32 protein-coding genes (1 of these 32 only partly in view) are annotated in these 56,720 nt (G+C 43.9%); 14 read left to right on the plus strand and 18 right to left on the minus strand.

Going from position 1 to position 56,720, the window contains the following annotated elements; genetic code table 11:
• From IH597_15920 to IH597_15950, 7 genes are all read right to left on the minus strand, one after another.
• A protein-coding gene (locus IH597_15920) for a hypothetical protein (protein MBE0663945.1) crosses the window boundary here: on the minus strand, window positions 1-5,955 show its 5' portion. It extends 8,118 nt beyond the left edge of the window; the window shows 5,955 of its 14,073 coding nt (coding positions 1-5,955); the start codon lies at window positions 5,953-5,955; its stop codon lies beyond the left edge, outside the window.
• A 2-nt stretch (window positions 5,956-5,957) separates the two neighbouring features.
• The gene (locus IH597_15925) at window positions 5,958-6,395 is read right to left on the minus strand and encodes a hypothetical protein (GenBank protein MBE0663946.1); all 438 of its coding nucleotides are present in this window, start codon (window positions 6,393-6,395) and stop codon (window positions 5,958-5,960) included.
• Window positions 6,396-6,459: 64 nt separating this feature from the next.
• Entirely contained in the window at window positions 6,460-13,059 is a 6,600-nt protein-coding gene (locus tag IH597_15930; GenBank protein MBE0663947.1) for a right-handed parallel beta-helix repeat-containing protein, read from the minus strand.
• A gap of 529 nt (window positions 13,060-13,588) precedes the next feature.
• Entirely contained in the window at window positions 13,589-15,454 is a 1,866-nt protein-coding gene (locus IH597_15935; protein MBE0663948.1) for a tetratricopeptide repeat protein, read from the minus strand.
• A 182-nt stretch (window positions 15,455-15,636) separates the two neighbouring features.
• Entirely contained in the window at window positions 15,637-16,707 is a 1,071-nt protein-coding gene (locus IH597_15940; GenBank protein ID MBE0663949.1) for an alanine racemase, read from the minus strand.
• 2 nt (window positions 16,708-16,709) lie between these two features.
• Complete coding sequence (locus IH597_15945) at window positions 16,710-17,153, minus strand: GNAT family N-acetyltransferase (protein MBE0663950.1); 444 nt, start codon at window positions 17,151-17,153, stop codon at window positions 16,710-16,712.
• Window positions 17,154-17,300: 147 nt separating this feature from the next.
• Window positions 17,301-18,545, minus strand: a complete 1,245-nt coding sequence (locus IH597_15950; GenBank protein ID MBE0663951.1) for an ABC transporter permease — start codon at window positions 18,543-18,545, stop codon at window positions 17,301-17,303.
• A 130-nt stretch (window positions 18,546-18,675) separates the two neighbouring features.
• On the opposite strand from IH597_15950, the gene IH597_15955 reads away from it, so the two are divergent.
• Window positions 18,676-19,875 carry a DUF1343 domain-containing protein gene (locus IH597_15955; GenBank protein MBE0663952.1) on the plus strand — a complete coding sequence of 400 codons (1,200 nt, stop codon included), beginning with the start codon at window positions 18,676-18,678 and terminating at the stop codon, window positions 19,873-19,875.
• Window positions 19,876-19,966: 91 nt separating this feature from the next.
• On the opposite strand, the gene IH597_15960 is transcribed toward IH597_15955, so the two are convergent.
• Together IH597_15960 and IH597_15965 are read right to left on the minus strand one after the other, a co-directional pair.
• Window positions 19,967-22,444, minus strand: a complete 2,478-nt coding sequence (locus IH597_15960; GenBank protein MBE0663953.1) for a TonB-dependent receptor — start codon at window positions 22,442-22,444, stop codon at window positions 19,967-19,969.
• 118 nt (window positions 22,445-22,562) lie between these two features.
• Window positions 22,563-23,759 (minus strand): pyridoxal phosphate-dependent aminotransferase, encoded by a 1,197-nt coding sequence (locus IH597_15965; GenBank protein ID MBE0663954.1) that lies wholly within the window; start codon window positions 23,757-23,759, stop codon window positions 22,563-22,565.
• A gap of 492 nt (window positions 23,760-24,251) precedes the next feature.
• Between IH597_15965 and gldA the strand changes: the two genes are divergently transcribed.
• Window positions 24,252-25,163 (plus strand): gliding motility-associated ABC transporter ATP-binding subunit GldA, encoded by a 912-nt coding sequence (gene gldA / locus IH597_15970; protein MBE0663955.1) that lies wholly within the window; start codon window positions 24,252-24,254, stop codon window positions 25,161-25,163.
• A 361-nt stretch (window positions 25,164-25,524) separates the two neighbouring features.
• The gene (locus tag IH597_15975) at window positions 25,525-26,838 is read left to right on the plus strand and encodes a methionine adenosyltransferase (GenBank protein ID MBE0663956.1); all 1,314 of its coding nucleotides are present in this window, start codon (window positions 25,525-25,527) and stop codon (window positions 26,836-26,838) included.
• Between the two features lie 179 nt (window positions 26,839-27,017).
• Here the strand turns inward: IH597_15975 and rocD are convergent, their stop codons facing one another.
• From rocD to IH597_16000, 5 genes are all read right to left on the minus strand, one after another.
• On the minus strand, window positions 27,018-28,241 hold the full coding sequence (gene rocD, locus IH597_15980) for an ornithine--oxo-acid transaminase (GenBank protein ID MBE0663957.1): 1,224 nt from the start codon (window positions 28,239-28,241) through the stop codon (window positions 27,018-27,020).
• 694 nt (window positions 28,242-28,935) lie between these two features.
• On the minus strand, window positions 28,936-29,340 hold the full coding sequence (locus IH597_15985; protein ID MBE0663958.1) for a cytochrome c maturation protein CcmE: 405 nt from the start codon (window positions 29,338-29,340) through the stop codon (window positions 28,936-28,938).
• Complete coding sequence (locus IH597_15990) at window positions 29,337-29,513, minus strand: hypothetical protein (protein MBE0663959.1); 177 nt, start codon at window positions 29,511-29,513, stop codon at window positions 29,337-29,339. Before IH597_15990 ends, IH597_15985 begins: the two co-directional genes overlap by 4 nt.
• A complete protein-coding gene (gene ccsA / locus IH597_15995; protein MBE0663960.1) occupies window positions 29,510-30,319 on the minus strand; it encodes a cytochrome c biogenesis protein CcsA in 810 nt (269 codons plus the stop codon). The genes IH597_15990 and ccsA overlap by 4 nt, the downstream gene beginning before the upstream one ends.
• Window positions 30,201-30,860 carry a heme exporter protein CcmB gene (locus IH597_16000; GenBank protein MBE0663961.1) on the minus strand — a complete coding sequence of 220 codons (660 nt, stop codon included), beginning with the start codon at window positions 30,858-30,860 and terminating at the stop codon, window positions 30,201-30,203. The genes ccsA and IH597_16000 overlap by 119 nt, the downstream gene beginning before the upstream one ends.
• Window positions 30,861-31,067: 207 nt before the next feature.
• Here IH597_16000 and IH597_16005 point away from each other — a divergent pair, with 207 nt between their 5' ends.
• The 9 genes from IH597_16005 (at window position 31,068) to IH597_16045 (ending at window position 44,361) form a co-directional block, all read left to right on the plus strand.
• The gene (locus IH597_16005) at window positions 31,068-33,008 is read left to right on the plus strand and encodes a T9SS type A sorting domain-containing protein (protein ID MBE0663962.1); all 1,941 of its coding nucleotides are present in this window, start codon (window positions 31,068-31,070) and stop codon (window positions 33,006-33,008) included.
• 36 nt (window positions 33,009-33,044) lie between these two features.
• Window positions 33,045-33,167: a T9SS type A sorting domain-containing protein gene (locus IH597_16010; protein ID MBE0663963.1), complete on the plus strand. Its 123-nt coding sequence runs from the start codon at window positions 33,045-33,047 to the stop codon at window positions 33,165-33,167.
• 259 nt (window positions 33,168-33,426) lie between these two features.
• Window positions 33,427-35,376 (plus strand): T9SS type A sorting domain-containing protein, encoded by a 1,950-nt coding sequence (locus IH597_16015; GenBank protein ID MBE0663964.1) that lies wholly within the window; start codon window positions 33,427-33,429, stop codon window positions 35,374-35,376.
• 263 nt (window positions 35,377-35,639) lie between these two features.
• The gene (locus IH597_16020; GenBank protein ID MBE0663965.1) at window positions 35,640-37,406 is read left to right on the plus strand and encodes a T9SS type A sorting domain-containing protein; all 1,767 of its coding nucleotides are present in this window, start codon (window positions 35,640-35,642) and stop codon (window positions 37,404-37,406) included.
• 218 nt (window positions 37,407-37,624) lie between these two features.
• The gene (locus IH597_16025; GenBank protein ID MBE0663966.1) at window positions 37,625-38,620 is read left to right on the plus strand and encodes a hypothetical protein; all 996 of its coding nucleotides are present in this window, start codon (window positions 37,625-37,627) and stop codon (window positions 38,618-38,620) included.
• An 8-nt stretch (window positions 38,621-38,628) separates the two neighbouring features.
• On the plus strand, window positions 38,629-39,420 hold the full coding sequence (locus IH597_16030; protein MBE0663967.1) for a T9SS type A sorting domain-containing protein: 792 nt from the start codon (window positions 38,629-38,631) through the stop codon (window positions 39,418-39,420).
• 691 nt (window positions 39,421-40,111) lie between these two features.
• Window positions 40,112-43,753, plus strand: coding sequence for a S8 family serine peptidase (locus tag IH597_16035; protein ID MBE0663968.1), 3,642 nt, complete (start codon window positions 40,112-40,114; stop codon window positions 43,751-43,753).
• A 246-nt stretch (window positions 43,754-43,999) separates the two neighbouring features.
• A complete protein-coding gene (locus tag IH597_16040; GenBank protein ID MBE0663969.1) occupies window positions 44,000-44,188 on the plus strand; it encodes a type II toxin-antitoxin system HicB family antitoxin in 189 nt (62 codons plus the stop codon).
• Window positions 44,185-44,361: a type II toxin-antitoxin system HicA family toxin gene (locus IH597_16045; GenBank protein MBE0663970.1), complete on the plus strand. Its 177-nt coding sequence runs from the start codon at window positions 44,185-44,187 to the stop codon at window positions 44,359-44,361. Before IH597_16040 ends, IH597_16045 begins: the two co-directional genes overlap by 4 nt.
• Before the next feature lie 45 nt (window positions 44,362-44,406).
• On the opposite strand, the gene IH597_16050 is transcribed toward IH597_16045, so the two are convergent.
• From IH597_16050 to IH597_16065, 4 genes are all read right to left on the minus strand, one after another.
• Window positions 44,407-48,093 carry a molybdopterin-dependent oxidoreductase gene (locus IH597_16050; GenBank protein MBE0663971.1) on the minus strand — a complete coding sequence of 1,229 codons (3,687 nt, stop codon included), beginning with the start codon at window positions 48,091-48,093 and terminating at the stop codon, window positions 44,407-44,409.
• A 283-nt stretch (window positions 48,094-48,376) separates the two neighbouring features.
• Entirely contained in the window at window positions 48,377-50,155 is a 1,779-nt protein-coding gene (locus IH597_16055) for an NADH-quinone oxidoreductase subunit NuoF (protein MBE0663972.1), read from the minus strand.
• 299 nt (window positions 50,156-50,454) lie between these two features.
• Window positions 50,455-50,973: an NADH-quinone oxidoreductase subunit NuoE gene (gene nuoE, locus IH597_16060; GenBank protein ID MBE0663973.1), complete on the minus strand. Its 519-nt coding sequence runs from the start codon at window positions 50,971-50,973 to the stop codon at window positions 50,455-50,457.
• Window positions 50,974-51,090: 117 nt separating this feature from the next.
• Window positions 51,091-54,000 (minus strand): pyruvate, phosphate dikinase, encoded by a 2,910-nt coding sequence (locus IH597_16065; protein ID MBE0663974.1) that lies wholly within the window; start codon window positions 53,998-54,000, stop codon window positions 51,091-51,093.
• Window positions 54,001-55,124: 1,124 nt separating this feature from the next.
• Between IH597_16065 and gdhA the strand changes: the two genes are divergently transcribed.
• Together gdhA and IH597_16075 are read left to right on the plus strand one after the other, a co-directional pair.
• Complete coding sequence (gene gdhA, locus IH597_16070) at window positions 55,125-56,480, plus strand: NADP-specific glutamate dehydrogenase (protein ID MBE0663975.1); 1,356 nt, start codon at window positions 55,125-55,127, stop codon at window positions 56,478-56,480.
• Window positions 56,374-56,720 (plus strand): DUF1015 family protein (locus tag IH597_16075; protein ID MBE0663976.1); only part of this gene is annotated, 347 nt, incomplete at its 3' end. The genes gdhA and IH597_16075, both read left to right, overlap by 107 nt.

The following is a 56,720-nucleotide window of genomic DNA, read 5'->3' on the forward strand; positions in this document are numbered from 1 at the left end:
GCTGCCAGTAATCGTTGCAAGGCCGGTACCCTGGTCATTGCCCGAAAGCGTTGCAGTATAGATACCGTTGTCAATATAGTTTACCGGGGTAAGAATGCCTAAATCAGTGAATAAGGACACTTCAGCCCGGTCATTCACGATCAGGTTGCCCAGCCAGTCTTTCAACTGAACGCTTATCAAACTGCTTTGGTCAATGGTCATTTCAACCGGATTTGCGGTAATGGTAGTCGTTAATCCGGAAGGCAGGCCTTCTGTGATCTCAACAGTTGTATTATCAGCGAAGTTTCCTGAAACTGTTTCAGCAGTACCTGTACCTTCAAAGGAAGCGGTAATTAATGATAATCCTGTTCCATTTAGTCCACGAGTATCACCCGTGAGTGAAGCAGCGTAAGTTCCATCATTGTTATCAGTTACACTTGAAAGCAAACCGATGGTTGATTCCATCGTAACAACTCCGCGGCTCGAAGAGAGCAGGTTGCCCCACTGGTCTTTCAGTTGCAAAGTGATGTTGCTGGATTCATCGGTTGTCATGGTGAGGGGGAAAGCCGAAATTGAAGACTGTGCCAGTGAGGGCAAGCCTTCGGTAATCTGAACCGTAGCAAAATCAACAATATCAAGTACTAGTCCTGAACCGTCAATCTGAATGGTTCCTTCAATGGTTGCTGTACCGGTTCCACTGCTGTTAGCTGTCAGTATTGCTGCATATTGCCCGGCTGAGGTATAATCTGTATCTCCGATGACTCCGAGATCAGTCGAGAGCACAACTGGTCCACGATTGTTCAATATGAGATTTCCAAACTGGTCGCGCAACTGAACCGTGATCGTGCTGCTATCATCGGTTGTCATGCTGATTGGATCAGCGGCAATATCAATTGTTGCAATTGCAGGCAGGCCTTCGATAATTTCAACCTGCGTAGAATTCACAAAATTACCTACAACGCCTGGCGCTGTTACATCACCAACGAATGATGCAGTGATGATGGAAGATCCAGTTCCGTTTACTCCCCTGGTGTCGCCGGTTAAGGTAGCAGAATAAGTTCCATTTCCGTTATCTGTGACACTTGAGAGCAAACCTATCGTTGACTCCATGCTGACAACGCCGCGGCTTGTTGTAAGGCTGTTGCCCCACTGGTCTTTCAGTTGCAGTGTGATGGTGCTTGAACCATCTGTAGTCATTTCGTTAGGATTGGAAACGATTGTTGACTGCGCCAGGTTGGGTAATCCTTCGGTTATCTCAACTTCAGCAGTATCGTCAATTTCCTGCGGTTCGCCAATATTATCAATAACAATTGTACCGCTGATGGTTGCTATCCCTGTTCCTGAAACATTTCCTGTAAGGGTAGCTGAATATGTTCCGTTAAGATGATCGGTAACTATGCTGATTGCACCAAGACTTGTTGTCAGCGCAACCGTTCCACGACTGTTTACAATCGGGTTACCAAGATGGTCTTTTAAGGTAACTGTAATTATACTTGAACCATCTGTTGTCATTGTCAATGGATCAGCTTCAATCTGAATCGTTGCAACATCAGGCAAGCCTTCAGTAATGGTTACTGTGGCCGTGGAAAGCTGTGAAGGCGAACCACCGTCATTGAAAAATCCATTAACTCCGGAAGCTGAACCACTGCCTGCAAATGAGCCGGTGATATATGCTATACCCACGCCATTCAAAGGCCTTACATCACCACTTAGGATCGCAATATATCTACCGTCATCATCGTATGAAGTAGCAGATAGTTCACCAAGCACATTGGAAAGCAAAGTAGCCTCGCCCCTGTTATTCTGAACCAGGTTGCCCAGATGATCCTTTAGTTGCAAAGTGATCAGAGATGTTTCATCAGTGGAAATAGATGTTGGATCGGCAGAAATTGTGCTTGTTACCAGATTCGGCAAACCTTCGGTGATGCTCACAATTTCATTATCAACAATGCTTCCATCGGTTAGCAGTGGATCGGTAAAATCAATAACGCCGGTAATGGTTGCATTGCCTACGCCATGGTTTACAGCGTCATAGCTTGCATAAAGGCTGGCAATATAAATACCTGAACCTGTATAAAAAGCTTCGATGGAAACAGGTCCATTGTTAATTCCAAACCCTCCAAGTGTAGTATTGAGTGATACTTCTCCATCATTGGTGGTTCTGTTATTGTCAAATTCATCTTTTAACTGAACAGTTAAAACCACATTCTCATCTGTTGTCATTTCGGGGCTGGCAGCAGTAATGAGCGTATTGGCAAGAGAAGGAGGAGCCGGATCAACCATCACATCGCGGGTTTGGTTGAGCGTTACAGTATTTACAACTGCCGAAAATACATTCAGCCCGGTTTCCGTAACCCTTACATTGGTCACGTAGCTGCCGTTTCCTGTATTAATCAGCGCTGAAGATGGGATTGGAATCCATGTATTTCCAGAACCGGCCCTGTGTTCATCATCACCTTGTAAAAGGATCTGAACATCCTGGCAGGTACAGAGGAAGTTTCCAAAAGCATCGCGTGGGATAATGGTCACCTGCACATAATCGCCTGCAATAACAGGGGATGTATAACTGATAGTGAGTTCACTCAGGGATGCGTTTACCGGTCCCGGGCCAATCACTATATCCTTCAGCTCTCCGCTCTTGAATGCCTGTAAGGCATCTGCGGCACGCAGCCAGTATGATCCAATCTGGTTTACCGTTATGGCATCATTAAAAGTGCGAACACCCTGATATCCGGCGAAAGAAGGCGTACCACCCGGAAACTGTACCAAAACATCGTTGGATGATTTGAATCGGATATTGCCGGCATAATCTCTGGCAATGTTGAAATACACATCGCGGGCTGTAACCTTCACACTGAAAGGAATACCGGCTTGCTTTCTCACTCCACCGATATTGTGACTTTCCACCGGAACAGGCTCTACAAGGAAATTGTTGAGCGGTGCATTGTAAACGATAATGGGTGCTGTAGTTCCAGGGCTGGAAGTTGGGCCATCTGTAATTGTAATAGTGGGTGTTTCCTGAGCATTATAAAATATAAATCCACCAACCACGGCAATACCCGCGGTAAAACCTTGCGGACCATTGGCAGGCATCACCCTGGGATTGCCCCGTGGCGATGAAGATGCAGTAGTGGTCCAAAGCACGTCATTTTGCCCATCGTAATTGGTTTTGACATTGCCGAATTCATCGTATACGGTGGCAGTTACTGAGAACTCAGTGCCAGCTATTACTGAACCATTGGCTGCGAGTGTGAAATAATTGATTGGTGCAGGCGTAACCTCAATATCGCCTTGCTGCCCTTCTTTTGAACCATCATTTACCTTCACATAAAATGCACCTGTTTCTTTAAGGTTAACTCCATTGATAAAGGTTTTAACACCTAAATCGGCAGTTAAGAATGTATAGCCATCTGGTAAAGTAGTAGGCTGAGCTGGGTTGTTGCTTACGTTATTGGTGCTAAACTCTATGGTTCCAGTATAATCGTATTTCAGGTTATCGAATTCATCATACGCAGTAACCGTAGGTGATGTCGTAACCCCAGCCATATGCGGGCTTACTATTCCGGCAACAGTGAAATATTCAAGCGCGCCTGGAATTATATTAAAAGCCTCCGAAACCGGTTGAGTAATTATCGGACTACCTGCACTGGCAATCAGCGTATATCCATTGCCGGTTTTATTGATCCATAAATCTGTAAAGGTGGCTACACCATTCACGGCATTCAAGGTAAGCGTGCCATTCAGAACTCCGGCCTCACCAATAGATGGATTGGTTTGAATAGCCAACGTTACAGCTGCACTTGAATTTGTCATGGTATTGCCATAAGTATCAGTAATGCGAACCGAAACCGGAATATTCTGTCCGGCAGCTGTGTTCACTGGTGAAGTGAGGAAAACCAGCCTGTTGGGCGCAAAGTTGGCTGTAACAGTAGTACTGCTTGTTACATTCAAATCGGTACGAGGATTATTGGTGCTTCCATCGCTCCAATTAATGAAGTTATATTCAGTGTCAGGAACTGCGGTGACTGCTGTGCCATTGCCACCATTTGCAATCGTTTGCGGTGTTGTACCGCTGATACTTCCGTCGGGTCCGGCAAGGTAAGTCAACACAGAATGGGTTCGGAAAGAAGATGATGTTAAGTAAGACGAATTTCCACAAAGGTTATTGGCATAAACCCTAAGGTAGTATGTGATGCTTTGGCTGAGTCCTGTGGCCACTGCAGAAGTGGTTGTGGTTGAACCCTGTGCAATTCCGTTGCCATAAGCAACTGACGAACTGGTTCCTACAACCCAATAATAGGTAATTGTTCCCGAACCGGTTGATCCGCCAAATGATAAGTTTGCTGCTGTGGTGCCTGTTGGCGTTCCTGAAGCCGAAGTGGGTGTTGAAGCCGGTTGGTTTACAGTTACTGTTGCAGACGCACAACCTGCACTAAACCCGGAAGCATTGTAATTTCTTGCGTAGTAGGTTGTAGTAGTGGTAGGATATACCGGAAAAGGATTACCTGTGCCAATGAATGTTGTACCACAACCACCCGTATACCAATACACAGTTCCCTGTGCATTGCTTACTGAAAGTTGGGTCGCACTGCCACTGCAAGTGGTCGAAGGGTTAGCGCTGGCACTTGAAGGGTTAGCGGGCTGAGTAATAAATGATAATTGTGAACCATATCCTGTACCTGCTGAGTTGGTTGCATAGGCCCTCACATAATAGGTGGTATTGGAAGCTAATCCTGTAAGTGAGCTCGAATACGAACCGGTTCCAATACCATTGCTGGTAATACCGGTATAGCTTGATATCGTTGGTGAACCGCTAGTATTCCACACGACTCCTCGATTGTTTACAGTAGCGCCTCCTGTAGCGGTTACATTGCCACCAGATGAGGCAGCATTGGTGGTAACAGTGCTCACCGTTGTAGTTGATACAGAGGGGACAGATATGTTTGACGTACTGAATGATACTAGAGGCCCGTAGCCTGTTCCAATTGAATTGATTGCGTAAGCACGAACATAATATAGGGTTCCGGGATTTAATCCGCTCATGGATGCTGTGAACGAGCCGGTCCCAGCCCCGCTGATTACCTTGGAATGAATGGTTATTGGTGGGTTGGTGGTGCTGTAAACAATTCCCCTTTCGATAACTGTTGAACCACCATCACTACTCACATTACCGCCTGAGTTTCCACTACTGCCGGTGATGCTTGTAACAGAATATGTTTGATTTACCGTAGGCGCAGCCTGAACAACCCCACCAGTAACGTCCCAACGCCAAACACCTGTTTGACTAATGTTTGAATTATACTGGTTCTGGTTAAAGTTGCTCTGGCCTGAGTAGGGAAGCAAGGCATAGGTTATCTGATTACCTGCCGACCACCCTGCAGTAGGCCATGCGGAGTTATTTCCTGATTTCCACCATCCAATATTATTATACCGAATTTCAATCTGGAAGTCCAGATTCGTAGATGAATAGCTTCCAGGTTTTCTCAAAACAACCTGAAACGTCACGCCATTTGTTCCAACCCCGCCTCCAACACTACTGTTGTACGGATAAACTGTATGCCAGGTTGCCACTACAAAATTGCTACCTGTGTTCTGATCAAAATATACGTTTCCACCTTTTCGTGGATCAAGATCATCATACTGTGCTGCAATGATAGGCCCACTTGTATAGGCCTGGATACCTAGTGGGCTGTATCCGCTATTGCCGTGTCCAAAGGTAATATACCCATTTGAGCCCACATAAACAGACGTATATGTATTTGCACCAAATCTCACTCCATAAGGAAAAACAGAGGTAATACTCACGCTTTGATTACAGTCGTCGCACCCTGATAAAGTGGTCAGATTGTTGCTGTATGACAATAGGGATGCCTGGCCGAAAAGTTGGCTGCCAGATATAAGCAACGCGACCACCATCAGGAATTGACCTAACAAGCGGGTCAATCCATTTTTTTTGTTGTGTAAGTTATTTTTCATGGTTACCTCCAATTTGCTTTGGTTTCGGAAACTGACCAGCTCGAAGCATTCTTTGCCAGGCTGAGCTTAATCTCATAAGCCTGGTATCCATTGCCCTGGTTTTTATTAAAGATCATAATCACATCAGCATTGCTGCCGCTTATTTCAAGTTTCTCGAACATGATGAATGCTTCAACATTCTTATTAAACATGTCGTCTTTTTCAAGAAAAATTATTCGTTGGCCAAACTTGGATACGGGTATATCAGTCGGAAAACTAACAGCATGTTGCATGATGTAAACAGCATTGGGATGGCCCTGGCTGTCGGTTGGGAACTGCTGCTGTATAGCAGGGGTGTCAAGACACTGTTTCAAAATTGCTGCCTGTTCGCTCAAGGCTTGTCCAAAAGCAAGAACAGCAGAAATCAACAGCATGGCAAGGATGAAGAATTTTCTTTTCATGGTTTGATATATTTTGTTGTTATTATTCATGATACTGTGTTTTAATATCTCGTATTTCAATTACTTATTCGACCCCCGTGCAGGAATATGTATCCACACCTGACCATGGGTAGGTATCTCCTGCACCAGGGATCAGGTAATTCACAAACTGCACTTTTGTAGATACAATGAGTAGTATCTCGTTGTAGTTGGCGGTTCCCCACCAGTTACAACTTGCGTCAATATTTGCAGAAGTCGTGCTTGTAATGCCGTGATTGGCATTACTGGTAATGCTATTGCCATTGATTGAAATTCCAGGATCAGTACCCGTGTTTTCATCATTTTTCAGAACCCGGATACCAGCTGAGCTATTGCCTGCCGCACCATTGCCAGAGATCAGGTTGTTTTCGATGCTAATACCGCTTGCACTAGCATTTGCCCTCGGACGTATAAGGATACCACCGCCATCATTTGCACCGGCATTCTGGCCGTTGTTTGTGATCGTGGAGTTTTGTACGATGATATTAGAGAATGTTCCTTCACGCCAGGTAAAATATATACCCGAGCCTGGAGCACCGGAAACATTTCCGTTGCCATTAACCGTAATACCATTCAGGTTAACATTCTTTCCTTTGTTGAACATTAAACCAAAATACATATTGCCAGAGAAAGAAGTTCCGGTAATGCTTACATTGTTTAGATCATCGCTGTTGTCATAATTATCGAGGGTAGCTGCAGTAGAGAATCCGAACAGGTTGCCGTCCATTTCACCATTGGTAATCGTAAGTCCGTCAACTTTGGCTTCAGCATCAATCTGTAAGCCGTTGCCGTTGATGTTCAACACAGTGTTAGTCAATGTAAGATTTGTTATATCCGAACCTGCACTCACATGTACACCATACAGATGCTGGTTGGATATTACGTTAACAAGTGCAATCCCAGATAATATTCCATTGATATGAATACCACGGCTGGGCGGCGAACTGCCTCCAGGGCCAACAATGGCTATGTCTTTAATGGCAACATTACTGGCTGTGATGCTCAAAATATTCGTGGAAAGTGCATTGCTGCTTTGTATCAAGGTGTTGACAGCGCCATAGCCTGAAATGGTAACACCCTTCGTCACATTTATAAGTTCATCATAATTTCCTGAAGCTACTGAAATGTAATGTCCGTTCACTGTGGTTTCGGCATCAATTGCCGACTGTATGGTCATATGTGTAGCTATAATTTCAGTATTTGGTTCTGAAGGATCATGATTGTAAACTATAACTGGCCCCATCACCCCAAGAGTACCATTGATTAAGTTTATATCATAGTTGTCAGTAGTATTAGTATTACCAGCATCCTTAATCACTATATCAAATATTTCTACGAGGTAGAACCCAGCGAGTGCATCTGCTTCTGCTCCTGCACTCGAAAGTGTTAGAGTCATGGTATGACTGCCAGCTAGAGATGTGCCATTTGTCAGAGTATATTCATTGTTTTCAAATGTATATATATTACCATAGGACTTGCTGACATTGTTGGCTGTGATCTCAAGCGGACGGGATGTTACCTCAAGATTTCCATTAACATAGGTAATATTATATTTGGCTGTGACATTATTGCTTGAGCCGTCAAGAATTACTGCGGCGCTCGGAATATTGTCGCTCGTACCTACGGCGGCCTGAGAACCAGTCAAGGTAACTGCTTGCAGGGTATGCCCAACAAGTAGTGCACCGGCTGTAACCGAGTAACCGGCATTTGTCAACGGTATACCGTCATAGACCTTACTATCACTACCTGCGGTGATGGTAAGCGGCGCAATACCTGTGCATGAATATTTATCCTCTTCTGACCACAGGTGTGTTTCACCTCCTGCATCCGGAATCAGGTAATTCACAAACTCTACATTGACTGATACTTTTGGCAGGATTTCGCTAAAGTTTATTGTTCCCCACCAGTTGCAACTGGCGATGAGTGGTGCTTCTATAATATCAAGGTTGTTTACACCATATGGCTCAATACCATCACTTTGCCAGGTTGAAACATTATTATTGTAAATTGCATTATTTACAACAGTGCCTGTATTGGAACTGGCCATTACTACACCCTGTGCGTTGTCAAATATTGCGTTTTCATTAACATTGATACCGGTAGATGTTCCATAAGCATTGATACCTGCAACGTTGTTATAAATCTTATTGTTTTCTACAGTCCAATCCTTTGTGCTACTGAGGCGCATGCCTGAGGTAAGTGCAATGCTTTGGAATCTTCCTACGCCTGGTAAATGGCCATATATTTCATTGTTAATAACAGAAACATTCTCCTCATTGCCATTGGCTGATATGCCTCTGAACAAGTCCTTGCCAGGCAAACCAATATTGTCAGTAGTCCCTCCATTATTATAAATAGAATTGCCTTCAATGATGGTGTTTATATTGAATGGCCCGGGTCTGGGATCAGCGCCAAGATTATAGATTTCTGAATAATTCAGTTCTATACCCATCAACTCATTGTTGTAAATTTCATTGTTTTTGATGGTTAGGTTACTTGTAGCCAGTAAAGGAGAACCGGATGAAACCTTATTTGCCAATGTCATTGCCGGTTGTGAATACACTGATATTCCTTTGCCTGACCAAATGTTTATAACATCCTGTGTATTGGCAAAAATCTCATTTCCTTCAATTGTTATGTTCTGAGAATGGAATATAAAGATCCCATAACTGTTATTGGTAATCCGGTTGTTTTTAATGATGACATCCTGAACGCCGAAGCCCCACCAGGAACTGAAAGTAAAATCAGTTGCTCCTGCTGGTTTTACTCCTAATATGTATTTATCGCCACCAACCATGATGCCTCCATTGGTTTTTCCATCAGCAGTACCTGACTGATCTTTAGCTCCCTGGATTGTAAATCCCTGAATAGTTACTCCACTGGAGATTATTTGGAAAACATCACGATCAACACCACCATCGGTTGGGGCATTCACGATTACATCCTCTGGAGTGTTCACATTTCCTGTTAGGATGATGGATTTATCAATTTTGATTGGAGCCAATAGATTGTATGATCCGTTAGCCACCTGAATTGCATCTGCTGCATTGGCTTCATCAATTGCAGCCTGTATAGTACTGTAGTATTTATTTTGTGTGGTGTTATGTACAGGCCAGATGCGAAGTGCACCATTTTCGAATGTAATATTGTAGTTTTCACTGCTTAGGCCCTGAGGGCTGATCACGTAATCTCCAACTTCAGTGGCACTGATTGCTGTGCCAACAAAGGAAAGCACACCGCTAAGATCGTCCTGATCTTCTCCCGTAACAATACCATCATAGGTGACCGTGTAGCTGGTATAGGGGAATACAAGTCCATCATAAACCTTGTCTTTGTCAGCGGCTGTTACAATCAAAGTTGCTTTGGTTATTTCCAACTCACCATCAATAAAGGCAATATCGTAGTTGCCGCTTGTCAGACCTGCTGGGGCGATTGTATAGTTGCCAAAATCAGTTGCATTGATTGCTGACCCAGCAAAAGTCAGTGTGCCGCCAAGTACACCTTCGTCTTCGTTCGAAACAAAACCATCGTAAGTGACAGTATAACTTGCATAAGGGAATACCAACCCATCATAAGCCTTGTCCTTGTCTACGGCGATTACCATCAACTCTGCTCGATTAACAATCACTACAAGATCGCAACTACTTGTACATCCATTTCCGTTTATAATTGTCAATGATAGCGTATAGCTTCCTGCGGCATCAGCATTCACATCAACAGTTTGCCCATTGTTTGCACCTATGATGGTTCCATCACCAGAAATATTCCACACATAAGAGGTCATACCTAACGGTGCTGCGAACTCTGTCACATCAGCGTAGGTAACTGCATCAGGTCCTGTGACTTCGCAAACGGGAAGTGCATAAACTGTAACAACATATTCTACTTCAACACCATAGCAATTGCCAAGGGTAGGAGCAATTACGTAAGTTACTGTCCCGTCAGTTGTCAGTGAATTGGTAAGTGTTTGAACAGGTATCGTTCCTGTTCCAGTTGCAACAGAGCCTGTGATTCCGGCTGAAGGATAGGCTATCCAACTCAGAGTAGCTCCAACAATGTCAGATGTAAGTTCCACAGCCGTGGTAGAACCTCCTGAGCAAATCGCCTGTGCCAGTTCAATATTTGTAACTGATGGTGTAGGATTAACTCCTATTGTTACATTTTGTTTATTGCTGCAACCATCAGCGGTGATAGTAAATTCATAAACCACATCAATAGAAGCATTGGTGGTGTTTGTTAAGACTTCGTTAATAAAAGCGGTTCCACCCGTTGTAGGACCTTGCTGGATTCCTGCAACTGCTGCTCTGCTCCAACTGAAAGTTGCTCCAGTTGCACTGCTGGTTGCCTCATATTCGAATGCTAGTTCACTACAGATAGCTGTTGGTGCAAGCGATGAAGAAAGGACAGGCAATGGTTTCACAGTAACTGTAATGGTGAATGCATCGCCAACACAACCTGCTGCGGTTGATGTTGGAACAACGAGATATTCTGCAGTTCCGGCCTCAGTATTGCTTGGGTTTATGAGAACCTGCTCAATAACAGCACCACTACCAGCTTCTGCTCCAGTTATGTCTCCTGTGATATTTCCGATTGTCCATGTAAACGAACTTGCCAGGCTCGCAGTTAAAGCAATATCAGGACTGGTATTGCTGCAAATAAAGAATTCATCATCATTTGTAACCAAAGGTAATGGTTCAATAGTAACTTCATCCGTTGCTGTAACGACTCCACAGCCATCGGCTGCTGCAACTGTATTGGTAATAATGTATGTTCCGGGTAAACTTGAAGCCAGATTAATTTCTCCAGTCGTAGGGCTAACAAAAACAAGTCCCGGCTGGTCAAAGCTGAAAATTCCAATTTGTGCACCTTCATCTAAAATCGGAGTAGGATTCGATCCATTATTACAATATGCAGGTTCATAACTGAATCCGGCTAGAGGTAATGCGGTTATAGTCACATCAACGATTGTAACTGATTCCGGACAGCCACCTAATGCAGCAATGGTGTTAGATACTGCATAGGTTCCCGGAATACTTAAGGAAATATTAATCTCACCGGTTGTTTCATCAACAAATACAAGTCCGGCTGTAGATGTAAATGTTCCTTTCACACCACCATCAAGCATGGTTGGCACTGGGTTACTGCCATCGCTGCAATAAGGTGAATCAGCGTATTCAAATAATCCATGGCTTTGAGCATTTACATTGATAGTAGCAAATGGTTCGTTTCCTGGGTCATAAACTCGTATGCTTCCATTGTCGTCTGTAACGCTGTGTATTTTGTAAATGTATGAACCTGTTACCAGTGTGGGGTGTGTGATAATGACCGCATTACCTGCAGTAATGATATCCTGGGTAAGCCCGTCGTTTATACTATATAATAATGTATACGGTGGTAATCCGGCTGCACCTGTAAAAGTTACTTCCGGCTCATCAGCTGAATATTGACATACCTCTGTGGGTACTGCACTTATTTGCGCTACAGGCAGTGAAAGGATTTCAATACTTATAGTTGCCACTAAACCGTCAACACATGGGCTAACTGCTGCAAGCGTATATGTAATGAGGTATGAGCCCTGAACACTATTAGCTGGAATTATTTCACCTGTTGTGGCATCCAGATCAAGATCACCTGAGTTTCCGTCATGTGTGAATGTTCCACCCAGGTAATCACCGCTACCAGTGATCGAGACCGGTTGCGGTCCCATGTTTAAAGTAAAAGGGCTGTTGTAGTTGATGGAAGCGGTTGGCAGTTGCAGTACAGTTACTTGAGTAGTTTTAATTACAGGAGGGCAACCTCCTCCTCCAGGAACATAATATGTTATGGTATAATTTCCCGTCAGGCAGTTTTGTGGATTTATCTGCCCTGATGTAGAATTAATGCAAAGACCTGTGGGAACCGCGCTGAAACTTGCTCCCGTAGGTGGAGTATATGCCGGAATCGAGAAATCAACATCTATGGTTTGCGCTTCAGGATAGGCACAGAAGTGGTCAGGAATATAGCTGATTTCCGGTTCCAGTGGACTATCCGTGATTGTAACATCAATACTTACCGGGTCGCTGTCGCAGCCGGGAATATCAGGTGGAAGATAGGTGATGGTGTATGTTCCGGAAGAAACATTTTGTGGATTGAATGCTCCGGTTTCGGAGTTGACTACAAGCGGAATTTGGGGTGCGCCACCTACCGGCTGCACAGAAAAAGTACCTCCCTGAACACCAACAATGGTTGGGAAATAAATGTTGCTGGCGGAATTACAGAATGTATTACTCTCATAAAACACCTGGTTGTTGATAATGGCGTCAAAAATTATGGCCTTAATCAATAATCTGTCGCATTCACCACAAAGATTCTCATCAATGTAATCCACATAAAATGTAGTGGTTAATTCAAGGTAATCAGTGGTATACGACAAGCCAGTGTGGAAAGGTGTGCCATAAAACGGCTCTGTATACCACTTGACGTTTGATGGGTCAAGTACTTGTCCGTCCCATTCAACAACCAGATCAACAGGCCCTGCTCCACAGCGCACAACGTCAATACCCTTTATGGGTAGCTGGGCGCGAACGCTCACAACAGAGAGCAGAAGCAACAAAGTAAACAAAGCTAACGCTCTGATCAGTTTGGTTTGATTTGTAAAGTTTCTCATAAGATTTGATTTTAAAATATTGGAACATTAATTAAGATGATTTAAAAATATATGGATTCAGACGCAAAGTGCTGTTTTCGTGAATAATGACTGTCTACAAAAGAAGAAAGCGATCAGAATCAGCATCCGCACTCGGAGTCCCCTGCCAAGACAAGGGACCCCGCAGTGCAGGACACTTACCGGGAATAGCTCCCCGAGTTTTGCAAGGGTCGTATAGATGCTGAAAGGTTTTTTTATTTCCATGTTCATACTTTCATGTTAAGGATTTTTAACGATTTATTGCGAAGCCTACATAAAAACTGTAAATAATTTTACAACTGTGTAAAATATTCGGAGTCGTAAAAATAATCTCTTTATGAAAGCATGGGTAAAAAAAAACCACGTGAAAACCACGTGGTCATATAAAAAAGGGTATTAATTCGTGGAAAAAGACTACTTGCTTTCCACTAGGAAAAGAGAGAAATCAGTAAAATGTAAATATTCTTTACGAAAAGGTTACAAAAAATTGCAGAAAATAATTGCGCTTTAGCTAAATATTTAAGAGATGTTTGGTAAGATTGTCGCATGCATCAAGTCCTATTTTTTTTCGGATATTGGTACGCGTGTATTCAATTGTGCGCTGACTGCGGTTGCTTAGTTCTGCGATTTCTTTTGTTGAAAGTTGCATTTTTAAAAGCGCACACAGTTTGATCTCCGCTGGTGACAAGGTGGGATAGAGTGATGCTAGCTTAGTTATGAACTCATCATTGAGCTCATTGAACCGGATCTCAAAGTCTTTCCAAAGCTGATGCCCTTTCTCAGCTAAAGTGAGCATTTGCAGAGCGGATTGTAAATGAACTGATGTGTCATCATTCGATCTTGTAATTAATTTATTGATCTCATCTTTAATAGGGCCAATGGTTTCTTCAAGCTTTATCAATGCTGTGACTTTACCGGACAACTCACGTTTATTGGCCTGGAGTAAACTTTGCACGCGCTCATTTTCCTTTTGCTGTATGAGCAGTTTTTGCTCATAAATAGTATTCCGGCTTCGCATATAAGCAATAACAGCAGCAGAAACAGCTAATAGTAATAGTATTATAAAAACACCGGTAAGGTTCATCATTTTGACTAAACGAAACTCTTTTTTAAGGTGAGTGATCTCAAATTCATTTTTACGGGTTTCATAAGCAATTTCAAGATCTGCTATTCTGGAAGCATTTTCTAAGCTCCAAATGCTGTCGTAAAGCCTGGTAGAATGCTGAAAGTTGATAAGTGCATTCCGGAAATTGCCCTGAATGCTGTCAACCGAGGCCAGCAATTTGTACCCACGGCTTTGATTTGACAAAGAATTAATTGATTTAGCAATCTCCAGGCCTTTATGTATGTGAAGTCTTGCTTTTTCATAGAGAGCATTCACAAAATATGCCCTTCCAGCATTGATATGTAATTGGGCCTGAATACTGGGTTCGTTTATCTGATCCACAAGTGCGAGCGCTTTTTCATAATAATACAATGCGCTATCTGCTTGGTTCGCACTAAGATAGGCACTACCGATATTGGAACTGATCGAAAGCAGGTTTGTATTATCATTATTCTCGCTAGCCAGTTTCATGCCTAAATATCCGTGTTGTAAAGCCTGATTGAAGCTATCGGGCAATTCGCTGTAGATTGCGGTGAGGTTGTTATAAGCGGTAATCTGATTTTCCAACATGCCCAATACTTCGCCAATATTTATTGCCTTGTGGTATTGCTCAATTGCCTTATCATTCCTGTTAAGACGGAAATATGTATTGCCCAGCGCGTTAAGTGTGTATGTCAGCCGAATAGAATCTTTGTTTTCTTCCTGAAAATCTGCAACTTCATGCAACAACAGTAATGCTGTTGCATAATTATCCTGTCGTAAATTGAAAACGCCAAGATCGAACTTCGATTTCATGATGCCGGTTTCATTCTCAAGCTTGATATCAATTTCCAGGGCCTGTTCGAGATATTTCCTGGCGCTATCGGCATTTCCCTGTTTGCTATAGAGGCAACCCATATTATTGGCAGCCTGTGCAATCTTTGGCAGGATTGCTGGAGACTTCCCTATGTTCATCGTCATCATGAAAAAATCAATAGCCCTGGTATGATCGTTCGCATACCAATAAAAAGTTCCCCATGCATTAAAGTAATCAGCCCTGACAACATCATCGTTTTCATTTTCAACGCTGGCAGTAAGGGTCAGAAGTTCAAAGGCTTCTTCCGGGTTTGAAGGCAATAATTCCTTAGCAAGCAGAATTTGTGCATGACTGCTGATTTTCTTGCCTGCATTTATTTCAATAATGTTCCTGAGACTGTCAACCTTCGTTTGCTGCCCGCTGCTTGTGTTTATCAAACACATAAACAGAATTACGAATGGTATGAATAAACGCATGATCAATAAAAATTATGAAACACGAAATCAGTAATCAAGAGGTGAAAGTAGTTCACATATAGTAAGGCCCAAAATATGCAAAAAACGAAATACTTAATACCAATCCGAAAAAAACATCACAAAGATGGCTTTAAGAATATGATACCTAAGTCTCAATTGCTAAAACTGATGCTAACGGATTCCTAAACCACTTTTTTATCAATATACTTTGAATTGATAATTCGCAAGGTTCCCATATAATCCAGATTAAACTCAAGTGTGTCGCCCACTTTCAGATTTTTTTCATTCTGGCCCAGGTCAACCACCAACATATCTGAACTGGCGCCAACAAATCTCAGATTTTGATCAGCAGGCTTAATGTGCGATTCCTCAACATCAAGCAAGCCCAGGTCAATGATTGCGCGAAAGGAAGTTTTTCCGATTTCTTCCAATGGAAAATCGAATGAATGGCCTTCAACATTGGTGCCCATCTCCCCCATCGGAACAAGCGGCTTTTCAATCAATTCAATGATTTCTGCGTAGAGCGTGAAAACATCGCTATGCATTTTTTTATATGCTGTGTTGTTGTACACATCCGTTCCCAGGAAGAGGGTTTCACCAACACGAAAATGATTCACGCCACCGGGCAACAACTTTTGATCAATCAACGGAATTGTTACCGATGAACCTCCTGAAACATAAGGGATTTTCTTGTTGAACCTGGCTTCAATCAACTGTTTGTAAAGACTTAGCTGGATTAGCTTATCATGATTGGGCAGCACGCCATACAAGCAGGATAAATTGGTCCCTATACCAATAACCTCAATAGAGGGAAGTTCAAAAACTTCTGCATAAAAATCCATCACATCGTCGCGCATGACGCCTTCGCGCAATTCACCCAATTCAATCATGATCATTATCCTGTGAACCTTCTCCTGATTGCCGGCTTCCCGGGAAAGCGCACGGATTGTTTCGAGCTCAGTATTAAAACTTATGTCAGCATACTTTACCACACCAGGAATCTGAGTTTTGGGTGGCGGTTTGATATAAATGGTTTCAATCTCTGGCGCCAGTTCTTTTACAGCCCTGAGGTTTGAAACCCTGGAATCGCAAACCTGTGTAATCCCCAGCTTAATAATTTCGCTGATGAAAAGGCGGTTTCCGCAGAGCATCTTCGAAACAACTGACCATTTAATATCATGCTTCCTGAAAAGCTTATCAAGGTAATTGAAATTGAATTTGAGCTTCTTCGAATCCAGTACAATTGATGCCATGCTTATGTTCGTTTATATCGCATTTCGAGGTATTTGCTTGTGAAGCCAATTTTCTCATATAAAAAGCGGGCAGGGTTCTCATGTTCAACGTGAAGTTTAACGTCGCCTTCTGTCATTTCCAGTGTTTTTTTCATCATCATTTTACCCAGGCCTTTGCCACGATAATCACGATGTGTAGCAATATATACAAGAATATTTTCAGGGATATAACCACCCATTCCGGTTTGGTTCACAATAACAACACTGAGCATTTTTTTATCTTCGCTCAAAACAATGGCAAGGCCACCGAAGGATGGTTCCTCTTTAACCGCGTAGTTTAAGCATTTCATGATGTGTTGTTTCTCATCGCCAAACTCGTCGAGGTGGTCGGACAGGAAGTTTACAATTTGATTTTTGGTGGTTTGATCGGGCTTGGTAAAAGCATCGTATATTTTAAACTGATACATAAAAAGTGAATTAAATTATTATTATGCCTGCGACATGAGGCCAAATGAATACAACATAAAAAGAGTAGGACACGTCAGTTAAAGAAACCAACAGCTTGAGCCTGGCGTAACTTAAGTACGGATTTTCCCGGATGCATTATTTGCGATTTAATCATATCTGATTGCCTTTACCGGTGTGATGGCTGATATGATTGCAGAAGGAATCAGAAGAACCAACACGCTGATAATCAGTGTTCCAATATTTAGAAGCAGCAAATATACGAAATTTATCTCAATCGGGACGACGGAGACATAATAGGATTCCTGAGAAAGCTTGATGATGCCAAAGTATTTTTGTGCGAACGCCAGGGCAAGGCCGGCAAAATTTCCCCAGAGTATCCCCTTGATAGCGATGTTGCCAGCCACGATGAGAAAAACCTTACGGATATTCCAACTCTCATAGCCCATCGCTTTCAGCATTCCAATGGTGTGGGTTCTTTCGAGAATAATGATCAGCAAGGCCGAAATCATTGTAATTACTGCTACCAAAACCATTAAACTAAGAACAATGATGACATTCATATCCTGTAATTGCAGCCAGTCGAAAATTTGCGGGTAAACTTGCCTGATGGTTTGAGCATCGAGGTCGTAAGGTATCAGGTTGTACACCTCTTCAGCAACAGCATCGAGATGTTTAAAATCATTCACCAATATCTCAAAACCTGCCACCTGATTTTCATTCCAGGCATTCAGCCGCTGAATATGGCCGATATCGCAGATAACAAACATATCGTCAAACTCGCCGAGGCCGGTTTCGTAAATTCCCTGGATGTTAAATCGTCTGGCTCGAATCAGGTTATCAATGATAAAAAACATCCGTACATCGTCGCCGGGTTCTAGTTTCAATAGCGAGGCCGTATTTTTCGATATCAATATCTGATTTGAAACTGCAGTATCTGAAAACCCAATGACCGAACCGGAAATAATTTTCTCACCAAAAAAAGACCAGTCAAAATCTTTTCCGGCACCTTTGAGTACAACACCTTCTATGTCCTCGTCAGTTTTCAGTATCCCCGGTTTATATGCAAATACCTGGACATGCTTCACGCCGGTGATTTCACGGAGTTCATCCATTAGTGCTTCATCTGTTTCAACAGAAGTTGACTCGTATGAAACATTCGCATCGTAATGGCTGACCTGGATATGCCCGCCAAAACCAATCACTTTGTCCCTGATTTCCTGCTGGAACCCGGTAACAATGGCCATAGCAATGATCATCACAGCAAGTCCGAGCGCAACGGCAATAATGGCGATCCGGATAATTGGATCAGAAAAACCACCTGAATGTCCTTTTATAAGGCGGCGGGCGATAAAAAATTCAAGGTTCAAAGCAAAGAATTTGTTATTTTGCAAACCTACATCAATTTTGGATTATTTCATACCGCCAAGACGCAATGACGCCAAGAATCGATGTATTGCAAAGAATGATGAATAATGCAGCTTCTCACCGAAATAGAAAATTATTAGCATAAAATCAGAACAAATGAAAAGACTGATCAAGTTTAGAAAAATACCTTTCATCGCTTTGCTTCTTTTGGTTTCATCGTGCCGGGCAACACCCCGGCAAGATGCGAATCCAAAGATGTTGGTCACAGGTGCTGAAAGAACAGAAATCTATCTTCCGATGTTGAAAGGCAAAAACATCGGCCTGGTGGCCAACCATACTTCACTGATCGGAACCACACATTTGCTGGATAGCCTGTTGGCGCTGGAGGTGAACATTATCAAAGTTTTCTCGCCTGAGCACGGATTCCGTGGCGATGCTGATGCCGGCGCACAAGTGTCTGGAGGCATTGACCCTAAAACCGGAGTTGCCGTGGTTTCATTATACGGCCAGAAGAAAAAACCTACGCAGGAGGATCTGCTTGGCCTCGAATTGGTCATTTTCGATATCCAGGATGTTGGCGCAAGGTTCTACACCTATATCAGCACCATGACGCTGGTGATGGAAGCCTGCGCCGAAAAAAGCATTCCCCTTATGGTTCTGGATCGTCCGAACCCAAATGGCTTTTATGTTGATGGACCGGTGCTGGAACCTGAATATACTACTTTTGTTGGCTTGCATCCGGTTCCGGTAGTGCATGGCATGACAGTAGCTGAATACGCTCAAATGGTCAACGGTGAAGGCTGGCTTGAGGCGGGGTTATCGTGCGAACTCAAAGTGGTTCCGATGCTCAATTACGACCATCAAACCTTGTATGAACTTCCGGTAAAGCCTTCGCCCAACCTACAGGATATGACCTCTGTGTATCTGTATCCTTCGCTTTGCTTTTTTGAAGGAACCATGATGAGTGTGGGGCGGGGAACAGGAAAACCGTTCAGGATTATCGGGCATCCTGATTATACCGAGGGAGATTTTAAATTTATACCGGTGGCTACGCCTGGGGCTGCTTTGAACCCACCGTTTAAAGATCAGGAATGTGTAGGTTTTGATTTCAGCGATATGGCTTACAGCATCATATTGCATCAGCGGTTATCATTGCAGCCGCTCATCAATGCCTACCGGTTTTTCAAAAATGAAAAATCATTTTTTAACAATTACTTCAATACCCTTGCTGGCACAGCAACTTTGAGGGCGCAAATTGAAGCCGGTTTATCGGAAGCTGAAATCCGTGAAAGCTGGCAGGAAGACCTAGCTGAATTTAGAAAGACAAGGAAGAAGTATCTTCTTTACGACGACTAGTTCTGGTAGCCTAACAACACCCTTTTATCTGGTTGCTGGTTGCTCGTTCCTCGTCCCTTGTCTCTTGCCTCTTGTCTCTTGACTCTTGCCTCTAAAACTCTTCCATCTCCATCATATTATCATCCTCGTTGCGGTTGAGGCGGTCGCGTTGGCGTTGGAAGTTGTTCCATCGGTACGACAAACCAACCCACAGCACCCTGGAATCCCTGGTACGTTCGCTGATAGTATTAAAACCTGGGCCCCATGTTTCGCCGCTAAATCGCCGGGAGTTGAAAACATCACTCAGCCGTAAGCTAAAAGTAGCCTTGCGATCAAGGAAATCGGTTCGCCAGGCAACATCAGCAAAATACATTTGCTCCATGCGGCCCTGTGCCATGATGGTAGGCGCAGAATAATTGCCCGACACCTGTAGTGTTGAATTCTTCGCAATGGTGAACTGGGTGTTCAAACGCGCGTTCCATGTAAAATCTTCCTGTCGGTCAATCTTGTAAAACCCGTCGTCACTCTCAAAAGCATTGATGATATGTTTGAAGTACGAAGTGTTTGCAGTTACGCGCATCCATTGGGCAACTTCATAAGCACCTATCAATTCAAGCCCGATAAACTGCCCGTCGGTAATGTTTTCCCATGTATTCCAGGTGATGCCTTCAGCATGCAGGCGGCTCACACGTTGGATCATATCGGTGGTTTTGCGGTAAAACAGCGATGTGGTAAGGCTGTTGCGGTCTTTTGAAAGCACATAAGAAATATCGTACGAACCGGTAAATTCGGGTGTAAGTTCCGGGTTACCGCTGCGAATATTCAAAGAGTCGGAATAATCAATGTAAGGGTTCAAAAACCAATGCCTTGGACGGCTTACCCTGCGGCTATAACTCACCTGCACATCCTGGTTCTGGGCAAAATTATAAACAAGGTGTATGCTGGGATAGGCAGTGATATAATCGTTGCTGAAAGTTTCGCCGCTAAGTTCCTGCTCACCATTCGTGACCGACATTTCGCCACGTAAGCCAACCTGGTAGCGGAATTTACCGCTCATACCTGCATAAATACCATAAACAGCATGAATCTGTTCGTCCATCTGAAAGTAATTAGCAAGGTCTACATCAGGAATCCATTCAGCATCCCACCGATCATAATTGTATCGCATGGTCAGGTATTTGATGCTGCTGGTAAAGCCACCCTCAAAGCGAGATGTTTCATTGAGCGGTCTGATGTAATTCATACGCAGCGTACCTTCCTTGTTTGTATTTCGCGCACGGGCCTGCTGCAGCGATAAAGAAGTTTCCGGGAACCTGCTTTCCTGCGTTATCTCTTCTGTCCGGCGCATTGCGTTGTTATTGATAATCAGGTCGGCGGTAAGCTCTTCACCCACACGCTGTGTGGTAAGGCGGTAGGCAAGATTGTAGTTGAATGATTTCATATATCGCCTCGACCATGCATAGCGGTCAAACTCGCGCAGCATATCGCCACCTGCGGTCCTGGTGATGTTCGAATTCGCATTTTCTTCATGGTCGCCAAAATTCCTGTATCTTACTGATGCAGAAAAAGTATTAAAGCGGTTGGGCATGTAGTCGAACCCAAGGCTGCCGAGGTGCATGGCCATGGTATCGTCCGATGTTCCTTGCTGATTGAGCAAGGTTGTTATTTCATTGAAATTAGTGGTTCGTTCCATTGAGCTTGAACCTTTCCGCCGGTTCAAACGGGCGTCATAACTTGCTGTTATATTGAATTTCTCAGCCCGCAAGTTGAGGTTCACACCCCCGTTAAAACGCCCGAAGGTTCCATAATTGGCTTGTACCATGCCATTAAAGCCTTCGAGGCTACGCTTTTTAAGCACAATATTGATGATGCCCGAAGTTCCATCGGGGTCGTAGCGAACCGAAGGATTCGTGATCACCTCTACCCTTTCGATTGAATTGGCTGGTATTTGCTGCAGAATGTCGGAACTACTCAGATCCTGGAGACCGGTTGGGCGGCCATCAATAAGTATGAGAATATTTCCACTGCCGCGTAATTGTACGTTGCCTTCAATATCTACTGTGACGGATGGAATATTCTGCATGATGTCCACAGCAGTTCCGCCAATACCGGTCAGGTCTTTGTCAACGTTGATCACCCTTTTGTCGAGATTGGCTAGCATAAGGTCACGTTCGGCAGTAATTTCAACGCCTTCGAGCGCTGTAGAACCTGGATTCAGTTTTACTTCACCAAGGTCAATTTCCGGTGTTCGCGGATTAAAAAAAAGATCAGGGATGGTTGTTGGTTCAAATCCGATGAACTGTACCACAGCATAGTATCTGCCAACAGGAATTTTTTCAATAATAAATTCGCCATTGGGATCGGAAATGGTACCGTTTTGCATGGTTGAGTCCTGCTGGCGAAACAACACCACGTTTCCATATTCTATTTGCCTTGAAGAATAGGAATCTATCAGTTTTCCTTTCAGAACCCCTATGTTTCTGTCAGCCCCCGAAGGGGAGCCTGCCGGGCGTTGCTGTGCGTTGGCATGGGGCAACAAGTTAACGAGTAATACGAGCAAAACAAGTTTGATGAATACATTTAAATTCATAGAAAAAATAAAAATTAGTTAGATATTGGATTAACCTCCGGCAGGCTTTTTCTTAATTAAAAAAAACGTTTACCGGAGCTTAGACAAGAAGTTATAACAAAACTTGCGTTGCTTATGTTTATTTCCTTCCGGGGTAAACCTTAAGCGCTTCGGCCAGGCATTGCATGGCAGCTTTGAGGTCTTCAACCTTTAATACATAGCTGATCCTTACCTCATCAAGGCCAACGCCGGGAGTTGAATAAAAGCCGGTGGCCGGTGCAAGCATTACGGTTTGCTTTTTAAAATCAAAGTCTTCGAGGAGCCATTGGCAGAACTTGTCGGAGTTATCAATCGGAAGCCTGGGTGTTGCATAAAATGCACCTTTGGGTTTCGGACAAAAAGCGCCCGGCATGTTATTAATGGATTCCACTACAATATCCCTTCGCAAATGGTATTCGTGCAAAACGTCTTTGAAATACTCATCAGGGGTTTCAATGGCAGCTTCGGCGGCAACCTGGCCAAGGGTGGGCGGGCTCAGGCGTGCCTGGGCAAATTTCATCGCGGTGCGCATCACTTCTTTGTTTTTAGAAATCATGCACCCTATCCGCACACCGCAGGCGCTGTAGCGCTTCGATACACTGTCAATTAAAATCACGTGCTGATCCAAACCATCAAGATGCATTACGGATGTGTGGGTTTCACCATCGTAGCAGAACTCACGGTAAACTTCATCAGCGATAAGGTAAAGGTCATGTTTGATCACGATATCGCGCAGCACTTCCAATTCCTCGCGGTTGTAGAGGTAACCGGTAGGGTTGTTGGGATTGCAGATCATAATGGCCTTGGTTTTTGGTGTGATGGCTTTTTCGAATTCTGCAATCGGAGGTAGCGCAAAACCTGTTTCTATGCTTGAAGGAATGGGTTTCACAACTACGCCGGCATTGATGGCAAAACCGTTGTAATTGGCATAGAACGGTTCGGGGATAATGATTTCATCGCCTGGGTCCATACAGGTTTGCATAGCAAACAGGATGGCTTCGGAGGCTCCGGCACCTATTATGATTTCATCGGGTGTAATGTTGATACCAACTTTCTTATAGTATTCTGTGAGTTTCTTACGGTATGAGAGAATACCGGCTGAATGGCTATATTCAATCACCTTTAAATCAAAGTTCCTGATAGCATCAAGGGCAACTTTCGGGGTTTCTATATCGGGTTGACCGATATTTAAATGATACACTTTTAAACCGCGGCTTTTGGCTGCATCGGCATAAGGAACAAGTTTACGGATAGGTGATTCGGGCATCTTGCGGCCCTTTGCTGAAATCTGTGGCATGGCGGGAAAAATTATAAGTTAATGTGATAGTTTTGAATCCGGATTGCAAAAATAGGATTTTTTGTGATGCAGGAGGCTGGTGGAAGTTGCTGGATGACTTTCTTCGGTCATGCGGTAGTCATACATTGTCATACGATAGCCATACGGTTGTTGATGGTTGATGGTTGATGGTTGATGGTTCAAGATTTAAGATTCAAAATTTAAGATTCAAGAATCGGGTTTTCAGGTCATTAATCGTTAATAAATTCTAGGGTTGGGATTTTGAATATTGAATTTCGAATTTTGAGTCCACTCCGAAAAGTCACGAATTGCTGATTTTTATCGTTTTTGACCCCTGACCCCTAAAGGGGAAACGCTAAATATCAGCACTTTGTGGAAGTCTCCTTTAGGGGATTTAGGGGCAGATATACTTTTCGGAGTGGACTCAATTTTGGATTTTGGAATTTTGTATTCCCTACCTTTGCAAACAAATCGGATAAAAAAATCCCAACCATGTCAATAGAAACCAGACAGATTACGAAGCTATATGGCGATCAGAAATCCCTCAACAATGTGAGTTTCAAGATCAATGCAGGTGAAATTGTAGGATTTCTTGGACCCAACGGCGCAGGAAAATCTACGATGATGAAAATCCTAACCTGCTTTATACCTCCAAGTTCGGGCGAAGCACTTGTGTGTGGCTTTGATGTGCAGGAAGAGTTCAAAGAGGTTAAAAAACGCGTGGGCTACCTCCCGGAAACCAATCCTTTATACCTCGACATGTATGTGAAGGAATACCTGGCTTTCGTGGCGGGGATTCATAATCTGGGAAACAAAAGCAAGGGCCGCATTGCAGAAATGATTGAAGTGACCAGCCTTGAGCAGGAACAGAACAAAAAATTAGGACAATTATCAAAGGGTTACCGTCAACGTGCCGGACTGGCAGGCGCACTGATTCACGATCCGGAAGTCCTGATTCTTGATGAACCCACATCAGGCCTTGATCCGAACCAGCTCGAAGAAATCCGTTTGCTGATACGGAAAATCGGGAAAGAAAAAACCGTGATGCTTTCGACCCATATCATGCAGGAAGTGGAAGCGCTTTGCAGTCGCGTTATCATCATTGACCAGGGACTAATTGTTGCTGACGATTCGGTGGCAAGGCTCTCCAAATTGGCTGGCGATAAAATGGTTATTTCAGTTGAGTTTGACAAGGCTGTAGATATGAAATCGCTGCTTAAAATTCCGGGCATACTGGAAGTTACCCCAATTTCAGCAAACATTTACCAGGTAACCTCAAAAGCTGAAAACGACATCCGTCAGGACATTTTCCGGTTCGCAGTTGAACACAATGTTAGCGTTCTTTCAATGCAAAAAGAGCAGCAAAAGCTTGAAAAAGTTTTTCAGATGCTGACGAGGAAGTAGGAGACGGAGAGAGGGGGAAATGGAGAAAGGGAGAATTTGGGAATGTGAGACTTAGAGACTGAGAGACTTAGAGATTTAGAGATTAAGAGACGGGGAAATGGAGTATTGGAGTATTGGAGTGTTGGAGAAGTTGAGTAGTGAATGGTTAATTGGTTTATTAGTCAATTGGTTGAATCGTCGAATAGTGGAGTAATGGAGTAATGGAGTACTGGAAGACAGGAGACTAATTGCCGTAGGGATGATTTCCTTTGCCTTTGCCTTCGCCTCAGCCTTTGCCTTAGCCTTCGCCTCTAAATTTACACTACATTGAAACAAAAAAGGTACTTTTGCCACTTATTTATTATTACTACAAATAAACATCATGAACTATTTATTCACATCCGAATCCGTTTCGGAAGGGCATCCCGATAAGGTTGCCGACCAGATTTCAGATGCCTTGCTCGATGAATTCCTCAAACATGATCCTGAATCGAAAGTTGCCTGCGAAACCCTTGTCACCACCGGCCTGGTTGTATGCTCCGGCGAAGTGAGGACACAAAGCTATATTGACATCCAGGATGTTGCCCGCGAAACAATAAAAAAAATCGGATATACCAAAGGGGAATACCGCTTTGAATCTAATTCCTGCGGTGTGATTTCAACAATTCACGAACAAAGCCCGGATATTGCTCAAGGTGTTGAAAGGCCAAAAGACGAAGATCAGGGCGCCGGCGATCAGGGCATGATGTTTGGCTATGCCACCCGCGAAATGGAAAATTTTATGCCAATGCCGCTGGAATTATCACATGTACTGCTCCAGGAACTGGCTGCTATACGTCATGAAAGCAAACAGATGCTTTATCTGAGGCCAGACTCCAAATCGCAGGTAACCATTGAATATGATAAAAACAATGTGGCACAGCGCATTGATACCATTGTTATTTCCACACAGCACGATCCCTTCAACAGCGATGATCAAATGAAGGAAGTTATTGAAAAAGATGTCCGGGAAATTCTTATACCCAGGGTTCGAAAAGGCAAAACCCTGCCCGAGCGGGTTAAAAAACTCTTTGAAGATGATTTCAGATTGCTTGTGAACCCTACCGGGAAATTCGTAATAGGCGGCCCTCATGGCGATACCGGCCTTACGGGTCGGAAAATAATTGTGGATACTTATGGCGGACGCGGCGCACACGGTGGCGGCGCTTTCAGCGGCAAAGACCCTTCAAAGGTTGACCGCTCAGCAGCTTATGCTACAAGGCATATTGCTAAAAATATGGTTGCTGCGGGCATTGCCGACGAAGTGCTGGTTCAGGTAGCTTATGCCATTGGTGTTCCCGAACCGGTTGGCTTGTACATCAACACATACGGAACCGCAAAAGTCAGGGATAAGGCTGGTGAACTGCTCAGCGATGGCGCAATAACCTTAATCATTAAAGATATTTTTGATTTACGGCCTTATGCCATTATCAAACGCTTCGGGTTGAAGAATCCTATCTATTTGCCAACCGCCAGTTACGGACATTTCGGTCGCGATCCTTATACTGCCGAGGTTGAAGTTTGCTACGATCCACTTACCGGAGAGCCGGGAGGTAACGGTTCGAACTGCCTAAAACACAAAATTAATGTTGAGTTCTTCGCCTGGGAGAAACTGGATTATGTTGATGAACTGCGCAAGACTTTTGAAATCCTTTGAAAAATATTACTCTCGTGCACTCAGGAGCTGTTGGAAAATAATGCAGAATTTAGAATGTAGAGTGTAGAATGACTCAAAACTCATAATCCATCATTTGAAGTCAGATACTAAAGTAATTGCAAGAAAAAAGCCCGCTTCATAGTTGAAGACGGGCTTTTTTAATATTCTGAAACTATGCGCTAATTGAACGACTCAATTGATTTGCGAATGATTCCAACAGCTTCATGCAGTTGTTCTTCACTGATTACCAATGGCGGTGCGAACCGGATAATATCGCCGTGGGTAGGTTTGGCAAGCAAACCGTTTTCAGCCATTTTCAGGCAAACATCCCAGGCTTCCTTGCCATTTTTAGGTTTGATAACTATAGCGTTGAGTAAGCCTTTACCGCGTACCAGTAGTACCATGTCAGACTGGATTTTTGCAACTTCCGAACGGAAAATCTTGCCTAATTTTTCAGCCCTTTCTGAGAGGTTTTCATCTTTTACCACCTGCAATGCAGCCATACCAACCTTTGCAGCAATTGGGTTCCCACCAAAAGTGGAACCGTGCTGTCCAGGCTTTATACAAAGCATAATTTCATCATCGGCCAGAACGGCTGATACCGGGTAAACACCACCCGAAAGGGCTTTGCCTAGAATCAGCATATCGGGACGAACATTTTCGTGTTCGCAGCAAATTAAACGGCCTGTACGGGCAATGCCTGTCTGAACCTCATCTGCAATGAACAGTACATTTTTCTCTTTGCACAATGCGCTGCATTTGGCCAGGTAACCATCATCCGGAACAAAAACTCCGGCTTCACCCTGTATAGGTTCAACCATGAAACCGGCTACATTGGGATCTTCCAGTGCTTTGGCCAACGCATCAACATTGTTATAAGGTATGATTTCAAAACCAGGCGTGTATGGCCCAAAGTTCTTACGCGCATCCGGATCAGTTGACATACTGATGATGGTGGTGGTCCGTCCGTGAAAATTACCTTCGCAGATAATGATTTTTGCTTTGTTTTCAGCAATTCCTTTTTTCTCATACGCCCATTTGCGGCATAGTTTGATGGCTGTTTCCACGCCTTCGGCGCCGGTGTTCATAGGCAACAGTTTATCGAAGCCGAAAAATTTTGCTGCATACTCCTCATACAAGCCGAGTGCATCGTTATAGAACGCACGTGATGTAAGGGTAAGTTTTTTTGCCTGATCAATCAGTGCGTTGATGATAGCTGGGTGGCAATGTCCCTGGTTTACTGCCGAATAAGCTGAAAGGAAATCGTAATAACGTTTTCCATCAACATCCCACATGAATGGCCCTTCGCCTTTGGCCAATACCACTGGCAGGGGATGATAATTATGGGCTCCATACTTGTCTTCAAGTTCCATCGCTTTTTGAGCGGTGATTGTTTGTGTCATAACAGAAATTATTTAGAATTGAACATTAGTGTCCGGTAGTATGCAGATTGCCTGCAAAGGTATTAAAAGTTTGTGATGCTGTGGTACTGTAATGAAGTGATGCTGTAATGCAGTGATGCAGTGGTCAACTAGTCAATTAGTTTAATGGTCAATTGGTGGAGAAATGGGGTGTTGGAGTAATGGAAGAGATTGAAGCTCTGTTGATTATGTTGCTGTGATACTGTAATACTGTGATGCAGTGGTCAAATAGTCAATTAGTTAAATGGTCAATTGGTGGAGAAATGGGGTGATGGAGTGATGGAGTGATGGAGTAATGGAAGGGATTGAAGCCCTGTTGATTATGTTGCTGTGATACTGTAATACTGTGATGCTGTGGTCAAATGGTCAATTAGTTAAAGGTCAATTGGAGGAGAAATGGGGTGATGGAGTGATACTGTAGTGCAGTTTGGAGTGATGGAGTATTGGGGTTTCCGATTTCCGATTTCCGCCAGGTTTGCCAAGTTGCATTTTCTGTCTGCTGATCGTTTGCCAATCCAATCTCGGATGTGCTTTCCCTTTTGCCAACTGCAAACTGCCAACTGCCAACTTTAAATTTTGGTCTTTAGACTTTGAATTTTGAGCTTTGGACTTTAGACTTGGGTCATGGCTCTTGGAACTTGGGGCTTGGAGCTTGGAATTTTGAATTTTGAACTTCTCAATAGGCTTCCTCATTAAACTCCTGCGGCAAACCCTCTTCGTTGTACTTGGTGGGGCATTTCAGGAGGAGTTGTTTGGCATGGAAAGCATCAGCTTCGGCGCTGCCAATAATGACAACCTGTTCCGATTTCTCAAAATCCTGTGGCTTGGCACCGCGGTAGATTACCTTCGACTCCTTGCCTTGCTGATCAAACATATAAAATGCAAAAAGATTATGGTCAATCCGGCTGTCGTATTCCAGGGGTTTTTCCGTGTTGAGGGTTCCGATGATATGGAAGTCGCGGCCCTGGTGTGCATAAGCCTCATCAAAATAGCTATAGGTTCCTGCACCTGAAAAAGTGGTTATGATGATGCCGGTGATAATGGCTACACCGAGTATGGCGAGAATATGCTTTGTTTTCATTGATTTTCTTTTATTTGAATATTTCCAGCTTCATTGAGATCCGAACCCATTTCACGGGTTTTCTTTTCCAGTTTGCGAAGTTTCAGATCAATGCTGATCAGATAAACAAACAAACCCAATAAAATGATCAGCAGCACGCCGATCACCACATACATTTTATTTTCATCAATCATTGTTGCCTCCCTTGTAAATTATCATGAATCCGCCGCATTCTGACCCTGATTTCCAAAATCCAAACTGCAAGCAACAACCAGCCAATAATGGCCGGATAGAAAACCATGCGCAGCGTTGGGTCCAGTTCAGCCACGGTCATCGGGCTGCCTGCCTGGCCCGGATGCAGCGATTCGCCTCCAAACCTCGGCAGGATGCCAATAAATATAATCATCAGCACGAATGCAAAGATATTGTAAACTGCCGATATCCTGGCTCTTTTTTCCTCATCACCTATGGAAGACCGCAGGATCATATAGGCAAAATAAACCAGCAGGCTCATGGCTGCACCATTGAGTTTCGGGTCGCGAACCCAGGGTGCGCCCCAGGTTTCGTTGGCCCAAAGCATGCCGGTGAAAATACCAAGCATTCCGAAAACAATGCCGACCTGGGCAGCCTGCGCAGCAATTCTGTCGTGGGCCGGATCAAAACCTTTGAGGTATCGTAAACTATAAATAAAGGATATAAAAAGAATAAACATCATCGCAAACCACATGCTCACATGATAAAACAGGTTGCGGATGCTTTCGTAAATAATCGGCAGCTCGTAAGGCAACTGAATGGTAAGCCCTCCTACCAGTGCATAAATGAGAAGAATCATGCCAAGGGCTTTATATATCCAGCGGGTATTTTGTTTCATAGCTTTAAATTTATTCTTTCCATAGATAAGGGAATAAAACCAGTGCCAGCACAATAATAAGCGCCTGCAAGGCAAAGAGGGCGAAAAGCGGTTTTGATGCCAGGGCCCAGTCAGCCGCTTGCATGGCATTTCCGGTGAGGTTCATTAAAATCAATAATTTCGGCAATACGATCGGGAAACTGAGGATGGCCATGAGTGTGAAATTTTGTTCCGCCCGTGAAGCAATTCCCGCAACCATGGTAAGCAGCAATGCCAGGCCAAAACTACCGGAAACAGCCACCACAAAGAACATGAAAATACTGCCGAACGGCATGCCAAGAAAAACCGAAAAAGCCAGGAAACCAAGCAGCGAAAGGATCACAAGCAACATTGCATTGTAGCCCATTTTGGCAATAATGATGGAAGCCGGGTTCGCAAGGGTATAATAGTATAAGTGCCTGGAGGAAAATTCGTCGGAGAAACTGCGTCCTGCCGAATTCACTGCAGCAAACAACAGAACGATCCAATAAAGTGCGTTCCAGGTCCTGGGTTCAATAATTCCCTGAAAGGCAAGGTAGCAAACAAAAACCGTTGAAACCATGTACAACAGCATGCCATTGAACAGGTAGGGACGCTTGAGTTCGAGCGAAATATCTTTTTGGATTAGCTTAAAAACCTGGGTGCGTATCATGGGGCAAAGATAGAAAAGATGTAAATACCGGCATATATTGTACACATTGTTTAAAAATTATAAATCCGCTAATCCTTTGAACCCATTGGAAAATCGAACTAAAATTAACTTTTAAGTGCAAAAAAAACCTTTGTTTGGTCTATTTGGATTAAATTATTATTACTTTTGGCTCGACGAATTATTAATAACCAAAAATTGTTAACGCGTATGAAAAAAGTCTTACTCTCCGCAGTAGCCATTTTTGCCATGGTGGCAATTACTGCACAGAATTATTCTGTAAAAAACGACATCCGTACGGATGAAAAACCTCAACGTAATATTGAGGAAAGCCTGATCAAAAGTTCATCAGCAGTAACAGCTTTCCAGATTCCTGTAAAACCGGTTATGGAAAACAAAGCAGGCGGCATTGTAACCATCATCCCTATGGGCAATTCTGCTAATGCCTATGGACTTTACAATGGTGGACGTGCTGCATTGTGGGCAGATAACAATCTGAATACTGTTACCTTCACACATCGCATGGCTATTCCTCCGGGAAGTGGTTTTCTTGCTTATGACCTCTCCACCGATGCTGGTTGGACATGGACAACTAACATCCAGGTATATAATCCAACAGCCGGTGGTGCCAATGCACGTTACCCACAGGGAGTTATTAACAATCCCGTTGGCAACACTGATCCTGACAATGCATTTTATTCTTATTTTGGACCCACCCTTGACGGGAGCCTTGCTCCTGATTCTTGGGGAGGTTATTGTGCAGGCGTTCATCCACTTGATCAATCAGCGAACCCGACTCAACATGACTGGTCTTCGCAAGGCGCTTACAAACAAAATGTTCCCTCAGCCATGCATATCAATGCTGTGACTGGTGATGTCTGGGTTTTTGAATCAGCTCTAACTGATGGCTTAGGTAATCAATATACTGACACCCTGGTCATCACCAAAGGAACATTCAATGAAACAACGGATGACTATGACTATTCACAATCGCTGTTGTATGTACCCACATTTACTCCTGGAAATGCAGCCGCTGACGAAAAAATTGCCTTTGGCCCTGATGGTATGACTGGCTATATGTCAATGCTTTTTGACAATGGCGATGACCCATTTGCAGCCGGTTTTGCTTATTATCCTGTGCTTCTTAAAACGACTGATGGTGGCCAAACCTGGAGCGATCCTATCTCTGTTGTAATGAGCGGACCAGATGGGCTGCCAGAAGTGAAATACTATCTCACTGAAGATGACTGGAACAATTTATGGGTAAACCCCGAATTGGTGCATCGCGATTCAGTATTGTATACTACCGCATTTGCTCACGACCTTGTAGTTGATATGTATGGAAACCCTCACATTTGTGTGACTATTGGGGTTGCCAGCACTGACACCCCTTATTCAATTATTGCCAGTGGCGGATTTGGAGCTACATTCCACATTTATTCACTTGATCAGGGGGAAACCTGGATTGCAAGGTATATTACCCATAATAAAACCTTCCGTGGTACATGGGGCGAAATCAGCGAAGACAGCCGCTCGCAATTAAGTGTTACACATGACGGAAGCAAAATTTTCTTCTCATGGCTCGATACTGATTTCGAAGGTGTTACCGATAATATTATGCCTGATATCTGGTGCCAAGGTTATGATATTGAGACACAAATGTTCACAGATGTCTTCAATGTTACCTTCCTTTCAGAAGGCTGGCTTGAAGCATACATGGGAACTGCTTCATACTATGTATTTCACGAGGGCAATGATTATGTTGTACCCTTTGCATATCAAACGATTGCTGGCGGAGACCCCCTTCAACCAGTTGTTTTCAAATACATTGCTGACTTTACATTAAATGAGGCAGATTTTTATCGGGTAGGAGTTGAAAACCCACAAATGAACACTTTTGCAGTTTCACAAAACTATCCAAATCCTGCAAACGAACAAACACAGTTTGTTGTGGAGCTCGAAACACGTGCCCAGGTTTCTATTGAGTTGTTCAATATCATGGGGCAGAAGATTTACGCTGAAAATAAAGGGATGCTCAACAATGGACGTCACCTTGTTCAGTTGGATATCAACGGTTTCGCTCCTGGATTATATTTTTATACCGTAAAAGCAGGCGACCAGGTGGTTACCCGCAAAATGATCGTAGAATAGTTATTTCTTTACTACTTGCAAAAAGCTGCTTCATTCGTGAGGCAGCTTTTTTTGCTCACACATGTTAGCATTGATGCCATAGGTTATAAGTCAGGCGTATACATCTACACTACAACATCCGGCGACCAGTTTGTAACAAGAAAGCTTATCATAAATTAAGCTTTGTCACCATAATCAACGGAGTTGAATCTTTAAGGATTCGACCTTTTTTGTTCTTATTTCATCAGCTTATAAAGTATTTTTTATACTTTTGCATCACTATCAACCATTTTGCTTCAATTTCTGGAATGAATATCAAATAAAGGAAGTTGAGTACCAACAGTAATCAGGCTTGATTTTTTTAAACTGGGATTTCTGCTTCAAGGCTTGAAGCATCAACTCAATATTTACTAACAATTAACTAAAAAAAAGAAAGCTTATGAAAAAAGTCCTACTCCTTGCAGTTTCGTTTACTGCAATGCTGGCAGTCAGTGCTCAACAGTTCGACATGAAACCAGGCATTCAGCCTGAGGTCAGAACCGAACGCAACTTCGAAGAAACATTATTAAACAGAACTCCTGTAATCAGTTCTGTTACAGCTCCGGCTAAACCGGTAAAATCAACAACTGATGTTAATATCGTTAACATCATTGATATCGGCAACTCATTCAATGCTTTTGGTCTTTACAATGGTGGCCGCACTGCATTATGGGCTGATGACAATCTGGATGCAATTACTTTTACTCATAGGATGACAGCACCTCCGGGTAGTGGTTATGTAGGATTTGGATATTCTACTGATGGTGGTATGACATGGGATGTCAACAACGAGGTTTATAATCCAACTCTTGGCGGAGCCAATGCCCGGTATCCACAGGGTTTACTTTATAACCCGGCAGGCAATACAGATCCTTCCAACGCTGTTTTTTCTTATTTTGCTGCTACGCTTGATGGTAGCAACACAGGCGGTGCATCATGGGGAGGCTATGCTGCAGGCGCTTTCAAAATGGATCTTTCTGCTGACCCAACTCAACAGGATTGGTCAAGCCAGGGCCCTTACAGACAGAATGTTCCTTCTACAATGCATATTAATCCAGTGAATGGTGACATCTGGGTTTTTGAAAGTTCATTAATTGACGGTCTTGGTAATCAATACACTGATACACTGCTTATAACTAAAGGAACATACAATGCAACAATATCTGACTATGACTACGCACAAACATTGATGTATGCACCTGCCTTTGTTGCCGGAAATGCTCCTTCTGATGAAAAAATTGCCTTTGCTCCTGATGGTATGACAGGTTATATGTCGTTGCTTTGGGATAATGGTGATGATCCGTTTGCTGCTGGATATGCAAATTATCCTGTTCTCTACAAAACAACCGATGGCGGACAAACATGGAGCGATCCAATTGCCGTTGTAATGAGCGGCCCTGAAGGTTTAACAGAAATTAAATACTATCTCACAGATGCATTGTGGAATGAACTGTGGGTGAACCCAGAACTTGTTCACCGTGATTCAGTTCTTTACACTACGGCTTTTGACCATGATCTCGCTGTTGACATGTATGGCAACCCTCACATTTCTGTTACCATTGGTATAGCCAGCGTTGACACTCCTTATTCTATCATCGCCAGCGGTGGTTTTGGTGCAACGTTTCATATTTTCTCATTGGATCAGGGCTTAACCTGGATGGCAAAATTTGTTGCTCACAACAAAACATTCCGTGGCGCTTTTGCTGATATCAGCGAGGACAACCGTTCACAAATCTCCACCACCATGGATGGAAGCAAAATATTCCTTTCATGGATTGATACTGATTTTGAAGGTGTAACGGATAATATTATGCCAGACATCTGGTGCGTTGGATTTGATGTGGCAACCCATGCTTATACCGATGTTTTCAATGTAACCTTCCTTTCTGAGGGCTGGCTCGAGGCATTTATGGGAACTGCTTCTTATTATGTATTCACAGAAGGTAATGATTATATTATTCCTTTGGTTTACCAGACACTCGTTGGTGGTTCACCAGATAGTGAAGTTACTTTCAAATATATTACCGATTTCATGATCAACGAATCAATGTTCATCCATATTGGAAACGAAGAGTTGAATCCTGTAAACCACAGTTTTGCGGTATCTCAGAACTACCCTAACCCAGTTTCCGGTAAAACAAACTTTATTGTTGAACTTGATAATCTTGTTAAGGTAACTGTTGATATTTATAATATCATGGGCCAAAAGGTGCAGGCTGAAGATAAAGGTCAGCTTAACCCCGGTCGTCATCTTTTCCAGATTGACATGAACGCCTTTGCTCCAGGCTTGTATTTCTATACAGTTAAAGCAGGTGATCAGATTGTGACTCGTAAAATGATTGTAGAGTAAAATCAATTCACACTTAAAAAAGGCTGAATCATAATTGATTCAGCCTTTTTTTTATGCTCGTTTTAAAGCCGTATAACTTTGATTTATATGAGCGAATTTGTGCCTGAACTTTATTTCTACACTGTTAAGGCTGCTGATCAAATGCTTACAAGAAAAATGATAGTGCATTAAGCACAGTCAACTTTCTCTAGAAAGGCCGCCGAAAGCGGTCTTTTTTTTTTGTATATTTAGCCCCACCCAAAACCATCAAATAATTACAGGAAATGAAAAAGTCACTTATTATTTTAGCTTCGCTGCTGGCAATGCATCTTCACTTGCATGCCCAGGACATTGTCAATGTTATAGAACTGAGCCAGGGCCCGGGTGCCTACGCCGTAAGCAACAACATCACACGCCTTTGGGCAGATGACAACCTGAGCACTGTTGCATTCCTGCACCCTGTATATCCCGCGCTGGGCACAACCCAGCTTGCATACGATCTTTCTATCAACGGTGGAGAGACCTGGACACTGAACATTCCGGTGTATGATCCCGGTCAGGGTGGATTGCCAGCTCATTATGCCCAGGGCGGCATTTATAATCCGGCAGGCAATACAAACCCGGAGTTGGCATATTATACCTGGTTCGCACTTTCGCAGGACGGACAATACCTTTCGGGGATACATAAGCTGGATCAAAGCAGCGACCCAATATTTAACATCTGGGATGGCGTTGCCTGCTCAGGGCCGCTGTCTTTTACAATCAACCCGCTAAGCGGGGACGTTTTTACGGTAGCGCCTGTTGTTACAATTAGCGGTTATGACGATAGCCTTGCTGTAAGCAGGGGCGTTTTCAATGAAGCAACAGGAAATTACGATTTTAGCCAGGTGTTGTTACCCCTGCCCGCCCAGGCTGAAGGAATACCGATGCCATTGGATGTGAAAATCTCATTTGGCCCTGATGGGCTTACAGGCTATATTTCCATACTTTTCGATAATCTTTCAGATCCCTTTGCAGCCGGAGGAGGAATTTACCCCATATTGATGAAAACCACCGATGGTGGGCTCTCATGGGGCGATCCTATGGCAGTGATCCTCGGCGGGCCCGATGGATTGCCTGGAATTAAAAATTACCTTATGGATGAGCAATGGCATATATTGTGGCCTCCACCCCAGCAAATGCCCCGCGATTCAGTAGTTTTTCAAACTGCCTACGAACATGGACTGGGTGTAGATATGTTTGGCAATCCACATATTGGTGTAACCATCGGTGTGAGTGGCATACATTTCGACAATCCCTATGAAGTTATTGCCGATTACGGGTTTGGGGCTACGTTTCATATTTATTCCCAGGATCAGGGAAGTTCCTGGATCGCAAGGCATGTTACCAACAATAAAACCTTCAGAGGATGCAATGAAACACTTTGCTGGGACAACCTGACCCAAGTTTCAATGAATATGGGTGGTAGTGTTATGGCTTTGTCATGGATTGATACCGATTTTGTAGATGTTGCTGAAAATACATTGCCGGATTTATGGTGCCAGGGTTTCCATGTTCAATCCCAAAATTATAGCGAAGTACATAATGTCACATTCCTCTCAGATATCTGGCTTGAAGCATTCATGGCAACCGCATCGCCTAATTTACTCACAGGCAATCTTAAACTGATCGTGCCTTTTGCTACCCAAGGCATTTCAAAGGAGGGTATCTTTTATCCGGTAACCCATAGGTACATCAGTGATTATACACTGGACATCTGGGTGGGAATACAAGATCCATCGGTCTTTAGTCCGGCGCTGAGTGTACTCCAAAACTTTCCCAACCCGGTATCTTCCGTTACATCCATTACCATCCACACTGCCCTGGTAAGCAATCTAAGCATTCATGTTCACAATCTGCATGGGCAACAAATCAAGCTTATTAACCTGGGAATAAAAGAACCAGGTTCGCAGATTATTCAGCTTGATATGAGCGGATTTGCACCCGGGTTTTATTTCTACACCGTTAAGGCCAATGAACAAACGGTGACAAGAAAGATGATTTTGAAATAAACTCATGGAGATTTTAATAAAAGAGCATGTCGCGCAACTGGTGAATTCACTGTTTTTTTGTCATCCTGAGAGTAACGAAGGATCTGATTTTGAAGCTTGGAAGAGATCCTTCTCCGCCGCGTCGGATCAGGATGACAAGATTTGATCTTTTGAGACAGCCTCTTTTATTTTGTATTTTAGCCCTTTAAAAGCCATCAAAAAAAAACAATCACAGATTTATGAAAACCTACATCTTTACGTTAGCATTATTTTTAGCCATTCATCTTCACCTGTATGCTCAGGAACCTTCTTCGGGCATAGTCAATGTCATAGAACTGAGCCAGGGTCCGAATGCCTACGCCATGAGCAACAACATCACACGACTTTGGGCCGATGACAACCTGAATACTGTTGCCTTCCTGCATCGGGTGTTTCCTGCGCTGGGCACAACCTACCTTGCGTACGACCTGTCAACCAGCGGTGGTCAGACCTGGATGCTGAACATTCCGGTATATGATCCCGGTCAGGGCGGACTGCCTGCATATTTTGCCCAGGGAGGAATTTATAACCCGGCAGGCAACACCAACCCGGAGCTGGCTTATTACACATGGTTCGCACTTTCGCAGGATGGACAATACCTTTCGGGGATACATAAGCTGGATCAAAGCAGCGACCCAATATTTAGCGTCTGGGATGGCGTTGCCTGCTCAGGGTCGCTCGCATTTACAATCAACCCGGCTAACGGTGATGTTTTTGCCGTTGCACAGATTGTTACTGGCGACAGAAGCAGCTATGGTGATAGCCTTGCGCTTAGCAGAGGTGTTTTCAGTGCTTCAACCGGCAATTACGAATACAGTCAGGTTTTGTTGCCCTTGCCCGCACAGCCGGGTGGGATGTCGATGCCTGTGGACCTGAAAATATCATTTGGCCCGGATGGACTTACAGGCTATATCTCTATGCTTTTTGATAATCTTTCAGATCCATTTGCAGCGGGTGGCGGAATTTACCCGGTATTGCTGAAAACCATTGACGGCGGCATTACATGGAGCGAACCCTCAGCAGTAATCCTTGGTGGGCTGTTGGCTTACCAGAAGTTAAAAACTATATCAGCGATACTTATCTGGAAGTGCTATTTGAAGAGTTCGGGCCCATTCACCGCGATTCAGTTGTTTATCAAACTGCATATGAGCACGGCCTGGGCATTGATTTGTATGGAAACCCACACATTTGTGTAACCATCGGCGTGAGCGGCGTACACTTTGAGCAGCCTTATGCCATTAATGCCGGCAATGGTTATGGCGCAACGTTTCATGTCTTCTCCCTCGACCAGGGAAGTACATGGATTGGAAGGTACATAACGCATAACAAAACTTTTCGGGGGTGTCATGATGATTTATGCATGGATAACCGGTCACAGGTTTCAACAACCGCAGATGGCAGTGTTCTGGTGTTTTCCTGGTCCGATTCGGATTTTGAAGGAGTGTATGAAAATATATTGCCTGATATCTGGTGTCAGGGATATGATGTGGAAACACAATTGTTTACTGATGTTTTCAATGTCACTTTTCTTTCGGATATTTGGCTTGAAACGCATATGGCTGTATCCTCGCCCATTTTATTTGTTCGGGAAAATGGGTTTCTGATTCCTTTTGCCCTACAATCCATACCTGGAGGTGATCCGGTTTTGCCAGTGCAGTACAGATATGTATCTGATTACTCAATTAATTATGTCGATTATATCCTGCTAAATGTATTGGATAATGCTGTGAACCATCCATATTTGAGTGTTTCTTCCATTTTTCCGAACCCGGCCAGAGAGATCACGATTATTGCCATTGAGTTGCAACAGACTATGGAAGTGAAAATTGAAATATCCAATCTTCACGGGCAAATGCTTTACTCAGAAGCCATAGGTGTTTTGGGTTCAGGGCAACATGTAATTCAAACGGATGTGAGCATGTTTACTCCGGGAATATATTTTTATACGATCAGCGCCGGCGACCAGGTTCAAACCCGGAAGTTGGTGGTGCAGTAGCAATCATGAAAGGTTTTGTTTTGCAGTCTGCGAACCTCCCGCTTTCAGGGAGCAAATAACATTTATTGCTAACTGGTGTTACGATCCTTCTAAGGTTCGATAAATACCCAGTGTTCAAATATTCAACTGCCTATAATTCTGGGGTCAAAAAAATGAGGCTATTTAGCCACTGTTATCCGACTAAAATTTGTTAATCCACTACGTGGAAATAAAACAGAATATCAAACGCTTGTTCTACAATACCTTATCCGCTACGCGGAACTTGTCTCGCAGCAAAGCGGGTTCGCCGTAGGCGATAAAGTATTGTAGTAAGAAGTTACCCCAGCGACTCAAATACCTCGTAGAGGTTAAGCAAATAAAGGCATTTCACGATGAGTTGATTATTTTAGTCGGAGAGTAGTGCTATTTAGCCTGTATTATTTCTAAAAAAATAAAGTTTTACAGAATAACAGCATAAACCGCTAAGGCTTAAAGAATAAGCCTCTCTGAATTAAAAAAGCCAATGATGTTTGTTGTAATCAACATTCTCTTATTCTCTTTTAAATCAAATCTTTGCTTCATTGCGTCTTAGCGGTGTGAGTTATCCAGTTTAGACTGTTTACAAATAGGATTGTATATATTTGTAGGCTGTTACCAAACAAGTGCTGGCCAGATTTGTTGTAACCCTAAGATAACCAAATACTAACACCTGATGAAAACCAAAACCATTACACCTTTCCTTCTGATAAGCCTGTTTTTCACTGTTTTTGCTCCGCTCGCGAAATCGCAAACACAAAGCGCAGGTAATTTTTCACTGATGTTCCGTACGGGAGATTATCATACGACGGAAAACATCCAGGAGTTCATTGGCGACTTCAACACAAAGGAACATACCGATGTGTTGTACCGGATTATACAATTCAATGAAATCCCGAACCGCTTAACCCGCGATTTACTCGCCAGTGAAGGAATTATTTTATACGATTATATCCCTAACATGTCGTATTACGCGGCTATCAATCCCGGTGCGAACCCGGCAGTATTGCAACAATATAAGGCCCGGGCGGTGCTTGAAATTCAACCTGCTTACAAACTCGACTTAACGCTTTTCACTCAGGATTATCCTGAGTATGCTTTAAGAGAAGGTAACCGCATAGAATTATTCGTGCATCACTTTCTTACTGTTGAACAATCGCAACTGACCAGCCAGTTCGCAGCCAGGAACATTCATCTGGTTGAAAATGGTTTCACGTCAGGATATATGCTTGTTTCAGCGCCAATTGAAGAGATCAGCTGGTTGGCTGCTCAGGATTATATTCAGTTTATTGAACCAATATATCCGCCTTCAGAACCCGAAAATGGCACTGCCACCACCCTGCACAGGTCAACAAGCATTAACAGTGCCCATTCTCTTGGCCGAAAGTATAATGGCAGTGGTGTTAATGTCATGTTGCAGGACGACGGAATTGTCGGCCCACACATTGACTATCAAGGAAGAATTGGTCAGCAATACGTTTCCTACAATTCAGGTGATCATGGCGATCATATTGCCGGAACCATCATGGGATCTGGCAATCTTGATCCAAAAGCACAGGGAATGGCGCCGGCATCAACGCTGTACGTTTATGGCGCTTCCGGTTATCAGGGCTTTAATCTGCTTGCGAACCACTATAGTTTGCCAGGAATCCGGATTACATCAACTTCTTACAGCAATGGCTGCAATGCAGGTTATACATCGCTGGCCCGGACGATGGATCAGCAGTCGAGGTTAATGCCAGCCCTGATGCATGTTTTCTCAGCCGGTAACGATGGAACAAGCAACTGTGGCTACGGAGCAGGTTCGGGCTGGGGAAATATTACCGGCGGGCATAAAGCCGGGAAAAATGTATTCGCTGTAGGCAATGTAAACCTTACTGATGGCTTATCAAACTCCAGCAGTCGGGGCCCCGCACACGATGGACGTATAAAGCCTGAGATTGTAGCAAAAGGTTCATCAGTAAACTCCACTACAAATCCAAACCTGTACACATTGAAGTCTGGAACTTCTATGGCTTGCCCCGGAATTTCAGGAGTATTGGCGCAGTTATACCAGGCACATCGCCTGAATAATGAAGGCGCTGATCCCAATGGTGGTCTCATGAAAGCCATTTTAATGAACACAGCCGACGATCTCGGCAATGCAGGCCCTGATTTCCGTTTCGGATTTGGCCGTGTCAATGCGCTCAGGGCGGCCAAAACAATTGAAGAGTATCGTTACGATTCAACCCAAATAGAACAAGGCGAAGTGATAACGCATTTGCTTGAGGTTCCTGAAGATCTTCATGAACTCAGGATTATGCTCTATTGGACTGACTACGAAGCCAGCATCGGTGCAAGCAAGGCCCTGGTAAACAATCTTAATCTCGTCGTCACCGATCCTGAAGAAGAAGCTTTTCTTCCCTGGATACTGGATCACACACCCAACCCGGTAAATCTCAATACACCTGCGGTTCGCGGTGTGGATAGCATCAACAATGTAGAACAGGTAACCATCAAAAACCCACTTTCCGGCACGTATGAGATCAGCATCACAGGTCATTTGATCCCGCAAGGTCCCCAGCCCTATTTTTTCACCTGGGAATTTATCACGCCGGGGTTAATGATAACCTACCCATTTGGTGGCGAGTCGTTTGCGCCGGGCGAAACTGAAATGATCAGGTGGGATGCATCAGACAGTGATGAACCATTCACACTTGAATATTCGCTGGATAATGGAGCGACCTGGACGCTGATTGCCGAAAACATCAGTTCCGTTCAAAGATATTATAATTGGATTGTTCCGGTGGCCGCTACCCACGAAGCAATCGTAAGAATCTCCCGTGGTGACCAAAGCGCAACCGGTGATTTTCCGTTCAATATCATTGGTGTTCCTGCGAACCTAAACATTGACTGGTCTTGCCAGACTTCTTTCAGGTTAACCTGGGAACCTGTTTACGGGGCTAGCCAATACATAGTTAGAATTCTGGGCGAGAAGTATATGGACTCAATTGCGGTTACTCCCCTCACTTCCTATATTTTCAGCGATGTCACAACAGCAGAAACATGGGTTTCAGTGCAGGCTATCAGCGATGATGGCATAGTTGGCCGCAGGGCTAACTCATTGCGAAAAACTGCAGGAATGTTCAACTGCCAGCAGGCTGATCTCACGATGGAAGACATAACATCCACAGCATGGCGTGTTTATCACACCTGTAGCGATCTGACTGAATTCCCCGTAGCTGTGTCAATCAGGAATATTGCTGCAGATTCAATTGATAATTTTACTGCAGGCTTCAATGTTAACGGAAGTGAAGATATTAGTGAATTTCAGGGTATTATATTGCCGCCCGATAGCAGCGCTATGGTTCAGTTTACAACCCTCATTGATCTTTCTGAACCGGGGGAACACATCCTGAAAGTATGGGTTAACCATCCGGATGACACAAACAACAACAATGACACGATCACGCAGGTCATTCGCGTTTTAGATGGCGATGCCATTGTTCCATACCCTTATTACAGTCAGGATTTTGAAGATTTTGAACGTTGTATGACATGGCCCACCTGTGAGCAGTATTCCTGCCCTATCGGAGATGAATGGGTGAACCTCATCAACAACTCTGAAGACCAGATTGACTGGCGCACACATGGTGGCAATACCCCTTCGGTAGGTACGGGCCCTTCAGTGGATCATACCACCGGCACTGCTGAAGGCAACTATCTTTATCTTGAAGCCTCCGTTTTGTGCTTCAACCGCGAAGGCCTCCTGCTCTCGCCATGCTTCGACTTTACCGCAGCCGATGCTGCAGCCCTTAGTTTCTGGTATCACATGTGGGGGGTTAATACTGGCCGTTTGCATGTAGATGCTTTTATGAACAACATGATTTACCTGGATATCATCCCGCCACTCATCAGCGATCAGGGCAACGACTGGCAGCAAGCCATTATCCCACTAAATGAGTTCTTAGGCAATAAAGTGAATTTCAGGTTCAGAGGTGTAACCGGTCCTGACCAGTTAAGCGATATAGCCATTGATGATATTGAAATATCAATGCTAACCGGAATGCCGGGGATGAATGTGCTATCAATGAACATGAATATCTTTCCGAACCCAAATACAGGGGTGTTTACACTAGCAATCAACGACCCTAACCCTGGACAGCTGGCGGTGACTATTACTGATCTGATGGGCAAAACAGTTTACGAAACCATGCTGCAAACTAATGGTCTTCCTCTAACCAGGCAGATTGACCTAAGCAATTTGCCTTCAGGAGTATATTTTCTAGTTGCCGGGAATAGTGCTGGACAGACACAGCGCAAGCTGATCAAGCAATAGTTAAAATTCATTTATTCTAATTTCTTGCGCTCTGGTGGGTATTTCGCCAGAGCGCTTTTATTTTAAATGTCCCGTCTCATAGCGATAGTATCGCTCAAAGCGATCCTATCGCTAAAACACACCCAGAACCACCCCAAGCCCTTTCTCCCAATTTGGTGGGAGTTTTTGCATCCGGCATGATTTCGTAAAGTCAGCTACCAAAAATTTACCTGAAAGAATCGTAACTTTGCTAAAATTTATTACGCGATGAAAATCAAGTATAGTTTTTGGCAGGAAGGCGATTTCTGGCTGGGACATATTGAAGAATATCCTGATTATATGACTCAGGGTGAAACACTTGAAGAGTTGAAAGAAAATCTGAAGGATATTTACCGCGACCTCAAAAGTGATAAAATTCCTACCGTAAGAAAAACCGGAGAACTTGAAATCGCATGAAACCCAGGGATTTGATTAAGGAACCTGAATCCTCCGGCTGTATTCTGATCAGACATGGGGGCAAACATGATTGGTATCAAAATCCTTCCACAAAAAAATCTCAGCCTGTTCCACGTCACAGAGAAATCAACGAAACACTGGCCAGGCACATTATTAAATTCCTCTTGGATTAACCAAAATATTAAGTAGCGATAGTATCGCTCCAAGCGATGCTATCGCTATATCCCTCTTATCAATTCTCCAAACTCCTCATCAAACCTCTTATTCACCACATCGCAGCCGTGGTCGAACATGCGGTTGTGGTTGTCGTGGTTGGTGTGGCGGAAGCGGAATTTTTCGTCGCGCTGGGTTTCCTGGAGGATGGTGAAAGCTTCATTCAGTGCATCAGCGGGGGAATCAATCCCATTCAGTCCAAATTTCTTCAGCAATTCTGCCAGTTGCTGCCATGAAGTATGCGCAACCGCAGGATGTAATCCGGCATCGAAATGCTGTATCATCTTCTGGGTATTGGTGAAGCTGCCTCCGGTTTCGGTAGGCAGGGAAGCAGGTAGGATTAGATCAGCCTGTTCGGCCGTGGCGGTCAGGAAATAATCCTGCACCACTTTAAAGGATGCCCTGTTGAGGAATTGCTTCACTTCTTCTGGCTTCACAGCGCAACCTAGCGGGTCTTCACCAAATATGAATAGGTTCTTAAAAGCCTTGTTTTTATAGGCATCAAAAGTGCAACTGTGCTCTGTAGGCAGATCATTGATACTCCAGACTTCTTGCAACACCTTGCGGTAGTTTTCATCGTTAATGCTGCCATAGCCTGGGCCAGTTTCAGGATGCACACCCATGTCGTATAGGCCGTGGGCGTTGTTCTTTTCCTTGAGCGCCACCAGGCCGTTGGCGGTTTTGCTCAACTTGCCGGTAATCATGGCCAGGTTGAAAACTTCCTGGCAGGCGCGACCCGAGAGTTCTTTTTCGGAGAAGAACAGCACAGCGTTCATCTCGTTGTTGTAATCCACCGCCCAGCGAATCAGCATTTCCTCGCTAATACCGGATTCAATTATCAGTGCTTTAAAATCTTCGGCCAGCAACGCAGCCTTGTATTCATCGTAACCTTCGCAGCGGTCGTTGATAAACAATTGGTTCTGCAGGTTCATAGAAATCAGATAATGATTCACAGCCTTGAGGAAATGATAATAAGATTTTATCTTCATTATAGCATTCACCTTGTATTCCATGCTGCTATGTTCGCGAACCGTAACCACCTCAACAGGCGTGCCTTTGCGGAAGCTGATGTTGTTGACCATAAATCCAGCCACAGCATGGTCGGTATTGATTTCCGAACCCAACAGGATGAAGCGTGAAGCCCCTTCAAGCTGGTCGAGGGGAACGTTGGCCAGGGAATTATTGCGGTAGCCACTGCCCCGCCCGAAATAATGGAAACTGCTCACATTGTTGGTCTGGGCGCCAGCACGGGCCAATTTCTGAACCAGGTACAATTCCTCGTTACTAAGTCGTGCGCCGGCGAAAAAATAGTTTTCTTCCGGTTTCGCCGCTTTGATTTTCTCTGCAATCAAGTCGTAAGCTTGCTCAAAGCTGATGGGTTCGAACCTGCCGTTCACTTTCAGCATGGGTTGTTTGAGGCGTGAGCGATCGTTCATAAAATTATAGCCGAATTTGGGATAGCGGCAGAGGTTGCCGTCTTTGTTCACGAGGCCGCTGGCGCCTGTAACCCGCATCACAAAACCATTGCGGTGGTGCAATTGGATCGTACAACCAATGGAGCAGAAATTACAGATGGTTTCCACAACTTCGGTTTTTACCGGACCGGGCTTGAATTTGGTGTTTTCAATGATAGCGCCTGTCGGACAAGCCGAAATGCACAATCCGCAGGATTCGCAGGTGGTTTCCTGCAAAGGCAGTTCCATGCTGGGCGCAACAAAAGTATCGAATCCCCGGTTAATCAATCCCAGTGCATTTGCACCCACAACTTCATGGCAGATGCGGATGCATCGGGAACAAAGGATGCATTTATTGTTGTCAATCTCAATGTATGGATGGCGGAAATCCACCTCATATTGTTTGAACTCGCCTTCGTAATGTTTTTGTTCAGCATTGTATTCTGTAGAAAGGTCTTTGAGATCGCAACTGAAAAGTTCAACGCAGCCGCACTCCAGGCAGCGATGGCTTTCGGTGATGGCCACTTCCTCGTTTTCGTAACCCAATTCCACTTCTTTAAAATTATTTCGGGCTTCCGCCGGAAGCGTGGGCATTTCGTGACGCATTTGGGTCGCAAATTTCCCAGCATAATCCTCTTTTGGTTGCTCCTTGAAATTGTCCTTTTTGCTGATGAACTGTTTTTTCATTGGAAGAACCGGTTCGCCTTTCAAAAAGAGATCGCAACTATGCGAGGCAATGCGTGCCTGGGCGATGGCCTCAATCAGGGTGGCCGGGCCAGTAACACCATCGCCGGCGGCAAAAACAGAGGGAATGCCGGTTTGCAGTGTGTTTTTGTTGGCGTCAATATCGCCCCATTTGTTCACCACGAGCTGACCGTTGTTGGCGTCACTGTTGATGTTGTCAATAAAGTTCACATCGGTTTTCTGCCCAATGGCAGCCAACATGTAATCCAGTTCTATGTCAAAGTCAGAACCTTCAACCGGCACAGGACGTCTGCGACCTGAAGCATCTGGTTCGCCTAATTCCATGCGTAAACAAGTTACAGATTTCAGGTTGCCATTTTCATCTTTATTGATGCGCAATGGGTTCGTAAGAAACAAATATTCAACACCTTCCAGCTTTGATTCATGGATCTCAATGGGATTGGCGGGCATCTCTTTTTCGGTTCGCCTATAAATAACATAGACCTTTTCAGCGCCGCAACGCAGCGAAGTGCGGCAGCAGTCCATGGCAGTATTTCCACCACCTACCACGGCCACGGTTTTTCCGCGGAAATCCATCTTCTCGCCGGTGAGTTCCATCTTTTTCAGGAAATCAATGCCTGAAAGCACGTTGCCAGCATCATCTCCATCGCAACCCACACGCGTTCCTTTTTGCGAACCGATGCCGAGGATCACTGAATCGTAATTCTCCTGCAAATCTTTGTAGCTGAGGTTATCGCCCAGGCGCATGTTGTAATGGATGTTGGCGCCCATTTCGGTGATGTTGTCCACTTCTTTTTGCAGCAGGTCGTTGGGCAGGCGGTATTCAGGGATGCCGTAACGCAGCCAGCCGCCAGCCTTGGGCGCGGCTTCAAAAATATCCACCGCATGGCCTTCCTTACGAAGGAAGAAAGCAGCCGATAAACCAGCAGGTCCGGCACCAATAACAGCAATTCTCTTTCCTGTTTCGGGCTTAAGCTTTGGTTTGTATTTGTCGGGTGATTTCAGGTCACGGTCTGCGGCGAAGCGCTTCAGGTAATCAATGCCCACGGCAGCGCCTTCATCCAAAAGGTTGCGGCGGCAAGCCACTTCACAGGGTCGCACACAAACACGCCCGCAAATAGCCGGCAAAGGATTGGTTTCCTTGATGATGGCCACGGCATCACTATATTTTCCCTTTTCGATCATCGAAATATAACCTTGCACATCAACGCCTGCCGGACAAGTTTGCACGCAAGGACCGAGGCAATCTGCATAATGGTTGCTCAACAGCAAGTCGAGCGCGGCTTTTCGCGCCTTGCGAACTTTTTCATTATTAGTGTTCAGTACCATGCCTTCAGTTAGCAAGGTACTGCAGGAAGGTTGCAAATTTTTCATACCTTCCACTTCCACCACACACACATAACAACTCGAATAGGGTTCGAGCCGTGGATCGTTGCAGAGTGTTGGAATCTCAATGCCATAGCGGTTTGCCAGTTTGAGAATGGTCTCATTTTTAAGGCCATTTACCTTTTTGCCGTCGAGTAAGATGTTCAAGTTGTCCATTATTAATCTTCCATTAAGTTCAATGTCTAAAGTCTAAAATTCAACAAACTCTTTAAAGTTTTTTACCACATAGACACAATAGACACATAGTTTTCACATAGTTTTTAATGCCTCAGGGCTTCAATCCCCTCGCTCCCCGGGGCTTGTATTCCTTGTTTTATCATGAAGGTTGTCGCATTTGCTAACCTTGGTTATCGAAATAATTTTTCTGTTTTCGTGGTTCTCGTTATTGCCAACTGCATCTTGCCAACTGCCAACTTGATAATTTGTAGTTCTACGATAATACGATAGCATCAAACTTACACTTCGAGTAGCAAACCCCGCACCTAATGCATTTATCCTGGTCAATGAAGTGGATTTCTTTGCGGCTGCCTGAAATGGCATCTACCGGGCAGTTTTTAGCGCAGACGGTGCAACCGGTGCATTTGTCGTCGAAGACTTTGTAAGTGACCAGTTTTTTACAAGCCAGGGCAGGGCATTTCTTATCATGAATATGGGCCTGGTACTCATCCCTGAAATAGCGTAAAGTAGTTAAAACCGGGTTCGGAGCCGTCTGACCCAAGCCGCAGAGCGAGTTTTCCTTTATCTGAACCGACAGCTCTTCCAGCATTTCTATATCTCCTTCCCTTCCTTCGCCTTCGGTGATGCGCTGGAGTATTTCGAGCATGCGTTTTGTTCCAATGCGGCAGAAAGTACATTTTCCGCAACTTTCCTTTTGGGTGAAATCGAGGAAAAATTTAGCAACATCCACCATGCAGGTGGTTTCGTCCATTACCACCATTCCACCCGAACCCATGATGGCGCCAGTTGCGTTTACGGAATCATAATCTACAATGGTGTCAGCCATGTACTCGGGAATGCAACCACCGGAAGGGCCGCCCAATTGCACTGCTTTAAAACGTTTGTTATCCTTTATGCCGCCGGCAATCTTAAAAATAATATCCCTGATGCTGATACCCATCGGTACTTCTACCAGGCCTGAGCGTTTTACTTTTCCTGCCAGCGCAAATACTTTGGTTCCTTTGCTTTTTTCGGTTCCATATTTTGCATAAGCAGGAGCGCCATTGCTAACAATCCAGGGAATATTGGCAAAAGTTTCAACATTGTTGATGTTGGTAGGTTTTTTCCATAAACCGGAAACAGCCGGGAAAGGCGGCCTTTTACGCGGCATGCCACGCTGACCTTCAATTGAGGCGATCAATGCGGTTTCTTCGCCGCAAACGAAAGCGCCTGCGCCTTCTTTTATATAAATATCAAAGTCGAACCCTTCATTTCCTAAAATATTTTCACCCAGATAGCCCTTGGTTCGCGCCTGATCAAGAGCAATGTTCAAGCGTTTGATGGCCAAAGGGTACTCGGCGCGACAGTAGATTACGCCCCCGGTTGCACTGATTGAGTAGGCAGCAATGATCATTCCTTCCAGCACGGAATGTGGGTCGCCTTCCAGTAAGGAGCGATCCATAAATGCGCCAGGGTCGCCCTCGTCAGCATTGCAGATTACATATTTTTCGTCAGATTGGTTATTGGCTGCGAACCTCCATTTCAGTCCGGTGGGGAAACCGCCTCCTCCACGACCCCGTAAACCACTATCAAGTACAGTTTGAATTATGGCAGCAGGTTCGGTTTTATGAATCGCAATATCTTTAATGGCCTTGTAGCCACCTCTGAGCTCATATTCTTCGATGTTTTCCGGGTCAATAAAGCCGCAATTGCGCAGGGCAATTTTTACCTGGGCATCAAGGAAAGTATTATCCTCCGTAACGAACAAGTCGGTTTTAACCACGTATTCTTTGACAGGATTGCCTTGCGTGATGTGTTTATCAATGATCTCAATAGCGCGGGATTCGTCAACCTCCCCATAAAGGTATGAACCACTTTCATCAATAATCTCAACCAGCGGTTCGCGGTAACACATGCCGACGCAGCTGGTTTTCTTCAGCTCAATACCAAGCTTTTCTGCGTCATTTAACGCTTTAATCTTTTCATAAGTTTTGTTAGCTCCTGCGGCCACACCGCAGCTTCCAAGTCCTACAATTACCTGAGTCCTGCTCATATCATTTTACGATTTACGATTCGTTTGAAAGTTCAAAGTTCCAAGTTCAAAATTCAAAATCCCAAGCCCAAATTCCAAGTTCAAATTCCCAATTCAAAGTCTAAAGCCTTCTCCACCAATTAACCATTCACATTCTTAACCATTTCACCACAAACATTTTAAGTCAGTCAATCCCCCTAACCCCCTTCGCCAAGGGGGATGCGCTCTTCGCAAACTTTATCTAAACATCATTCCATTACTCCATTACTCCACCAATTGACCAATCAACTATTTGACTATTGACTATTTGACCATCACAATCAATTACTCTCCTTAATGCGTATGTTTTTCACAATCTTCACAGCCTCGTTCCCGGTGAGCTTGCCGTAGGTTCCATCGCCAATCATCATTACGGGTGCAAGTGAACAGCAACCGAGGCATGCAACCGATTCGAGTGTGAAAAGACGGTCTTCAGTGGTTTCGCCATCTTTAATTTTAAGTGCATCCTCCAACGCCTCACTGATCACGTTGGCGTTCTGAACATGACAGGCTGTTCCATGGCAAACTTTTATGATATGCTTGCCCACAGGTTTCAGGCGAAATTGTGCATAAAAAGTTGCAACACCAAAAAGATTGCTGAGGCTCAACCCTGTTTCACTGGCAAGTTTGATAAATACCTCATGCGGCAAGTATCCGTAGAGTTCCTGTGCGCCTTGTAGCAACGGAATAACGTTGCCTTTTTTACCCTTGTATTTTTTAATGAGCTTATCCAACAATCCCAGGTCAACCGGTTCGTCATTAATAGATTGGGATTTTGTGTTTATTCGTGCAATACGCATGTTGTAATAGTATTGAATGAGGGGTTAAAAGTACTTGTTATTTTTAAATTAAAGCCTGTTTATCAGTAATTTAGAGTGGTTTTAAATAAGTGTGATTCCTGATAAATTTAATGCTTATCAAATGTTGTTGTTTTCAAATGTGATGAGTGAAATCCGTTTCCGGCCATCCATTCGCACCGTCAAAGGTTTTTCGAACCTCACATGTTTAAAGAAACCGCTTTGCTTTACCAATTGCTGTTTATCCAGCATTTCCCAGCGTACAAAGTTCCTTGAATTGATGTATGGCAACGAGAAGTATCCAACGTTCATAGAGGTCACATTATGAAAGAAATGCGAGCCTGATGAAGCATCCAAAGGAAATCCTTCTAAAGCCGTTTCAACAATGATTTTAGCGTTGGATATCTGAGGCCAGTTAACCGGTATGCCTATCCATCGGTCGCGGGTGCCCCAGCGGCCAGGCCCAATGAGGATATACTTTCTGTTTTCCCGGAACATTTCTGCGTTGAGTTTATCAATTTCTTCTGACATGGCCAGGGTTTGGCTTTTATCGAATTTCTCACGGTCAACATAGATGACATCAGTGATATAATCAATCATCCCATTCCCCATGCCGGTTTCGGAGAACAGGATAATGTCCTCCTCTTTAATATCATCGAGATCAATATCATAATCCTGTTCATTGCCAATGAGAGGCTTGATCTGAAGCAAATAAAAAGATGCTTTCATCTCTTTATCTTTTTTCAGATCCACGGCAAATTCAATTTCCACCGGCGTACCCATGGCTTCTTTTACTACATCCAGCACCGCTTCAATGGTTTTTGCCAATGGTGCATAGTTGTATTTGAGCACATCGGCAAAATTGACAATGCGAGGCCCTGCTGAAGTTAAGCCTGGGCTGATGCGATTGCTGTCAGGGTCGTATACAGATGCAAGATGGCTAAGTGTTCCATGCATTTCGGCGTCGCTGATAGGAAGTTTAGCAAGGCCGGCGGTGTCACCTTCAAGGAGATTCAAATCTTTTTTTGCCAGATCCACAGCAAAGAAATCAACCTGAGAATTACGGTACAAATCTTTAGGCGAATTGATGTCAGTCTCAGGATATTTAGGTGAGAACCGGTAAGCCCGCTCGCCCTCAACCACGTATTTTCCCAAACCTAATGCAACTACTGCGAACCCTTCTTCTGGTTTCATGTGTGCAAAAGGATAATAATTATAAGACTGTGCGACCCCACTGATATGCGGATAAAAATAATCACCAAAACGGTTGCCGACTACTTCCTGGATCACCACAGCCATTTTCTCTTCTTCCAATTTATAGTTCACAGCCTGGATATATCCACGGGCCACATTACTATATACGGAGGCGTAAACCAGTTTTATAGCATCACTCGCCTGCTGAAGCCTGACATTTAAATCGTGATGATTATTTGGCAAAAGATAGGTCTCAAAGATGCCTGCAAAAGGCTGCATCAATGAGTCTTCGAACAAACCTGAAGACCGGATCGCAATAGGCTTTTTAATATGCCTCAATACCACTTTCAGGCGCTTCATCAGGGTGTCGGTAAGCTTTGCTTCGAGAAATACCTTTTTTAAGTCCTCGTACGGAAGCCCGTTGAAAATGCTTTCGCGAAGGTTGTTGCGTTCAATAAAGTATTCAAACTCAACGGTTCCGATCACCAGGGTCTTGGGTGCCTTCACATGGATATTAGGCACATGCTGGGTGAAATCGTAGTTAAAGATTAAGGTGTTGATAAAAGCTACACCGCGTCCTTTGCCTCCGAGTGAACCGTCCATAAGGCTAACGACATTGCTTTCGTCAGGAATGGCAGATTCTTCGAAAGGAATTATTTTACCTCTGTTTTGCTCATTCCGGAATTGCTGAATAATCTCCAGCAGATATTCCCTTAATAATTGAGGCGTTTTAAAATCAGAAACTTTCTTTGGGTTGATTATCTTTGCTACCTGGATTTCGCCACGGGCCATCAGCCACAACGAAAAATGATCTTTTTTGGCATGGAAGAAGAGCGATTCATCAGGAATAGTTTTCAGGTTGGCTTCAAACTCACGGAGTGATTTGGCAATGGCAATCTGGGACCCGGACTGGTTGCGATAAATAAAATTTCCAAAGCCCAGGTAATGAACGATAAAGCTCTTGAATTCCTCCAACAGGCTTTCGGAGTTCTTATCAATAAATGTCGCCTTAAGGTCAAATGCAATCTGAGAATTTTCGGAATCTGATGACTGGATCACAATTGGCAAATCCCTGACTTTGTCACGTATATATTCAACCAGCTTGGCACCGGCATTTTCATCGGGCACACCCTTGAGATCGTATTTCACATCGGTTATAAGACATAAGAGGTATTCTTTGTATTTGTCGAGGATTTCAACAGCCTCTTCATAATTTGATGCCAGCAATATTTTAGGACGTGCCCGCAGACGCAAGACCTTGTACAATTCATCTGTACTTACATCATCAATGATGCGCTTGGTTTGCTCCATCACAATGTTGTAGAGCATTGGCAGATAGCGGGAATAGTATTGCGGGCTATCTTCCACAAGCACAATTACCCTTACAAGTCCAACGCGGGTATCATTTTCAGCATTAATCCTGTCCTCCAGCAACTTGATCATAGCGAAAAACATCTGCGATTCGCCATTCCAGACAAACATCCGATCAACACAGGTAATCTTCTGGTTTTCTGATTTGAAGAAAGCAATATCCTTATTGTTGTTGAGCAGGAAAAAGATGGGGATATAGGGATACTCAATTTTTATTTTCTTACTGAGTTCCACCGGCAATTTCTTATCAACGCCAACCATAAAGATTATCAGATCGTAATGCTTGGCCTGCAATTGCTCAAAAGCTTCGCTTGCTGATGAAACTCCTGTGATCCTTGGCACGGACGTAAGGTTGAGTTGTGAATACTCACCCAACACATGTTCTGAGAACCGGCCCTCGCGTTCAATGCTGTAAGCGTCGTACAAATTGGCGATCAGCAAAATTTCACGCACCTTAAACGGCATCAGATCATGATATACATCACGATTGGCATTGTTCTTATTCAGAAATCGCTGGAGGAGTTGTTTGCTGGAAACCTGGGTAGCCTGCCGGCTGACGACTTTTGGTTTAAAACGTTCCTCCAGTTCAGTTTGCGATAGTATTGCCCGTGCTGAAATACTATTGAGGTATCCGGTGATGATCCCGGCCAGGTTCTCAATTAGCAAGCGCTCTTCCTTCATGAAGGGACCTTCTTCAATATCCATGAACTTGCGGGTATAAAACACTTCGATGGCGCCACTTCGGTCATCAATAGTTTTAAAACCCTGGCGTTGCATCCAAATGGTTTCTTCAAAATTTGGGGAACGGTATTCTTTTCCGTCAAACTTTATCCGGGCCACGGTATATTCCGGATATTGCCAGGCCGAGGGAAGCAACATGCATATGTGCTGCAGGGTTTCTTCGGGCGACTTGTTCTCTTTGAGGATTTCGGTGGTGCGGTTAATGGCGGCAAGTTCCTTCAGCCTTTCGCGACGTTCAAAAAGCAGTTTCTCTATATCTTCCTTGCTTACTTTGAATTCCTCTTCAATCATATCTTTTTCGTTCGTTTACTACCTTGTGTATCTGTGTAACTCATCAGGGACTTTGTCTTTTAATATGAATAACCCGGCATTTACATATCTGTTGAACTCAGAAGGACTTCTTAACTTCCTACGATTCTGTATTTTATCTTTCAGCATAATTTTCCACACTTTAATTTGTTCACCACGGCCACCCTTAAAATCCTTAATACTACATATATACACCGCCGGAAGTCCTGTGAAAACTGCTTTTCAATATTACTCAGTTATCAGCAACCGGAATATGTTTTATGGGTAAAAATAATTGATATTTTTCAAAACACGTAAATCTGTGAAAATTGATTAAGTGTTTTACTGAAGCTTTTCTCCTATGCTTTTACGTGTTATTACTAATTGCATGTCCGGGTATTTCTAATAATATTTGACCACGAAAGTAATGACTTAGTTTACAGTTGGTTTTGTTATATGTTCAGATTAAAAAAACCTCAATACATCTCGGCGCGGTTGCTTTTTTTTATTTAATATTGCCTTCGAATTTACATTTCTATTAATCACAAAATTTAACTCATATGGCAAACGGTGCATTAAAACAACTGGTTGATGATTTCATGGCTCCTGTCATCGCCAAAAATGCCGGCGAAGTAGAATTTCACCAGGCGGTTAAAGAAGTGGCAGAATCATTGCTGCCCTACATTGAAGAAAATCCCAAATACAAACATGCCAAAATCCTTCAGCGGATCGCTGAACCGGAAAGAGTGATCATGTTCCGCGTGCCCTGGCTCGATGACAAAGGCGATGTGCAGATCAACCGTGGATTTCGTATTGAAATGAACAGCGCGATTGGCCCTTACAAAGGAGGATTGCGCTTTCACCCAACGGTGAATCTTGGCATCCTGAAGTTCCTGGCCTTTGAGCAAGTGTTTAAAAACAGCCTTACCACGCTGCCTATGGGTGGTGGAAAAGGTGGTTCAGATTTTGACCCCAAAGGTAAATCCGACAATGAAGTGATGAAATTCTGCCAGAGTTTTATGAGTGAGCTGTTCCGTCATATCGGGCCCGATACCGATGTTCCTGCCGGAGATATCGGCGTTGGTTTCAGAGAAGTCGGTTATATGTACGGAATGTACAAGAAGATTAGAAACGAATCAACTGGAGTTTTAACTGGAAAAGGATTGACATATGGTGGATCCCTTGTCAGAAAAGAAGCTACAGGTTATGGTCTTTGCTACTTTGTCCAAGAGATGCTCAAAGTTTATCGCAACGATGATATGAAAGATAAAAGAGTCATCATTTCCGGATCAGGAAAAGTTGGCTTGTATGCCGCTTTAAAAGCCCGCGAAATGGGCGCAAGAGTTGTTGCCATGTCTGATGTGAACGGCTATGTCTATGATCCAAATGGCATTGACATCGATATCGTCAGGAACCTGACAATTGAAGCACCAGAATTCTCGACCAAATATCAAGAATTCCGTTCCAATGCAATCTATAATGAAAATCCTACCGACATCTGGAAACTTCCTTGCGATATCGCGCTTCCTTGCGCGACGCAAAACGAACTTCCACTTGAAGGCGCAAAGGCACTTGTCGCAAACGGCTGCTTCCTAGTAGCAGAAGGCGCAAATATGCCAACGACCCTAGATGCCACTAAATATCTGCAACACGCTGATATTTTATTTGCACCAGGTAAAGCTGCCAATGCCGGCGGCGTAGCCGTGTCAGGCCTAGAAATGAGCCAAAATGCTATGCATTATCCCTGGTCATATGCTGAAGTTGATGAAAAACTAGAAATCATTATGTCAGACATATTTAAGAAAGCATATTCTGAAGCCAGAAAATATACCGATCACAGAAACTTGGTCATCGGGGCAAATATTGCCGGTTTCATGCGCATTTATCAAGCAATGCTTGATCAAGGAATCGTCTAAAGTGGCAGTAGTCAAGGCACCCGATATCCTACTTCCGAAACAGAGCATCGATTATCATAAGTGGGCTGTAATCGCCTGTGACCAGTTCACGAGCGAAAAAGCATATTGGAATCAAGTTCACCAACTTGTGGATAATGTTCCCTCAACTTACCATATCATCCTGCCGGAAGCTTATTTGGATATGGGTTTTGAAACCAGAATCAAAAGTGTCAACGAAAACATGGATCTTTATCTAAGATC

This window comes from Bacteroidales bacterium (assembly GCA_014860575.1).
Lineage (GTDB): Bacteria > Bacteroidota > Bacteroidia > Bacteroidales > JAAYJT01 > JAAYJT01.

What these genes read in the sequence shown, in the direction of transcription:
- IH597_16065 (MBE0663974.1), bottom strand. Translation starts at nt 54,000, where the DNA reads ATGCCGTTTAAGGTGCGTGAAATTTTGCTGATCGCCAATTTGTACGAC.
- IH597_16040 (MBE0663969.1), top strand. Translation starts at nt 44,000, where the DNA reads ATGAAAATCAAGTATAGTTTTTGGCAGGAAGGCGATTTCTGGCTGGGA.
- IH597_16020 (MBE0663965.1), top strand. Translation starts at nt 35,640, where the DNA reads ATGAAAAAGTCACTTATTATTTTAGCTTCGCTGCTGGCAATGCATCTT.
- IH597_15985 (MBE0663958.1), bottom strand. Translation starts at nt 29,340, where the DNA reads ATGAAAACAAAGCATATTCTCGCCATACTCGGTGTAGCCATTATCACC.
- IH597_16055 (MBE0663972.1), bottom strand. Translation starts at nt 50,155, where the DNA reads ATGAGCAGGACTCAGGTAATTGTAGGACTTGGAAGCTGCGGTGTGGCC.
- IH597_15965 (MBE0663954.1), bottom strand. Translation starts at nt 23,759, where the DNA reads ATGCCACAGATTTCAGCAAAGGGCCGCAAGATGCCCGAATCACCTATC.
- IH597_16045 (MBE0663970.1), top strand. Translation starts at nt 44,185, where the DNA reads ATGAAACCCAGGGATTTGATTAAGGAACCTGAATCCTCCGGCTGTATT.
- nuoE (MBE0663973.1), bottom strand. Translation starts at nt 50,973, where the DNA reads ATGCGTATTGCACGAATAAACACAAAATCCCAATCTATTAATGACGAA.
- gdhA (MBE0663975.1), top strand. Translation starts at nt 55,125, where the DNA reads ATGGCAAACGGTGCATTAAAACAACTGGTTGATGATTTCATGGCTCCT.
- rocD (MBE0663957.1), bottom strand. Translation starts at nt 28,241, where the DNA reads ATGACACAAACAATCACCGCTCAAAAAGCGATGGAACTTGAAGACAAG.
- ccsA (MBE0663960.1), bottom strand. Translation starts at nt 30,319, where the DNA reads ATGCCATGCAAGCGGCTGACTGGGCCCTGGCATCAAAACCGCTTTTCG.
- IH597_15925 (MBE0663946.1), bottom strand. Translation starts at nt 6,395, where the DNA reads ATGAAAAGAAAATTCTTCATCCTTGCCATGCTGTTGATTTCTGCTGTT.
- IH597_15955 (MBE0663952.1), top strand. Translation starts at nt 18,676, where the DNA reads ATGAAAAGACTGATCAAGTTTAGAAAAATACCTTTCATCGCTTTGCTT.
- IH597_16015 (MBE0663964.1), top strand. Translation starts at nt 33,427, where the DNA reads ATGAAAAAAGTCCTACTCCTTGCAGTTTCGTTTACTGCAATGCTGGCA.
- IH597_16000 (MBE0663961.1), bottom strand. Translation starts at nt 30,860, where the DNA reads ATGATACGCACCCAGGTTTTTAAGCTAATCCAAAAAGATATTTCGCTC.
- IH597_15940 (MBE0663949.1), bottom strand. Translation starts at nt 16,707, where the DNA reads ATGGCATCAATTGTACTGGATTCGAAGAAGCTCAAATTCAATTTCAAT.
- gldA (MBE0663955.1), top strand. Translation starts at nt 24,252, where the DNA reads ATGTCAATAGAAACCAGACAGATTACGAAGCTATATGGCGATCAGAAA.
- IH597_16005 (MBE0663962.1), top strand. Translation starts at nt 31,068, where the DNA reads ATGAAAAAAGTCTTACTCTCCGCAGTAGCCATTTTTGCCATGGTGGCA.
- IH597_15935 (MBE0663948.1), bottom strand. Translation starts at nt 15,454, where the DNA reads ATGCGTTTATTCATACCATTCGTAATTCTGTTTATGTGTTTGATAAAC.
- IH597_15960 (MBE0663953.1), bottom strand. Translation starts at nt 22,444, where the DNA reads ATGAATTTAAATGTATTCATCAAACTTGTTTTGCTCGTATTACTCGTT.
- IH597_15930 (MBE0663947.1), bottom strand. Translation starts at nt 13,059, where the DNA reads ATGAGAAACTTTACAAATCAAACCAAACTGATCAGAGCGTTAGCTTTG.
- IH597_15945 (MBE0663950.1), bottom strand. Translation starts at nt 17,153, where the DNA reads ATGTATCAGTTTAAAATATACGATGCTTTTACCAAGCCCGATCAAACC.
- IH597_15975 (MBE0663956.1), top strand. Translation starts at nt 25,525, where the DNA reads ATGAACTATTTATTCACATCCGAATCCGTTTCGGAAGGGCATCCCGAT.
- IH597_16025 (MBE0663966.1), top strand. Translation starts at nt 37,625, where the DNA reads ATGAAAACCTACATCTTTACGTTAGCATTATTTTTAGCCATTCATCTT.
- IH597_15990 (MBE0663959.1), bottom strand. Translation starts at nt 29,513, where the DNA reads ATGATTGATGAAAATAAAATGTATGTGGTGATCGGCGTGCTGCTGATC.
- IH597_16035 (MBE0663968.1), top strand. Translation starts at nt 40,112, where the DNA reads ATGAAAACCAAAACCATTACACCTTTCCTTCTGATAAGCCTGTTTTTC.